Consider the following 56,039-nt stretch of genomic DNA (forward strand, 5'->3'; position numbering starts at 1 on the left):
TCATCAGCGCCGGTAGCTCAGAACACGCAGGATCACGAAGGCCGGCACGACGATCGCGGCACCCAGCAGCAGATAGTCACCCACCCGGCCAAGCGCGGCAAAGCCGGTGTACCAGAGGTCGAGCAGGAAGTTGCGGACCGCGAAATAGATATCGGTCGGATACCAGCCGAAGACGGTCATGACGAAGCCGACGAGGATCGACACCACGACGAGCTTGACCAGCACGCGCAGCGGCGAGTCACCCAAGAATCTGTTCATTCCGTCCGACATCCGCGAACTTCTCCTGTTTGTCTTCACATAAGCCGCGATCGGCAGCGTCGCAAGTCATTGGATCCGGCAGGCACGGCCCTAGCTTCCGTTTGCGCCAGATTCCGCTTGTGTTTTGCGGCTTCCGGCGTCAGAAGCGCTGATCGCAACCAATATCTCACATTGATGACGCTCAACCAGCTCTCCTCCGGCGACCTGATCGCCGACCGCCGCGCCGACTACGCAAAAATGCTTGCCGAAGGCGGCGAGCCCGGAAGCGCGGCCGAACTCATGGCACAGGCGCTGGAACGGGCGCCGGACTGGGCAGCCGGCTGGTTTCGGCTCGCGGACTATGAGGAAAAATCGGGCCGGAAAGAGGCGGCAATCGACGCACTCAGAAAAACCCTGGAGCTCAGCCCCGAGGACATCTTTGGCGCCGGCCTGAAGCTGGCGCTTCTCGGCGCCGCCGCGATGCCGGAACAGCCGCCAAGCCTTTATGTCGAACGGCTCTTCGACGACTATGCCGACCGCTTCGACAAGGCCCTGGTAGAGAAGCTCGGCTATACCGTGCCGCAGAAGCTTGCAGCACTGATCCAAAGCCACGTGGGAGGCCTCATCTTCGAGCATGTGACGGATCTCGGCTGCGGCACCGGCCTCTTCGGCGAACGCATCCGCGATCAGGCACAATTTCTCGAAGGTTTCGACATCTCCATCAACATGCTCGCCAAGGCCGAGGCGAAATCCACCTATGATCGGCTGGCACGCGCCGATCTTTCACTCCCGCCGGAGACCTCCGGCATCTTCGGCAACTTCGCTCCCGCCCGGGCCGATCTCGTCAGCGCCGCCGACGTTCTCATGTATCTCGGCAATCTCGACAGCGTCTTCGACATTACCCTCCGACTGCTTGCCGCCGATGGCTACTTTGCCTTTTCCGTAGAGGATGCGGGCGATGGCGGGGATTTCTTGCTGCGGCCCTCGCTGCGCTATGCCCATAGCGAAGCCTATATCCGCGGCCTCTGCGCGGCGCATGGGCTGGAGCTCAAGGCCATCGAGCGCACCATCATTCGCATGGATGCCGGCGAACCGGTTTTCGGTATCCTGTTTCTGGCGCGCAAGCCTGCGTAAAACGCAAGGCAGGATCGCAAAAATAAGTCAGCATTACTGACATATTTTTCTTGATTGTTGTTGTGCATTGCAGCATTGCTGCGGTCATCGCAATCGAGGTTTTGCCATGGCTCAGATCAGCAGCGTTTTCGGTCTCTGGAACACCAGCCCGACCCGGCACACGCCGGTCGAGGACCTGCAGGGAATTTTCAGCGGCAGCCTGATCGCCGCTCTCGGCCTTTACTTTCTCGCAAGCGCCGGCCTGCTCACCGGCAGCACGGCGGGCGTCGCCTTCCTGCTGCACTATGCGTTCGGCATCAATTTCGGTCTTGCCTTCTTCCTGCTCAACCTGCCGTTCTTCTATCTCTCCTGGAAGCGGCTCGGTCCTGCCTTTACGGTCAAGACCTTCATTGCAATCGCCCTGACCTCGTTCCTCACCGACGTCCAGTCGCGCCTCTTCCAGATCGGCACGATCCAGCCCGCCTGGGCGGCGTTGCTCGGCGGCCTGCTGCTCGGCTACGGGTTGCTGGCGCTCTATCGCCACCGCGCCAGCCTCGGCGGCGTCGGCATTCTCGGCATCTACCTGCAGGAGCGTTTCGGCATCCGGGCCGGCCTCGTGCAGCTTGCGATCGACATGGTCGTGCTTGTCGCCGCCTTCGGCGTGACATCGCCCACCGTCGTCGCCTGGTCGGTACTCGGCGCGGTCGTCCTGAACCTGTTCGTGGCCATCAACCACCGCGCCGATCGCTACATCGCGCTTTAAGAGCGACGCGAGAACTAAGCGGCCTTTGCCGGCGCGTCGACCGGATGCTGGGAGCGGAAGCCGACGGCGATCCGGTTCCAGGTGTTGATCACGCCGATCGCGACCGTGATCTTGGTGATTTCGGCCTCGGTGAAATGTTCCTTCAACGGCTCGAAGTCTTCGTCCGGCGCACGCGTCTGGGCGATGTTGGTAAGCGCTTCCGTCCAGGCGAGCACGGCGCGTTCGCGCGCATCGTAGATCGGCGATTCTCGCCAGGTGCAGATCAGGTGAATCCATTGCTCGCTGAGGCCGCTATGGCGCGCCTCCTTCACATGCATGTCGACGCAGTAGGCGCAGCCGTTGATCTGCGAGGCCCGAAGCTTGATCAGGTGGATGAGGCGGGGCTCCAGGCCCGAGTCCTTGACGACGTATTTATCCAGCGCCACGACGGCCTTGTACGCATCCGGGGCAGCTTCGACGAAATTGAAACGCGGTTGCATGCACTTCTCCTTGGGTTGAAGGGAACTTCTGGGGTAGCGCCGATCTCAAGCGCCGGTGGCTGACCGGCGTTCGTGGATCTCAAGGAACGCATTGGTTCTTGCGGCAATGCTGCCGTCATCCTTGGCGTTCAAATCGTCCAGGATGCCGGCGATCGTCATCCGCCGGAGTTCGGCGCGATAGGCCTGCTCGGCCTTCAGCATCGCGACATTGATCATGCAGGGCGCGGTCGGCTTGCAGGCATAGGGGTTGGGACCGCGCAGGCGGATCTCGTTGCAACGGAACGCCGGCTCCGGTCCCTCGACCGCGAGCACGATGTCGAGCAGGGTGATTTTCTCCGGCTTGCGGGCAAGGCGATATCCGCCCTTCGGTCCCGGCACGGCTTCCAACACCCCTGCCCCCGACATCGCCTGCAAATGCTTCAGGAGATAGCTGGTCGAGACGCCATGAAACTCGGCAAGTGCTGCGGCCGACAGCGTGCTGCCCGGCTGCAGGCAACTCAACATGGTCACGCTGTGAATGGCCTGCTCGACCCCATCACCGAGTTTCATGCCTGCCTCCTTAATCGTGGATAATTTTTATCTACGATATGCGCGGTCGTCAACTCGGTTGCTGGTGGTCTCGCCTGCAGGCTTCTCTTTTGGTGGATTTGATCTACCTTTGTTCTCCGTGAACAGGATCGATTCCCCAGAGCTGCAGGGCGACGCCCTAACCCTGCCCGCCCCCTTTCTACGCTGGTTCGGCGAAAAGGGCTGGCGGCCACGCGCCCACCAGCTCGAGCTGCTCGCACGCGCCGAGGCAGGCGAAAGCACGCTGCTGATCGCGCCGACGGGCGCCGGCAAGACACTGGCCGGCTTCCTGCCGTCGCTCGTCGATCTCACCCGTCGCGGCAGGATCCCGCCCGGCTCCGCCTTCGTCGGCATCCACACGCTCTATATCTCACCCTTGAAGGCACTTGCCGTCGATATCGAGCGCAACCTGATGAAGCCGGTCGGCGAAATGGGCCTGCCGGTCCGCGTCGAGAACCGCACCGGCGACACGCCGACCGCCAAGCGCCAGCGGCAGAAACTCAATCCGCCGGACATCCTGCTGACGACGCCGGAACAGCTGGCGCTGTTGCTCGCCAATGGCGAGGCGACGCGCTTCTTTCGAGACCTGCGCTATGTCGTCTTCGACGAATTGCATTCGCTCGTCACGTCGAAGCGTGGCCATCTGCTGTCCCTCGGCCTCGCGCGGCTTCGCCGGCTGGCGCCGCGGCTGCAGACGATCGGGCTCTCGGCGACGGTTTCGGACCCGATGGATCTGCAGCGCTGGCTGGCGCCACAGGAACCGGACACGAACAATCATGCCGGTCTCGTGCTCGTGGAAGGTGGCGCCAAGCCGCAGATCTCCATCCTCAAGACGGAGGAACACGTGCCCTGGGCGGGACACTCGGCGCGCTACGCGATCGCCGATGTCTACGCCGCGATCAAGGAGCACGGCACCACCCTGCTCTTCGTCAACACCCGCAGCCAGGCAGAGCTTCTGTTTCAGGAACTCTGGACGATCAACGACGACAATCTGCCGATCGCGCTGCACCACGGTTCGCTCGATGTCGCCCAGCGCCGTAAGGTCGAGGCGGCGATGGCGGAGAACCGGCTGCGCGCCGTGGTCGCCACGTCGACGCTCGACCTCGGCATCGACTGGGGCGACGTCGATCTCGTCGTGCATGTCGGCGCGCCGAAGGGCGCAAGCCGCCTTGCCCAGCGCATCGGCCGCGCCAACCACCGCATGGACGAACCGTCGAAGGCGATCCTAGTGCCGGCCAACCGCTTCGAGGTGATGGAATGCCAGGCAGCGCTCGACGCCAATTATATCGGCGCGCAGGACACGCCGCCGGTCGGCAAGGGCGCGCTCGACGTGCTCGCCCAGCATGTGCTCGGCATGGCCTGCGCCGCACCTTTCGACCCGCTGTCGCTCTACGACGAGATCACCACCGCCTCGCCCTACATGACGCTTGCCTGGGAGACCTTCGAACGGGTGATCGACTTCGTCGCGACCGGCGGCTACGCACTGAAAACCTATGAGCGCTATGCCCGCATCCGCAAGACCAAGGACGGGCTCTACCGCGTCTCCAATCCGCTGGTGGCGCAGCAGTATAGGCTGAACGTCGGTACCATCGTCGAGTCGCCGATGCTGAACGTGCGCATGGTCAAGCGCAACCAGCGCGGCTCGCTCGGCCGCGGCGGCATGTCGCTCGGCAAGGTCGAAGAATATTTCCTCGAAATGCTCTCCCAGGGCGACACCTTCATGTTCTCCGGCAAGGTGCTGCGCTTCGAAGGCATCCGCGAGAACGAATGCCTCGTCAGCCAGGCCTTTACCTTTGACCCGAAGGTGCCGAGCTATGCCGGCGGAAAATTTCCGCTCTCGACATATTTGGCGCAGCAAGTGCGCAAGATGCTCGCGGACCCGGCACGCAGGGCAGCGCTGCCGGAACAGGTGCGCGACTGGCTGTCGCTGCAGAAGGACATCTCGATGCTGCCGCGCGAGGACGAACTCCTGATCGAAACTTTCCCGCGCGGCAGCCGCCACTACATGGTCGCCTACGCCTTCGAAGGACGACTGGCGCACCAGACGCTCGGCATGCTGCTCACCCGTCGCCTCGACCGCGCCGGTTTGAAGCCGCTCGGCTTCGTCGCGACGGATTATTCTCTGGCGGTCTGGGCGCTCGACGACCTCGGCGCCACCTTCGAGCTTCGGCGCGGCGCACTTGCCGAACTCTTCGACGAGGACATGCTGGGCGACGACCTCGAAGCCTGGCTGAACGAATCGTTCCTCCTCAAACGCACCTTCCGCAATTGCGCCGTCATCGCCGGTCTGATCGACCAGCGCCATCCTGGCAAGGAAAAGACCGGCCGGCAGGTGACGGTTTCGGCCGACCTCATTTACGACGTATTGCACGCGCACGAGCCGGACCACCTGCTGCTCGAGGCGACCCGCAACGATGCGGCAACGGGGCTTTTGGACATCGCCCGGCTGGGGGATATGCTGAAGCGAATCAAGGGCCACATCACCCATCGACGGCTTGACCGGATCTCGCCGCTGGCGGTGCCCGTGATGCTGGAGATCGGCAAGGAAATGGTTCAGGGCGAGGCCCAGGACTTCCTGCTTTCGGAGGCCGCCGACGACCTGATCAGCGAGGCGATGGGCGTCGGACATGATGTGGATCGATAGGAAAGTCGTTTTGAGAAAGAGCAGTCTGTCGCTTTGGGCGGGTTACCCCCCTCTGGCCGTGCAACGTGCGAGACCGTGACCATGCACCGCCTCGTTCACACCCTATCGGCTCCGATGACAGCTCCCCTCCTTCAGGCGCAGACGATCGTCAACGGCGTCGCGGCGATCTGCGATCCGCTCGGCGGCCTGTATCTGCCGGAGACGGGCACGCTCGTCGTTTCCGACCTTCACCTGGAAAAAGGCTCCGCCTTCGCCCGCCGCGGCATGCTTTTGCCGCCCTACGATACGCTTGCGACCCTGCGCGTACTGGAGGCGGCGATCGCCCGTCATGACCCGAAGCTCGTCATCAGCCTCGGCGACAATTTTCACGATCGCGTCGGCTCGGCGGTGATGCCGGATACCTTCCGGCACATGATTGCATCGATGGCGCATGGACGCGAATGGGTCTGGATCAACGGCAATCACGACCCGGACGGTGCCTTTGGGCTCCCGGGCGCCTCGATGGACGAGCTCAGCCATGCGGGCCTCGTCTTCCGGCACGAGCCGAGGCGCGGCGAAGCCGTCGGCGAAATCGCCGGCCATCTGCACCCGGCAGCAACGGTGGTGAGACGCGACAGGGCCGTGCGCCGAGCCTGCTTTGCGACGGATGGCACGCGCATGCTGATGCCCGCCTTCGGCGTCACGACCGGCGGGCTCGACCTCCGGCATCGGGCGATGACCGGCCTTTTCGACCGCAGCAAACTTGTCGCCCATATGCTCGGACGCGACCGGATCTATTCGGTCCGCTTTGCCAATCTGATTGCCTGACGTTTGGGAAAGCATGCGGTTCCGTCCGCACGCCGCCGCGGCCCCGGTCAGAACGCGTTGAAGGTCAGCGTCGTCAGCGAGCGCGAGATGCCCGGCACTGTGGCAATGTTGTCGTTGATGAACTTGCCGATGTCCTGGCCTTCTTCGATGTAGATCTTGATGATCAGGTCGTAGTCGCCGCTCGTCGAATACATTTCCGAAACGATTTCCTTGCGGTAGATCTCGTCAGCGACCTCGTAGGTCTTGCCGGGAGCGCACTGCAACTGGACAAAAATCGGTTTCATCGGGCTTCCTCTGCCTGTGTCGCGTCGCTTGCCGCCACAAGCGCAAGCATCGCTTTCTCGAACCCTGCGCCCTTCGGCGCGGCGCGTTCAGATCAACATCTTAGGGATGTCCCGGTACTTTATCCCTGAAACATCCTACTGCCCTTTCTTTAAACGCGCGCCGGGAAAAAGGAAACGCAAGGCCAGCGCCTGCCCCAAACTATTCCTTACGGAAGATGAAGCTCGCACCCCAGCCGGTAACGACTGCGAGCAGCACGGCAACGAGGCCGTAGAAAAGCGGTTGCTGATGCGCTGCCTGGGTAATGAACTGTTCCAGGCCAGTCTTGACGACACGCAGCGGCAGCGCCTTGGCGGCAACGAAGACGCCATCGCGAAAGAGGTAGGCGCGCACCACGTGGACACCGTTCGGGACGTTGGCCGGCAGACGCACCGAAGCCTTGAACAGGCTGGCACTGATGAACTGCACGCCGCCCGGATCGCGTTCATAGACGCCGCTCGTCTCACGGATGCGGCGGAAGGCGTTGCGGAACTCGCCGAGATTGCTGCCGTCGCCGACGAAGCCGAGCGGCACCAGCCGCATGTGATCGACGCCGATGCCCATATTGCCCATCTCGCCGGGCGGCGCGATCGTCTCGATATCGCGCGTCGACGACAGCGAATAGGATTCCGGCACCAGCTCGAAGGTCATGGAGCTGGTGTTCACCCAGATGCCGAAGACGCGCTCCTTCTTGCGCACCGTCGCATTGTCCTTCGGGCCTTCGAGCGACACGATGATGTTGTACCTGCCCTGGGCCAGCAGCCCCTGGTCGAAGCCGTCAACAGCGCCGAAGATCGTCAGATCCGCGCCGCGAAAATCCGACGTGATGGCGATCTCGTCGGTGGAGATGCCGATCTCCAGCTTTTCAGTGAGGTCGGCGTTTTCATCCTGAAGCGCGGCATCGGCCGGCGCCGCCAGGGCCAAGGCGAAGGCGAAAAGAACGAGGGCTGTGCGAGCGAAGCGGATCATCAGAAACCGAACCCCGCTGATACGACCGAATAGATGTCCTTCGGCGGGATGACGAGTTCGATCGCCAGACGAATGCCGACGGCAAGAACGAGGAGCGCCAGCAGCGCACGCAATTGTTCGCCGCGCAGCTTCTGGCCGACGCGCACGCCATATTGCGCGCCGATGACCCCGGCGATCATCAGGACGAAGGCGAGCACGATGTCGACGGTGTAGTTGGTCGATGCCTGGACAATCACCGTATAGGCGGAGACGAAGACGATCTGGAACAGTGATGTGCCGACGACGACGTTGGTCGGGATGCGCAGCAGATAGATCATCGCCGGCACCATGATGAAGCCGCCGCCGACGCCCATGACCGAAGTCAGGATGCCGATGCAAAAGCCGAGGAAGGCGACCGGAATGACGCTGAGATAGATCTTCGACTTCTTGAAGCGCATCTTCAGCGGCAGGCCGTGCACCCAGTTGTGCTGGCCGGGGCGACGCAAGGTCGTCGCCTGGTTCTTGGCGGCCTTGCGCATGGCGGTGATGCTTTCCCAGAGCATCAGGCCGCCGACGGTACCGAGCAGCAGGACGTAAAGCAGCGAAATCACCAGATCGAGCTGGCCGAGGCGGCGCAGCAGCGAAAACAGCCAGACGCCGACCGTGGCGCCTGCAAGACCGCCGCATAGGAGTACCGTGCCGAGCTTGATGTCGATGGTGCCGCGCCGGAAATGGGTGATCGCGCCCGAGATCGACGAGGCCACCACCTGGTTGGCGCCGGTCGCCACCGCCACGACGGGCGGAATATTATAGAAGATCAGGAGCGGCGTGATCAGGAAGCCGCCGCCGACGCCGAACATGCCGGATAGAAAGCCGACGGCTGCGCCCATACCGAGAATGATGAGTATGTTCACCGACAACTCTGCGATGGGCAGATAGATCGTCACGCCGGGTCCTCGATATGCCAATGGCCCGCAATGCGGGCAAACCGGTTAGTGTGGCAAGCAATTCACCACGAATGAGGGATTATTCGAAAGGCCGGCACCTCTCCCGAGGGCGAGGCGGCCTCCGTCATGCACTCCTGCAGCGTTGCGCTTCCACCAGGACGTGCCAAGGTCACGGTCGGACCTTGATTGCTGCATCAATTCTTCCCTAGCCTGATTCCGATTAAGGAATTATGCAGCAGGCCTGACATTTCAACCTTTTCAGCCACATGGCAGACAGCTTCGCCACCCGCAATCCGTGTCGCCCGGTTCTGCGGCTTTATTACGGCGCAAGCCCAAAGCTCAGGAATTGCGCTTCAGCAATTCCTTGACCAGTTGTTCGGTGATTTCGCCCGTCGGCTCCTGGCCGATCGACTTCTGGAAGGCCTTGATGGCAGCCACGGTCTTCTTGCCCATCTGGCCGTCCGGCTTGCCGGCATCGAAACCGTTGTTGTTCAGGATCGCCTGGATGTTGCGGACCGCCTTGGTCATGTCGACGCTGGCAGTCTTGTTGGCCGGGCCGACCCAGGCATCCGGAACATCGACCGTGTTCGCCTTGGCGTCGACCGGCTGCGCCTTCCAGGCATCGGCCTTTGCCTTGGCGCTTTCGAGCTGCTCAGGCTTCATCGCCTTGGCAACTTCGTCACGCTTGGCGGCGGCATCCATATCGCCTTCGCGGGCGGCGGCCGAGAACCACTTGTAGGATTCCGTCAGGTCCTGCGGCACGCCGTTGCCCCGCGCGTAGAGGACGGCGAGATTGAATTGGCTGTCGCGAATACCGAGTTCGGCGGCCTTCGCGAACCACTTCGTTGCCTCGGCGAAGTCAGGCGAACCATTGCGGCCGCTCGCCAGCATGACTGCTAGATTGTGCATGGCGCTGGCGTTGCCCTGGCCGGCGGCGGAAAGATAAAGCGCCTTGGCCTTGGCGGCGTCACGCGTTACGCCCATGCCTTTTTCATACATGCTCGCGAGACGGTACTGCGCGGGAACGACGCCAGCGTCTGCGGCGCGCTGATACCATTTGGCGGCTTCCGCCATGTTTTCAGGTACACCGCGGCCCTCGCTGAAGCGGGCGCCGATTTCGAAGAAGGCAAGCGGGTCTCCGCCCTTGGCGGCCGTCACCAGAGCGGCCGGGCCGAAACCCTCCGGCAGCACGATCTCGCTCGGTGCAGCCACCGGCGCAAGTGCCGTCACCGCCGCGCCATTGGCCGGCGAACTGACAACAGCAGCGCCATCGGCGGGTGCGTTGCCGACCGGTGTCGGCTGGAATTCGGAGGCTGGTGACGCAGTTTTCGTTTCTGCGGCCGGCGCAAGCATCGGTGCTTTTTCTTCAGCCGGGGTCGCGATGGTGGTCGTCGGCACGGCCGTTGCCGGTACCGAGATCGAAGTTTCGGATACCTTCGCTGATGCTTCGACGGAATCGAGAGGTGCTGCGACAGCGGGCTCGGATGCCGTGACGGGGGTCGCAGCCGGGGCCACGGCCGCCGTCTGCGGCAGGAGGTCGTCCACGATCTTGTTTTCGCGCGATTCCGGCACCGCCCGCTGCTCGATGATCGCCGCCGGCTCCGCCGGTGCGGTCTCGTGCTTCTTCAGCATGTTGCTGACCAGCGGGTAGGACATGATCGCCAGCAGCACCGCACCGACGGCCATCAGGATCGGCCGGCGGTGGCGAGCGAAAGCGCCACCGATGCCGGAGGCCTTGCCGCCTTGCCCCACCTTGTTCAGGGTGTCGGCTTCTTCGACCGCGAGCTGGGCGGCACGGCGGGCGGCGGCGATGAAATCCGACTTGTCGCCGTCGGCAGGCTGAACACCCGCCTTGCTCATCTGGCCGGCGCGCACGCGTTCCAGGATCTTCTTGACGTCGGGAACACCGGAACCCGGCTCCAGGAGCTGATTGGCTTCCTCGGGCGCAAGCATTTCGGAGGGATCGATCGACGGCGTCGGCTCGACGATCTGCCGGGCCTGTTCCGGCACCGGCTCGGAGCGCTTGCCAGAGAAACGCCGGGTGAGACCGGCAAGCAGGCCGGTGCGGCTTGCCGCGGCCGGTTCGCGCACGTCTTCGACTTCAACGGTCGAGACCTGCTGGTCATCGGCAAAAGCCGTTGCCGGCTCGCCGGTCTGCGCAACCACAGCCTGATCTTCGGCCTGCAAGGCGCGGACGTTGCGCTGCAGATCCTCGTAACGGTCGTCGAGATCGTTGCCGCGGAAGGGGTCGTCGAATTCCGGTTGTGCGGCCTTGGGCATCTGCGCGGGTTCGCGCAGCATCGCTGTTTCTGCCCGCACGGGCATTGCCGGCTCGCGATTTTCGATGCGCTCCAGCTTGTCGGCGATATGCACGAGGGTCTCGTGCAGCGCCTCGAAGGTGCGCGCCGTGCGCTCTTCGCTGGAGCGGCTCAGGTCTTCCAGCGTGCGAAGATCCTCGGCAAGCGCCGAGATGGCGGCGAGATCTCCGCCGGCGCCCCGGGGGGAGCCGTTCTTGGCATAGGCTTCCATCACCGCTTCGGCCGCCTGGCGGGCGGCCTCGACGATGTATTCGTCGCTGGTCGAGAGGTAATCCTCGAGCGCACTCATGCGGTTTTCGAAATCGACGGGCATGGCGCTCGCGGTAATGTCTGCGCGCGGCTGGCTGACCAGCGTCGACAGATTGGCGATCTGCGCTTCGAGATTCTGCAGGGCGGCGCGATCGTCGAACGGAGCAGCGTGCGTCTCTTCCAGACGCTGAGCGATGCCGGCCAGCCGATCTTCCAGGCGGTCGAAGCGCGGGTCGGATGCCGGTTGACCGCCATGGGCGTCAAGTTCGTCGATGCGGCGCGCCAGATAGTCGAGCCGTTCGGCCAGCGCGTCGTTGACGCTGCCCTGATCCAGGGCCTCGATCTTGCGAGAAATGTCCGACAGGTAATCGCCGAGATCCGCCTGCGCGGTCCTGTTGCTGCGCTCCATCAGCAGCGAAAGCTGGTCGAGACGTTCCTCCAGCCGCGCGGCAGCCTTTTCGCTCGCGAGGTCCTCGACCCGGGCCGTCAAGGCCTCCAGGCGTGCGCCGAGGCCGGAATCGTTCGGGCGCGACAGGCTGTCGATCTGGCGGGAAAGGTCGCCGAGCCGGCTTTCCAGCCGATTGACGAAACCACCGTCGAGACCGGTCGTCGTGCGGCTGTTGGCGGCGATGGCGCGGCTGATCTCGTCGAGCCGGCTGTCGAGATCGGCAAATTGCGAAACGAGACGACGGTCGTCGGGCTGGATCTGGCGGCCCAGCATTTCGATCGCCTGGGCAACGGCGATCAGCTTGTCTTCCAGCGCGTCGACGGCGGAGCTGTTCTTCAGCGAACCGATCTGCGACTTGATCTCGTCAAGCCGATAGGCCAGCGCCACCAGTTCGTCGTCGCGGTTCTGGTCAAAGGCGATCAACCGGTCCTCGACGCCGTTCCAGCGGCTCTCCATGCGGCGCATGCTGTCTTCACGCGCCAGGCCGTCGATCATGGCGCGCAGCTCGTCGAAGTCGCCGCGCAGCGCGTCGGCCTGGGCCGGGGAGGCCTGGCGACCGAGCTGCTGGATGCTGTCGGCGAGGCGCTGCATGTCGCCGCGCACGTCTTCGGCGAAGCTGTGATCCTGCGCCTGGGCCTTGATGCCGCGAATTTCGGACCGCAGCGAATTCATCTCACGCGTCAGCCCGTCGGTGATGTCGCGCTTGAGATCCTGGCGCAGACCGACCAGCGCTTCGGCAATATCGTTGACGGCCGACGACGGACGCTGCGGCTGGCTGTGAAGCGGCTGCCGGCTCGGCTCGTCGACGAAGCGGTCGGAGACCGGGCGCTCAGCAGTGTAACGTTCCGGCTCGCGCTGCGGCGGCCGGTCGCGAAGGGAGGGGCGCTCGCGCGAAGCACTGAGGCTGCGCTGGCGCTGCATGATCTCGGCGACGGCGTCGCGGGGCGTTACCGGTTCTCTGGCTGGTTCGCGGGCGGGCAGGCGCTCGCGCTCGGGCGGCCTTGGCGCCGTCTCGCGCGCGGCGCCGCTCATCAGGCCTTCGATCCGCGCCTCAAGTCCTTCGATGGTGCGGTTCAAGGCGTCAAGCGACGGCCGCTCGCTATAGGACTGGCTGCCTGCGCGCTGAGGATTTGATCGCGATCCATTCATGGTGTTCTTCGCCCCTGTCGTCGGCCATCTCGAAAGTCGTCACGGAAGAAAACAGCTTTCTTCACCCCTGTGGCGCTTCCGACGTGGGCAAAGCTACAACGACACGACGCCAGGACTCGTTGCAGCTTCGACCATCTCAACACGCACCTTTCATGAAACGTGGTAAACAAGCCGTTAACCTGCCCGTGATTTTTTAACGATTTGGCAGGATCGGCCGTGAGCGCAGGTCTCCGGCGCCCCTCTCCGCTCCCCCGGGTATCCGCGACGAAACTTCGCAGTCCGCACTTTTTGACGTTTACGCAAACGTCAAAATTTTGTAGCATCCTGCCAACGATGCGAGACCGCCTAGAGCATCCGGCTTTCACGTGGAATCACTGGAAGCGGAAAGATGCTCTAGAATCAAAGTGCTAGGGCGTCCCTTATACGTTCGTCCGAACGCAGGGCGCCCTAGAGGAGGGTGGCGCATCCGGCATCCTGCAACCGGGCGTCGACGACGAGACGCCCGAAGCACCAAAGGCGAGGAAAGAATGCCCATCTACAAGGCTCCAGTCGACGACACCCTTTTCATCCTGAACGACGTGCTCGGCATCGAACGCTACAACAATCTTCCGGGCTTCGCCGACGCGACGCCCGACATGATCGAAGCGATCGTCGGCGAAGCCGCCAAGCTCGCTGAAGAGGTTCTGTTCCCGATCAACCTCTCCGGCGACCAGGAAGGCTGCAAGCGCCACGACGACGCGTCGGTCAGCGTGCCGAAGGGGTTCAAGGAAGCCTTCGATCTCTACCGTGAAGGCGGCTGGCTCGGCCTTGCCGTGCACGAGGAATTCGGCGGCCAGGGCCTGCCCTATACGCTGCACACCGCCGTCGGCGAATACATGTCCTCGGCCAACATGGCGCTGACCATGTATCCGGGCCTCACCCAGGGCGCGATCGCCGCGATCCTCGTTCACGGTTCGGACGAACAGAAGCAGGCCTATCTGCCGAAGATGGTGGCCGGCACCTGGACCGGCACGATGAACCTGACCGAACCGCATTGCGGCACCGACCTCGGCCTGCTGCGCACCAAGGCAGTGCCCGCCGGCAACGGCACCTACAAGATTTCCGGCCAGAAGATCTTCATCTCGGCCGGCGAACACGACATGTCGGACAACATTATCCACCTGGTGCTTGCCCGCATCGAGGGCGCGCCGGAAGGCGTGAAGGGCATCTCGCTGTTCATCGTGCCGAAGTTCAAGCTGAATGCCGACGGCGAGCCGGGCGAACGCAACGGCGTTTCCTGCGGCGCGATCGAACACAAGATGGGCATCCACGGCAACGCCACCTGCGTCATGAACTACGACGAGGCCGAGGGCTATCTGATCGGCGCCGAGAACAAGGGCCTCAACGCCATGTTCGTGATGATGAACGAGGCCCGCCTCGGCGTCGGTATGCAGGGCCTCTCGATCGCGGAAGTCGCCTATCAGAACGCCGCCAACTATGCCCGCGACCGCATCCAGGGCCGCTCGCTTTCCGGCCCGAAGGCGCCGGATAAGAAAGCCGACCCGATCATCGTGCATCCGGACGTCCGCCGCACGCTGATGACGATCAAGGCCTTCAACGAAGCCGGTCGCGCCTTCACGCTGTGGACCGCGCTGAAGTCCGACATCGCCCACCGTTCCGACAATGAAGCCGATCGCCAGACCGCCGATGACATCCTCGGTCTGATGACGCCGATCCTGAAGGGGGTGCTGACCGACAAGGGCTTCGACCACGCCGTCATGGCGCAGCAGATGTTCGGCGGCCACGGCTACATCGAAGAACACGGCATGAGCCAATATGTCCGCGATGCCCGTATCGCCATGATCTACGAAGGCGCCAATGGCATCCAGGCGCTCGACCTCGTCGGCCGCAAGCTGGCCTTGAACGGCGGCCGTGCCGTCATGGCGCTGTTCAAGGAGATCGGCGACTTCTGCGAGGAAAACCGCAGCAACGAGAAGCTCGCCGCCTATACCAAGGCGCTGAAGAAGGGCCTCAACGACCTGCAGGCCGCCACCATGTGGTTCATGCAGAACGCCATGGCCAAGCCGGATAATGCCGGCGCCGGCTCGACCGACTACATGCACCTCTTCGGCCTCGTCGTGCTTGGCTACATGTGGGCGAAGATCGCCAAGACCGCCGAGGAAAAACTTGCCTCTGGCGAAACGGCGCGCGCAGACTATCTGAGGAACAAGCTGATCACCGCGACCTTCTTCATGGAAAGGATCCTGCCGGAAACGGCCCTGCGCAAAGCCCGCATCGAAACCGGTGCCGACACGCTGATGGCGCTCGACGCGGCCGCTTTCTAATCTCGCCGCGGACTCGATCTAAAATGTTTTGACTGGCGGCACCTTCCGGTGCTGCCGAAAGGGAGATGAGACATGACGAAAGTCTTCGTTTACGACCACGTGCGCACGCCGCGCGGCCGTGGCAAGAAGGACGGATCGCTGCACGAAGTGCCCTCCGTTCGCCTCGCCGCCAAGATGCTGGAAGCGGTGCGTGACCGCAACGACCTCGATACGTCGACCGTGGACGACATCATCATGGGCTGCGTCGATCCGGTGATGGATGCCGGTTCGGTTATCCCGAAGGCCGCCGCCTTCGAAGCCGGTTATTCCACCCGTGCACCGGGCATGCAGATCTCGCGCTTCTGCGCCTCCGGTCTCGATGCCATCAACTTCGGTGCGGCCAAGATCGCCCAGGGCGCAGACGACATCGTGATTGCCGGCGGCGTCGAGAGCATGTCGCGCGTCGGCCTCGGCATGTCCGGCGGTTCCTGGTTCATGGACCCGTCGGTCAACCTGCCGGCGTTCTTCATGCCGCAGGGCGTCTCGGCCGATCTGATCGCCACGAAGTACGGCTTCAGCCGAGACGACGTCGATGCCTATGCGGTGGAAAGCCAGAAGCGCGCGGCGCATTCCTGGGAGAAGGGCTACTTCAAGAAGTCCGTCGTTCCGGTCAAGGACCAGAACGGCCTGACGATCCTCGACCGTGACGAACATATGCGTCCCGGCACCGACATGCAGGCGCTCGCCGCGCTCAACCCGTCGTTCCAGATGCCGGGTGAGATGGGCGGCTTCGAGGCCGTCGGCATCCAGGCGCATCCCGAAATCGAGAAGATCAACTACGTGCACCATGCCGGCAACTCCTCCGGCATCGTCGACGGCGCCGCAGCCGTGCTGCTCGGCTCCAAGGCCGGCGGCGAGAGCATGGGCCTGAAGCCCCGCGCCCGCATCCGCGCCTTCGCCAATATCGGCTCCGATCCGGCGCTGATGCTGACCGGCCCGGTCGATGTCACCGAAAAGCTTCTGAAGCGCGCCGACATGAAACTGTCGGACATCGATCTCTTCGAGCTCAACGAAGCCTTCGCCGCAGTCGTGCTGCGCTACATGCAGGCCTTCGACATCCCGCACGACAAGATCAACGTCAACGGCGGCGCGATCGCCATGGGCCATCCGCTCGGCGCCACCGGCGCGATGATCCTCGGCACCGTGCTCGACGAACTGGAACGCCGCGATCTCAACACCGCGCTCGTGACATTGTGCATCGGTGCCGGCATGGGCACGGCCACGGTCATCGAAAGGGTCTGACGATGGATGTGATGCGCCGCACGCTTCTCGGACTGATGGGCCTGGGGCTGCTTGCAGCCGCCGGCTGCGTCTCCGACGAGGAAGAGGGCGGCGATAGCTTCACGCTCACCGGTGCGATCACCAATGTCGCCAGCGGTCCGGTTCCGGCCGGCACCGTCACCATAAGGCTCGAGGAACAGGGCGTCGCCGACGCCGCCGCCAAGCTGATTGCCGAGACATCGGTCGTCAGCGATGGCAAGGCTACCCGCGTGCCCTTCGTGCTGCAGGTGCCGAAGCCCGAGGTCGACAAGGCCGCCGATGCGGGCTTCACCATCCGCGTCGAGCGCGACGGGCGGCTGATCGCCACCAATACCAGCAAACAACGTTACAGCGGCGGATCGAACGTCTCGCTGCAGATCGAACCCATTCTCTACTGAGGGGGAGAACCATGACGCAATACACCAATTTCAAGATCGAGACCGACGCCGACGGCATCGCGCTCGTCACCTGGGACATGCCTGAGAAGTCGATGAACGTCTTCACCCAGGAGGTAATGGAAGAGCTCAACGCCATCGTCGATGCGACCACCGCCGACGCAGCGGTCAAGGGCGTCGTCTTCACATCCGGCAAGTCGAGCTTCTCCGGCGGCGCGGACCTGTCGATGATCAAGTCGATGTTCACCTTCCAGCAGGAGGAGAAGAAGAAGGATCCGGACAACGCCGCCCAGAAGCTCTTCGACCTGGTCGGCCGCATGACCGGGCTCTTCCGCAAGCTCGAAACCTCGGGCAAGCCCTGGGTCTCGGCGATCAACGGCACCTGCATGGGCGGCGCCTTCGAGCTGTCGCTCGCCTGCCACGGCCGCGTCGCCTCCAATTCAAAATCGGTGAAGATCGCTCTTCCGGAAGTCAAGGTCGGCATCTTCCCGGGCGCCGGCGGCACCCAGCGCGTGCCGCGTCTCACCAACGCGCAGGACGCCCTGCAGATGATGACGACAGGCTCGTCGCTGACGGCAGCGCGTGCCAAGGCGCTTGGCCTCGTGCACGAAGTCGTCGACGCCGACAAGCTCATCGACGCCGCCAAGGCGATGATCAAGAATGGCCTGAAGCCGGTGCAGCCCTGGGACGAGAAGGGCTACAAGGTTCCGGGCGGCGGCATCTGGACGCCCGCCTCGGCCCAGCTCTGGCCGGCTGCCTCCGGCATCCTGCGCCGCGAGACCTATGGCAACTATCCGGGCGCCATCGCCATCCTGAAATGCGTCTATGAGGGCCTGCAGGTGCCGTTCGATACGGCCTTGAAGATCGAGCAGCGCTACTTCACCGAGATCCTTCAGACGACCGAAGCCTTCTCGATGATCCGCTCGCTGTTCGTCTCGATGCAGGAGCTCGGCAAGGGCGCCCGCCGGCCGGCCGGCGTGCCGAAGTCGGAGTTCAAGCATGTGGGCGTGGTCGGCGCCGGCTTCATGGGCGCCTCGATCGCCTATGTGACGGCCGCCGCCGGCATCCCCGTGACACTGATCGACCGCGACATGGAAGCCGCCGAAAAGGGCAAGGCCCACTCGGAAGGCCTGGTCAAGGATTCGATCGGCAAGGGCCGCCTGACCAAGGAAGAAGGCGAAGCGCTGCTTGCCCTCATCACGCCGTCGGCCGACTACAACGACCTCAAGAGCGCCGGCCTCGTCGTCGAGGCGGTGTTCGAGGATCGCCAGGTCAAGAAGGACGTGATCGAGAAGGTGGAAGCGGTGATCGCCGAAGACGCGATCTTCGCCTCCAACACCTCGACGCTGCCGATCACCGGCCTTGCCAAGAACTCCAAGCGCCCCGGCCAGTTCATCGGCATCCATTTCTTCTCGCCGGTCGAGAAGATGATGCTGACGGAAGTGATCCTCGGCAAGGAGAGCGGCGACAAGGCGCTCGCCACGGCACTCGACTATGTCGCCGCGATCAAGAAGACGCCGATCGTCGTCAATGACACCCGCGGCTTCTATGTCAACCGCTGCGTCTTCCGCTACATCCACGAAGCCTATGACATGCTGATCGAAGGCGTGCCGCCGGCGATGATCGAGAATGCCGCCAAGATGGCCGGCATGCCGGTTGGTCCGCTGTCGCTCAACGACGAGGTGGCGATCGATCTCAGCCAGAAGATCCTGAAGGCCACCGTCGCCGACCTCGGCGAAAAGGCCGTCGATCCCAAGCACATGGCGCTGATCAACAAGATGGTCGACGAGCTCGACCGTCGCGGCCGCAAGAACGGCAAAGGCTTCTACGAGTACCCGGCAAAGCCCGCCAAGAAGTACCTGTGGCCGGAGCTGAAGACGCTCTATCCGCAGAAGAACGCCGAAAAGATCGACGTCGAGGTGCTGAAGCAGCGCTTCCTGGCGACGATCGCGCTCGAGGCCGCCCGCACCATGGAAGAAGGCATCGTTACCGACCCGCGCGAAGCGGATGTCGGCTCGATCCTCGGCTTCGGCTTCGCGCCTTACACCGGCGGTACGCTCTCCTACATCGACGGCATGGGCGTGAAGGCCTTCGTCAAGATGTGCGAGAAGCTTGCCAAGGACTATGGCGACCATTTCAAGCCGACGGCGCTCCTGAAGGAGATGGCCGAACGCGGCGAGACCTTCTACGGCCGCTTCGACCCCTACGGCGAGAAGAAGCAGGCGGCGTAAGCCAAGTTCATCGAAGGAAGCAGGCCCCCTCGCGGGGCCTGTTTTCGTTTCGGGCCTCGGCTTTCCGGCGACGCGCGTCGTTGCTGACATCCGCCCGCGCGAAGGTCTCCGCATCTACGAGGAAACGGTGGAGCGCCGCTACATGACCTCTGAGGCCGTCCGATCCACGGGAAGCCGTCCAGGTTTAGGCAACAGCGCCGGCGCGACGGTGCGCCAGGCGTTCGCCGACGATGATCAGCAGACCGGCCGCGAAGATCAGGCCGGCGCCGGCAAAGACGTTGACGGCCGGGACGTCACCCCAGATCAGGAAGCCGAGGCCGAAGGCCCAGACGAGCGAGGTGTATTCGAAGGGCGCGATCACCGAGATCGGCGCCCGGCGCATGCCCTCGAACAGCGCGTACTGGGCGATGCCGGCGATCACGCCGGTTCCCGCCATCAGCGCGATGTCGAAGAGCGCCGGCGGCGTCCAGAAGAAGCCGACCGCAAGCCCGGTCATCGCGATGAAGAAAACATTGGAGATCGTCATCTGCACCAAGGTCGTTTCCTGGAGCGCCGTCTTGCGCAGCATGACGGTTCCGATCGCCCAGAAGACGGCGGCGGCGAGCGCCAGGAACACGGGCAGCGACAGCTTCACGCCGGTGCCGAGCGGATCACAGGCGATGAGCACGCCGACGAAGCCGACGAAAACGGCGAACCAGCGGATCGGCGGCACGTCCTCCTTCAGGATCGGCACGGCGAGCAGCGTCACGATGATCGGCGCGGCATAGTAGAGCGTCGTCATCTCCGCGAGGCCGAGATCGCGCGCCGCGTTGAAATAGGAAAGCCAGGCGGCGAGCAGCAGCAGATTGCGCACGAACAGCGGCTTGATCACTGGGGACGTCACGGCGTTGCGCACCAGCTTGCCGCGGCCAATGATCAGGCAAAGCGCGAGGATGGTGATGCTGCGGGTAAACAGGATCTGCCAGACCGAATAGCCGACGACGAGCCATTTGACCGACGCATCCTGCAACGAGAACAGGAAATAGGAAAACGTCGTCATGACGATGCCTGACAATACGGTCTTGTTCATGGAAGCCTCGATCGCGCCGGCGGGAAGAAGAGCGGCAGCCGAGGTCTGATAGCGCGACCGTGATACACGCGGAAGGGGTGTTTCGCGGCCGGTTGTGGCGATTTCTTGGGATGGTTTGCCGGAAGGATCGGAGAACGCGCTTGATGGAGATCAAGATCGGGCGCTTGCGCCGTTGCTAGAAGACGGCGATAACGGCCACGAAACCAGGTCCAACGAGATGCAGCCGCTCGCCTTCGCCCTTGCCGCCCTGATCCTGCTCGCAACACCCGGGCCGACAAACACACTGCTCTGGCTCTCCGGCGCCTCGATCGGGTTCCGCCGTTCGCTGCCGTTGCTGATCGGCGAGCTCGGTGGTTATCTCGCCGTCATCATTCCGGCCGTGGCGCTTCTGGCGCCATTCCTCGCCGCCCATCCGCAGCTCGGCCTTGCGCTGAGGCTCGTCGCCGCCTGCTGGGTTCTCTACCTCGCCTATGCACTCTGGACCACCGATGCCGAGCGCAGCGAAGGTGTCGTCATTTCCATCCGTCAGGTCTTCATCACGACGCTGCTCAATCCGAAGGCGTTGATCGTCGCTCTGGTGCTGCTGCCGCAAACCGGACTGGCAGCCGTCTGGCCCTGGATCGCGGGCTTCTCACTGCTGGTCGTCACCGTCGGGGCGAGCTGGATCGGCGCCGGCGCCATGCTGGTACAGATGTCGAAAGGTTTGTCGACATCACATCTGCCGCGCCGGATTGCCGCCGTCTGCCTCACGCTCTTTTCCGTGGGAATTGCGGGCAGCGCGATCGCGGCCATGCATTGAAGCATCAACGGAAGACCGGATCGCTCTTCAGGAATAGATCAGTTTCTCTGCGAAACCTGACAGCCGTCAGGCCGCCGCAACCGTCTCGCCGACTTCCTTGGCCAGCGAGCCGATCAACGTTTCCCAGCCCTCACGTCGGTAGTCGAGTTTGTCGAGCCCGTCGAGGAAGGCGGCCTGCTCGGTAAAGACAAGACGCGATCCACCACCCTCAGGCCGGATATCGACCGTGGCGACGGAGGCCGAAATCCTCCTGTCGTTCTGGGTCATCGTATAGGCGAAGATGATCCGGCGGTTCTCGACGATGTCGAGATAGACAGTGTCGTCATAGTAGATCGTCTCGCCGTCCTGGCTGAAGCGACCGCTTTCGCGGCCGCCGACACGGAAGTCGTGGCTGAATTCGGCCACCGGCCAGCCGTCAGCAGTGACGAACCAACGTTCCTTTGCAGCCGGCTCGGAGAACGCCCTGAACACCTGTTCCGGCGTCGCCTTGAAGCTGCGCTCGATGGTAAAACTCGAATGTTCAACGGATCGCTCGGTCATGTTCCTCGTCTCCTCTTAGCCGGTAACGGGTGGCCTTTGCCTAACTGATTTCATATTAAAACTGATATAATTTTGAAAGCAGTTGCACGATAACTCCACTGATGCGATAATGCAAGCGGTTTTGAAGAGGTGCCAATGAAGGACGACATTCGCTCGGGTTGCCCGATCAATCTTTCGCTCGAAGTGTTCGGCGACAAATGGAGCCTGCTGATCATTCGTGACATGATCTTCGGCGGTAAACGGCACTTCCGGGAATTGCTGCGATCCCAGGAGGGCATCTCGTCGAACATCCTTGCGGACCGGCTGAAGATGCTGGTCGAGCAGGGCATGCTGACCAAGGCCGACGACCCCAGCCACAAGCAGAAGGCCATTTACAGCCTGACGGAGATGACGATCGCGCTGGTACCGATCATGGCCCAGCTCGGCGCTTGGGGACGGCGCTATCTACCGGTCAGCGAAGAGCTCAGCATCCGCGCCGAACTGATGGAAACTGGCGGCCCCGAACTCTGGGATCGCTTCATGGACGAGCTTCGGCACGATCATCTCGGTGCGCCGCTCGATGGCCCGCCGCGGGTGCGCGCCACGCTGCAGGCCGCCTATGAAGAGGTGGTGGCAAGGAAGGCGCGAGAAAGGGCCACGGTGTGACCGACGCGAAAGTAACCTTCACCGCTCAAAGCCCGATCGCCGAGAGCATGACGAAGGTGGCGAACAACACGAAATGGGTCATACCTTCGATGGCGTTGGTCTGGCCGTCGTTGAGGTTGATCGCCGCGACAATCAAGGTAATCGTCACCATCACCGTCTGCACCGGCGACATGGCCATCAGGAAAGGCTGACCGGTGTAGAGCGCGATCGCCTCCATGACCGGCACGGTCAGGATGACCGTCGAGAGCGACGCGCCAAGCGCGATGTTGACGACGGCCTGCATGCGATTGGCAAGAGCTGCACGCATGGCCGTCATGATTTCCGGCGAGGCGGAGATCGCCGCAACCACGATGGCCGTAACCGCCGGCGGGGCGCCGCTCCCCTTCAGGCCCGACGTCAACAGCGCCGACATCACTTCCGCCAGCATGCCGATCAGCACGATGCCGAAAATCAGGATCGCGATCGACGGCAGCACCGGCTGGTCCGCGCTGCCCTGTGTCGCGCTCCCCTCGCCCTTCGCCTTCGGATAGCTGTAGCTGAAGAAATAACTGTGCACGCCCACCTGCATGCGCAGGAAGAGGGCGTAAAGCGTGATCATCGCGCCGATGGTGAAGACCGAATAGAGATGCCATCTCGCCGCCGGCACGAATTCCGGCACGACCATCGATATTCCCATCGCCGTCAGGATCATCACGCTGTAGGTGCGGGCGGAATCGTCGTTATAGGGCTGCTCGCCGTGCTTCAACCCGCCAAGCAGGGCGGCCAGACCCAGGATGCCGTTGATGTCGAGCATGACGGCCGCATAGATCGTGTCGCGCACCAGCGTCGGAGAGGTCTCGCTGCTCATCATGATCGCCAGCACGACAACCTCGACCAGGACCGCCGACAGCGTCAGGATCATCGTGCCATAGGGATCGCCGACCTTGGACGCCAGCACTTCGGCATGATGCGAAACGCGCAGCGACGCCAGCACGATCGCAATCACGAGACCGGCGGCACCGATCAGCGTTGCCAGGCGCCCCATCTCAAGAAGCTGATGCTCCAGCGCCATCCCCACGATCGCGGCGGCCAGGGCAACGAACAGCAGACGCTCAGATCTCATGCGCGCCAACAAAGCGTTCCCTCCGATGAAAGCCTGTCCTGTCCGTCGAGCAGACTATAGGGTCCGTCGCCCCCAAAGCAAATGATGGAAAAAGGACTATTTTCCTTCGGATTCTTTACCGGAACCCGGGGTTTCGGTAGTGTGGTGCAGATCAAACCAGCAAGCGGCCGCCCCGTTCGGCCCCGGATCCTTCGCATGTTGTCTCACGGCACGATCTGGCACGCCATCGATGCATTGGCCGAGCGCAATCAGCTCTCGCCTTCGGGTCTCGCCCGCCGCGCCGGGCTCGATCCCACCTCCTTCAACAAGTCCAAGCGCCACTCCGCCGACGGGCGGGAACGCTGGCCTTCGACGGAATCGATCGCCAAGGTGCTCGAGGCGACGGGCGCGACGATGGACCAGTTCACCAGCCTGTTGCGTCCGGATGGCACGCAGGCCCCTGCCCCGGCGACTGCGGCGATCCCGCTGATCGGCTTTGCCCAGGCGGGCGCGGGCGGCTTCTTCGACGACGGCGGTTTCCCGGCCGGCCAGGGCTGGGACGTGATCGATTTCCCGACGGTCGCGGAACGCCGGACCGGTATCTACGCGCTCGAGGTCCAGGGCGACAGCATGCTGCCGCTCTACCGCGACGGAGACACCCTGATCGTCGATCCGGGCGCGCAGGTTCGGCGCGGCGACCGCGTGGTGGTCAAGACGCGCGAAGGCGAGGTCATGGCAAAGGTCCTGACACGCCAGACGCCACGCACGATCGAGCTCCTTTCCCTCAACCCGGAGCACCCGAACCGGAGCTTCGAGATCAGCCAGATCGAATGGATCGCCCGGATCATCTGGGCCAGCCAATAGGACGTTCTTCCTGATGCGGCAGCATTTATACACCCTTGCCGGCGGCATCGCCGCGATCGCGCTTTTCACCGGCATCCTCTATGCGGGTGCAGCCGCCATCCGCGACCGCGACAGTGCTGCCACGCCGGACCTCGTTCTCGAAACGCCCGACATGACGGAAATCGAGCCGGCCCCGGATCAGGCCGAAACGGGCGAAGACGTGCCACTCGATCCCGGCACGTCCTCTGGCGACGCTTCCGTGCCAGACGCCTCTGCGGCCGGCGAGCAACCCCAGTCCCCGACGACGGAAAAAACCGCGCGCGCCATCGAGCCGCAGCAGTTCGGCCTGCCCGACACGGTCACCAGCGCACCGCTTGAACGGGCGGAGCCGCGCGCACCCTTATCGGAACCGGAGAAGCAAGCGAAGGCCGCCGCCGGCTCGACCATCCTCTATCGCCCCGTGGCGATCGCCGCCGGCGTGATCCAGTTCGACAAGCTGACGGTGCAGATCGATGGCATCGAGCCCGAGCAGGCGGAAAGAACCTGCGAAACCGGGGGGAAGAGCTGGCCCTGCGGCATCGTCGCACGGACAGCCTTCCGGAACTTTCTGCGCGCCCGTGCCGTGAGCTGCGACATGCCCGAAGGGAGCGCCGGCCCATCGGCCACCGCTTCCTGCTCGCTCGGTGGGCAGGACCTCGCGACCTGGCTGGTCGACAATGGCTGGGCGACACCGGTACCCGGCTCGTCGCTGGAGAAACGAGCCGACGCCGCGCGCCAGGCAAAGCTCGGCTTCTATGGCGAGGATCCGCGCGACCTCAGCCACACGCCGATGACATCAGATGATCCAACCCTCGGCACCGGTATGGAGGAGCCGCAGCCGGACTTATAAACGGCCGAGGCAATTCCCAGCTCTCAGCCATCCGGATCGTCTCGCTGTTTCATTGAGATGATCTGGCTCTTTGAAACTCCGCATTTCCGCACGGAAACCGCTTCACGCTTTTCCCGGAATTGCCCTACCGTCGGAAAGCCCCATGCTGCCAGACCTCAGTCACCACGAAGCGCTCGTCTATGTCATGGTGATGATGTCGGCGGTCGACCGCGAGATGAGCGACGACGAATTCGCCCGCATCGGCCGGCTTGTTCAGTTCCTGCCCGTTTTCGACGGTTTCGACGAGAACCAGCTCGTCCATATCGGCCACGAATGCTCCGCCCAGCTCGCGGCTCCCGAGGGCCTGGACATCGTCCTGGAAATCGTACGCGAGGCGCTTCCCGAAAAATTCCACGAGACCGCCTATGCACTTGCCGTCGAAATCGCCGCGGCGGACCAGCGCATTCGCAACGAAGAGATCCGGCTGCTGCAATTGCTGCGCGATCGCCTGGGTCTCGACAAGCTCACCTGCGCGGCTATCGAGCGCGGTGCGCTTGCCCGCTTCCGCCGGTAGTGCCTTCAATCGCTTGCGGTCACGCCAGCTTGCGCTCAGTAAATGCCATTCGGGAAGTAGCGCAGGTATATTTCCTCGAGCCGGCCGCTGCGTGACAGCGCCAGCAGCGCGTGGTCGATAGCCTGGGTCAGGGCCGGTTCGGATTTTCGGTTCATGATCGTCAGGCCTTCGCCGAGAAAGCGCTGCGAGAAATAGGCGCCATCGACGAGCGCGCAGCAGCCGCCGGCAGTCGCGCCTGAAACCCAGAAGGAAAGCTGCAAGCCGTCGGAAAAGACCGCCGGCACCTCACCTTTCTGCAGCGCGGTCAGCATGGCGTCGCGATCCGGGAAGACCTTGGCCTCGATCTTCGGGAAGAACGCCTTGAACATGGCCTCATGCGTCGTCCCCGCCACGACACCGACGGATTTTCTCCTGAGGTCCTGCGGACCCGCCACGGCGCCGGCCGCCTTGGAATTGATGGCGAAGCGCGCCGGAAGCCGCATGAAGGCACGCGAGAAACCGAAGCGCTGGCGCAGTTCCGGGCCGACGGCGATGCCGGCGGCAACAGCTTCGCCCTGCCCCTGCTCCAGCGCCGGCAGAAGTTCCGCATAAGTAACGGCCTGGATCTGGCATTTGGCTTCGATGTCGAGTTCGCGGCAGATCTCGCGCACGAGATCGACGTGAAAGCCGGAGAGCTTGCCTGACTGGTCGATGAAGTTGAACGGCGGAAAGTCCACGGTCGTCAGAAAGCGCAAGCGGGCAAGGCCCGTAAGATCGGGCTTGGCGATCCGTTCGCGCGCATCGAATAGAATGGGCAGGTCCTTGGGCTGTGCCGCCAGCGGCGTTGCGATCAAGGACGCGCAAAGGGCAATCAGGGAAAGAAATCTCATGGGCAGCGGGCCGGCACGTCTCATGTGGCAAGGGGCGGCCCTTAGAACCGCTTGATGATTCATCGCGTACCAAGTTATCCGTCGCGATCGCAACTGGCCATAGCCTCTAGAAGTACGAGGCAACACAAAGATCAGCGGGAATTGGAGCGGGTGATCGGGATCGAACCGACGACATCAAGCTTGGGAAGCTGGCGTTCTACCACTGAACTACACCCGCGAGACTTGCGAAATTTCCCGAACCTGGACGATCTGTCAAGGACCCTTGCGCGGTATCGCATGAGGGTCCCATGCAAAATCCCCTACTCGGCGCGGAAATGCTTCGAAAGCTTCAGGCCCTGCGCCTGGTAGTTGGAGCCGACGCCGAGGCCGTAGAGGCCGTCGGGACGTTCCAGCATGTGTTCATAGATCAGCCGGCCGACGATCTGCCCATGCTCGAGGATGAACGGCACCTCGTGGCTGCGGACCTCCAGAACGGCGCGGCTGCCGCTGCCGCCGGCAGACGCATGGCCGAAGCCCGGATCGAAAAAGCCGGCATAGTGCACGCGGAATTCGCCCACCAGCGGATCGAACGGCGTCATCTCGGCGGCATAAAGCGGCGGCACATGCACCGCTTCGCGCGAGACGAGGATGTAGAATTCGTCCGGATCGAGGATCAGCTCGTCGCGTCCGCGGCTGTAGAGCGGCTCCCAAAAGTCGAAGATCGCGTGCTGCGCCTTCTTGTCGACGTCGATGACCGCCGTGTGGTGCTTGCCACGGTAGCCAATCAGGCCGTCCGGGCCGGTGCCCTTGAGATCGATCGAGAGCGCAATGCCGCCGCCGCTGACATTCGGGCGCTCGCTCGCCACGAGAACGTCGCTCTCGTGCAGCGCCAGCAACTCCTGCTCCGAGAGCAGCGACTGCCCCATGCGGAAGCGGATCTGCGACAGGCGCGAACCGCGGCGCACGACGATCGGGAAGGTGCGCGGGCTGATTTCGAGATAGAGCGGACCGCTGTAGCCGGCCGGGATCTTATCGAATTCCTGGGCACGGTCGGTGATGACGCGGGTGAAGATGTCGAGGCGGCCGGTCGAGCTTTTCGGATTGGCCGAGGCCGACATGCCCGCAGGCAGCGCCAGGCTTTCCATCAGCGGCACGATGTAGACGCAGCCGGTTTCCAGCACCGCGCCGTCGGTCAGATCGACCACGTGCAGCTTCAGCCGGTCAAGCTTGTCGGCGACGAGATGGGATGGGCCGGGCATGAAGCTCGCGCGGACGCGGAAGGCCTTGGCGCCAAGGCGCAGGTCGAGGCTTGCCGGCTGGATCTGATCAGCATCCAGCGGCCTCTCGCTCTTCAGACGTCCTGTTTCGAACAGCGCGGCGATCGCGCGGTCGGCCAAAATCCCAGTGTCGCGGCCCATTGCAGTCCTCTTTCCAGTTGCGAGACAAAACCAAACTCCGGGAATTGACGCAAGCGCACCCAAGCAGTATTGGAGCTTTATCCCGTGGTGATTTGGCCGGTCGGCTTGCAGCCACGTTAAACAAGTAGCTAAAAAGGCCGGGTGTCAAACCGGCCCTTCACGCGGCCGGTTTTTTTGTTTTTGAAAGTGATCGTCACATGAGCAAAAACTGGCGCCCGGCAACGCAACTGGTTCATGGCGGAACCACCCGCTCGCAGCACGGCGAAACCTCCGAAGCGATCTTCCTGACTCAGGGCTTCGTCTACGAAACGTCGGAAGCGGCCGAAGCCCGCTTCAAGGGCGAGACCGAGGGCTTCATCTATGCCCGCTACGGCAGCCCGACCAACGACATGTTCGAAAAGCGCATGTGCATGCTGGAAGGCGCCGAAGACGCGCGCGCCACGGCCTCGGGCATGGCTGCCGTTTCCGCGGCGATCCTGTGCCAGTTGAAGGCGGGCGACCACATCGTTGCCGCGCGCGCGCTCTTCGGCTCCTGCCGTTGGGTCGTCGAAACGCTGGCGCCGAAATACGGCATCGAATGCACGCTGGTCGACGGCCGCGATCTCGCAAACTGGGAAAAGGCGATCCAGAAGAACACCAAGGTCTTCTTCCTCGAAAGCCCGACCAACCCGACGCTCGAAGTGATCGATATCGCCGGCGTGGCGAGGCTCGCCAACCAGATCGGCGCGAAGGTCGTCGTCGACAACGTGTTCGCGACCCCGCTCTTCCAGAAGCCGCTGGAACTCGGCGCCCATATCGTCGTCTACTCCGCCACGAAGCACATCGACGGCCAGGGTCGTTGCCTCGGCGGCGTCGTGCTTTCCGACAAGGAATGGATCAACGAGAACCTGCACGACTACTTCCGCCACACCGGCCCGGCCATGTCGCCGTTCAATGCCTGGACGCTGCTGAAGGGCATCGAGACCCTGCCGCTGCGCGTGCGCCAGCAGACGGAAACCGCGCGCCGCGTCGCCGACTTCCTGGCAGAGCAGCCGCAGGTGGCCAAGGTCATCTACCCCGGCCGCAAGGATCACCCGCAGGCCGACATCATTGCCAAGCAGATGACCGGCGGCTCCACCCTCGTCGCCTTTGAACTGAAGGGCGGCAAGGACGCAGCCTTCGCGCTGCAGAATGCGCTCGAGATCGTTCGCATCTCCAACAACCTCGGCGACAGCAAGAGCCTGATCACCCATCCGGCAACGACGACGCACAAGAACCTCACCGACGAGGCCCGCGAAGAACTCGGCATTTCCGCCGGCACGGTGCGCTTCTCCGCCGGGATCGAAGACAGCGAGGACGTTGTCGAGGATTTCGCCCGCGCGCTGAAGGCCGTCAAGGCCTAACCCCGCCGAAACATACGGCCGCCGCAGCAGGCGGCGGCCGTCGATCCCTTGCAGCAGATCTCCGCGTTACGCAGCAGCGGCAGCGGGAACGAGAGGGCTCAAACACCCACTCATGATGCCGCAAGCCATTGCCCCAGAATGGGTACGCACAATCTTGCCGTTATTCTTGACGAAACCATCTTGCTGTAGAATACCCTGAAAGACCTGAAGCAAGGTGTTGCCCATGTATCGCGCTTTGACCCGCGACATAGAAGTTACGGTGGAGCCGTACTATCTCGAAGAGCAGTCGGACCCTGATGACGGCCGCTATGTCTGGGGCTATCGCATCATCATTTCCAACCATTCCGACGCAGCCGTGCGGCTGATGACCCGCTACTGGCATATCACGGACGAGAACGGGCAGGTCGACGAGGTCAGCGGCCCCGGCGTGATCGGCGAGCAGCCGCTGCTCAATCCCGGCGATACCTACGAATATTCGTCGGGCTGCCCGCTGGACACGCCATCGGGCGTGATGTTCGGCCACTACAGCATGGAATCAGAAGGCGGAGAGACCTTCAACGTGGCCATCCCCGCCTTCTCGCTCGATTCACCCGGGCTCGTGCGCACCCTGAACTAAAACATGTCGCGCAAAAGTGTGCAGCGGCTTTGCGATAACGACATGCAAAATATCAAGGGCTTAAAGCGCAAGGAGCGAATCTGAAAGATCGCGACGCGCGCTTTAGTTTGTCCGGAGCGAGGCCCGCTCCTGCGGACGCACTTCGCTGGCTTCGAAACGATAGGTCGTCGAGCAGAATTCGCAGGTGACCTTCACGACGCCATCCTCGATGGTGCTTTCGAGATCATCCGCTTCCAGATTGGCGAGCACCGAACGGAGCTTCTCGCGCGAGCAACTGCAACGGTCATAGACCGCCTGCGGCTCATAGACGCGCACACCGCGCTCGTGGAACAGCCTGTAGAGCAAGCGTTCGGTTCCGACCGTCGGGTCCGTCAGCTCGTCGGTGTCGATCGTCTCGACCATCACCTTGGCTTCCGCCCAGTGATCGTCATCCTCGACGACGCTTTCGCCGTTGTCGCCATCGCCGCCGGAGAGATCAGGCTGGCGCATGCGCTCAGGCGCTTCCGGCAGAAACTGCGCGACCATGCCGCCGGCGCGCCAGCGATGGCGCGGCTTGCCGTTCTCATCACGGTCGAGCAGCTCGGCGACGCCGAGCCTGACCTTGGTCGGGATCTGCTCCGATTGGCGGAAGTAGACGCCGGCGATTTCTTCCAAGGTGGCGCCGTCAAGTGCGACGATGCCCTGGTAGCGCTGGGTATGGGCGCCCTGGTCGATGGTAAAGGCGAGCACGCCCTTGCCGAGCAGTTCATGCGACAGGGTGCGACCGTCCTTTTCGGCGGCGGCCAGCGCATCCGCATCGTAGCGGGCATAGGCGCGCACGCGGTCCGGCGTCGAGAAATCGGCGACGACGAGATCGACCGGGCCGTCCCCTTGCGTCTGGACGATCAGCTTGCCTTCGAACTTCAGCGAGGTGCCGAGAAGCACCGTCAACACGATGGTTTCGGCAACGAGCCGCGCCACCGGAAGCGGATAGTTGTGGCGCTCCAGAATTGCGTCCAGCATCGGGCCGAGCTGCACGGCGCGGCCGCGCACATCGAGGCCTTCCACCTGGAAAGGCACGACGTGATCGTCACCGGCAAAGTCGAATTCACCAAGCCCTGGTGTCATGTCAGTCATGTCTTGCTCCTTGCATCAGCCAACTGCGTTGCGCCCGGGACATTCCTATCCTCCCGGCGCAACGTGCCCGCTGTCTCAATTGATCCCGCAATGAACGGATAGTCCATCGGGTATGTGCCGTTCGCCAACGCGCCGCGCACAACCCGTTGCAGTCGGCGCTTCACCGTTGTCAGGAGCGCCCCACATGCCGCCTAGATCGTGTCGCGCGGCGGTGATGTCAATAGCCCGCCCTCGCGCAGCAGCTACCGAAGGGCTGCGCCAGCGCGCACCACGCCGCATTCGTGCCGGCAAGGCGCTTAGACGAGCCCCATGCACCAGGCGATGATCGACTTCTGCGCATGCAGGCGGTTTTCGGCCTCGTCGAAGACGACCGACTGCGGACCGTCGATCACCTCGTCGGTCACTTCCTCGCCGCGATGCGCCGGCAGGCAATGCATGAAAAGCGCATCGGAGGCCGCGTGCTTCATCAGCGCTTCATTGACCTGAAACGGCTGGAACACGTTGTGTCCGCGGGCACGATGCTCCTGGTTCATCGACACCCAGGTGTCGGTGACGACGCAATTGGCGTTGGCTACGGCCTGCTCGGCTTCGTGACACAGCAGGATCTCGCCGCCGTTGTTGCGGGCCCAGTTCAGGATCTTGTCCTGCGGCTCGGAGCCCAGCGGCACAGCCATGTTCATGCGATAGCCGAAACGGGCGGAGCCTTCGATCAGCGAGTGCAGGACATTGTTGCCGTCGCCGGTCCAGGCGATCGTCTTGCCCTTCACCGGTCCGCGATGCTCTTCGAAGGTCATGATGTCGGCCATGATCTGGCAGGGATGGGTATCGTCGGTGAGACCGTTGATGACGGGTACCGTCGCATGCTCCGCCAATTCCAGCAGGCGGCGGTGGTCGGTGGTGCGGATCATGATCGCGTCGACGTAGCGCGACAGGACCTTGGCCGTATCGCCGATGGTCTCGGCGCGACCGAGCTGCATCTCCGTGCCTGACAGGAACAGGGTTTCGCCGCCGAGCTGACGCATGCCGACGTCGAAGGACACGCGTGTGCGGGTGGACGGCTTTTCGAAGATCATCGCCAGCATCTTGCCGGCGAGCGGCTTCTCGGCGGTTCCGGCCTTGGTTGCCGCCTTTCGGACGCGGGCGTCGTCGATGATCGTCCGGAGATCGGCGGCCGTCACGGCCGAAAGATCGAGAAAATGTCTGGTGCCTGCCATCGTACTCGGTTCCTGTCTGAAAAATCGACCCCTGGTGCGCCCGCATTCCGCGTGAACGCACGAAGGGCATTCTAACACCCTGTGTCGGCGTCGGTCCTATCCGTTAAGCAGCGGCGTTGCCGCCGGCCTTCCGCACCGCTTCGGCAGCGCGCTCGATGCGCGCGAGGCCCTCGCGTGCTTCCTCCGCCGTCACCGTCAGCGGCGGCAGCAAACGCAGCACATTGTCGCCGGCCGGCACGGCCAGGAGCTTCTCGGCGCGGATTTCCTTCAAGAGATCGGCCGAAGGGCCTTTTACCTTGATGCCCAGCATCAGGCCGTCGCCGCGGATGTCCTCGATGACATCCGGGTAGCGGTCTTTCAGCGAGGCAAGTCCCTGGCGGAAGACGAGCGCGACATCGCGCACATGGGCGAGGAAGCCGTCAGCGAGGATGACGTCGAGCACGGCGTTGCCGACGGCCATCGCCAGCGGGTTGCCGCCATAGGTGGAGCCATGCGTGCCCGCCACCATGCCGGCCGCCGCCTCTTCCGTCGCCAGGCAAGCGCCGAGCGGAAAGCCGCCGCCGATGCCCTTGGCAACGGCCATGATATCCGGGCGGATGCCCGCCCATTCATGGGCGAAGAGCTTGCCGGTACGGCCGACGCCGGTCTGGACCTCGTCGAGGATCAGGAGCAGGCCGAACTCGTCGCAGAGCGCGCGCAGTTCCTGCAGGAATTCCTTCGTCGCCGGGCGAATGCCGCCCTCGCCCTGGATCGGCTCGATCAGGATCGCGGCGGTCTCTTCGGTGATCGCATTCTTGACGGCAGCGAGGTCGCCGAACGGAACCTGGTAGAAGCCCGGGGCCTTTGGTCCGAAACCTTCGATGTACTTCTGCTGGCCCCCGGCGGCGATCGTCGCGATCGTGCGGCCGTGGAAGGCGCCCTCGAAGGTGATGACGTGAAACTTCTCCGGCTGGCCCTTGGCGAAGTGATAGCGCCGCGCCGTCTTGATCGCGCATTCCAGCGCTTCCGCACCGGAATTGGTAAAGAAGACCCGATCGGCGAAAGTGACGGCAGCCAGGCGGCGGCCAAGGCTTTCCTGCCCCGGAACTTCGTAAAGGTTGGAAAGGTGCCAGACCTTCTCGGCCTGCGCCTTCAGCGCCTCGACGAGATGCGGATGCGCGTGGCCGAGCGAGTTCACGGCAACGCCGGCGGCGAAATCGAGGTAACGCGAGCCGTCTTCGGCGATCAACCAGACGCCCTCTCCTCGCTCGAAACGCAACGGCGCGCGCATGTAGGTATCGTAAAGCGGCGTGGTTGCAGTCATGCGAGGCTCTCCTTCACTCCAATCGGCATCGGTACCGCAGCTTCATGCGGCCCGATAAAAATCAAAAATGCCGCCTTTCGGCGGCGCAGGCACTATTCCCATTTCGCACCGCAATGTCAACAAAACCAAGCCTTGCAGCGCGATGGCGAGACCCGTTTCCCTGCGACGAAAAAATCGGCCGGAAGGGCTTGCAAAAATGCAACGCTGATCGAGCAAGTTGGGGAAAACTACGAATTCGATTCGGCGTGATTCCCCGGACTCTTGCCACGGAGTCCAGCGGTCAGTACGTTAACATTCAATTACTAGACGCGTGCGGCGGACCTAGTCACCAAAAGAGTTATCGCGTTTGCAACCTCGGGGTTCAGCCGGGGTGCGGTGAGGGATTCTGCCATCCCCAACGCTGAGAACGGAGAGTGCAGAGATGAACTGGACTGACGAGCGGGTGGAGAAACTGAAGAAGCTTTGGTCCGAGGGCCTGAGCGCAAGCCAGATCGCGGCGCAGCTCGGCGGCGTCAGCCGTAACGCTGTCATCGGCAAGGTTCACCGCCTGAGCCTTCCCGGACGCGCCAAGGCTGGCGGCAGCGCCACGGCGGCGGCCCGCCCGAAGCGGCCGACCTCGGCCCCGCGTGCTCCGAACTACGCCTCGCGCGTTTCGACCCGCACCGTTGCCCGTCCGTCCGGCGCCACCGTTCTCAAGGAAGAGATCGAAGTCGATCTCGTGGCCGAGCAGAATTTCAGCATCAGCACGGACGTGGTCGTGCCGATGTCGCGCCGCCTTGAGCTGACCCAGCTCACCGAACGCACCTGCAAGTGGCCGATCGGCGATCCGCTGAAGGAAGAATTCCACTTCTGCGGCAATGACTCGCCGGAGTCCTCGCCCTATTGCAATTTCCATGCACGGCTTGCCTACCAGCCGTCGGCCGAACGTCGGCGGATGCGCTGAGGCTCCGCACCGGAACAAAAGAAAAGGGGCTGAGCGGCCCCTTTTTTATTGCCTGCTGTTGGTCCCTCTCAGCTTTCGAGCGAGTAGCCGGCGCCGCGGACCGTGCGAATGACGTCCGGCATGGTCGAGAAGTTCAACGCCTTGCGCAGGCGGCCGACATGCACGTCGACGGTCCTTTCGTCGACATAGATGTCGTGACCCCAGACGCCATCCAGCAACTGCGAGCGCGAGAAGACCCGGCCCGGAGAGGACATCAGGAACTCGAGCAGTCGGAATTCCGTCGGTCCCAGGCGAACCTCGCGGCTGCGGCGATGGACGCGATGGGTTTCCCTGTCGAGCTCGATGTCGCCGCAGCGCAGCAGCGTCGAGAGCACTTCAGGCTTCGCCCGGCGAAGCATCGCCTTGACGCGAGCCATCAGTTCCGGCGTCGAGAAGGGTTTGACCACATAGTCGTCTGCGCCGGTCGCGAGACCGCGAACGCGCTCGCTTTCCTCGCCGCGCGCCGTCAGCATGATGATCGGCAGCCGCTCCGTCTCCGGGCGCTGGCGCAGCCGACGGCAAAGCTCGATGCCGGAGACGCCGGGCAGCATCCAGTCGAGGATCAGCAGGTCGGGCAGGCGTTCCTGGAGCCGGATCTCCGCCTCGTCACCCCTGAGGATCGTATCGACGTCGAAGCCTTCCGCTTCCAGATTGTAACGCAGCAGGACGCTCAGCGCCTCTTCGTCTTCGACCACGGCGATTTTTGGCAACATCAGGTAACGTCTCCTTACCGCGAGCGCCGTGCGGCTCCAGTGGCCGGGCCGGCGCTCAGACACTCTAAATCTGGAGCATTTCCGCGTTTTTCAAAGGCGGTGCGAAAGCCGCATGCTTCAGATACAGGAATTCGGGGCCGCGACCGGAGCCGCGACCAGGTGATATTCAGGGGGCATGCATTGCGAACGGCGCGTCTAACGCTCAGTCGTTGACCGAGCCCAACGTCGACGTATTGTCATCCTTCGGACGCTCGCCTTCCGGCTGGGCACCCGTTGCCATGTAATAGATCGTCTCGGCGATATTGGTCGCGTGGTCGCCGATGCGCTCGATGTTCTTGGCACAGAACAGAAGATGCGTGCAGGGCGTGATGTTGCGCGGGTCTTCCATCATGTAGGTCAGCAGCTCGCGGAACAGCGAGGTGTAGATCGCATCGATCTCCTCGTCCCGCTCGCGAATGCTGTTGGCCTTTTCCGGCGAACGCGAGGCATAGACGTCGAGTACTTCCTTGAGCTGCACCAGGGCGAGCTCGGCGAGGTGCTCGAGACCGCGGGCAAGCTTGCGCGGGATGCCGGAACCGGCGACCGCGATCACGCGCTTGGCGGTGTTCTTGCCGAGGTCGCCGACACGCTCCAGGTCGGAGGCGATGCGGATCGACCCCATGATCTCGCGAAGGTCGGCGGCGACCGGCTGGCGCTTGGCGATCGTGACGATCGCCTTCTCGCCGATCTGGCGCTCGGCATCGTCGAGAATGGTGTCGTCCGAGATCACCTTCTGCGCCAGAGCCAGGTCGGAATTGACCAGGGCGCGAACGGATTCAGCGACCATCTGCTCGGCGAGACCGCCCATTTCCGAGATGCGGCGCGTCAGGTACTTCAGTTCTTCGTCATAGGCGGACATGATATGCATGGACATGATCGTCGATCCTTGCGGGCGCTTTCCAGTTACTGTTGCAGCCGTCATTGGCCTCAGCCGAAGCGGCCCATGATGTAATCCTGGGTGCGCTGGTCATCCGGATTGGTGAACATCTTGTCGGTGTCGTTCTCCTCGACGAGATTGCCGAGGTGGAACATGGCGGTGCGTTGCGACACGCGGGCTGCCTGCTGCATCGAGTGGGTCACGATGACGATCGTGAAGTTCGTGCGCAGTTCGTGGATGAGCTCCTCGACCTTGGCCGTCGCGATCGGGTCGAGTGCCGAACAGGGCTCGTCCATCAGGATGACTTCCGGGCTGACGGCAACGGCGCGCGCGATGCAAAGGCGCTGCTGCTGGCCACCGGAAAGGCCGGTGCCCGGTTCATGCAGGCGATCCTTCACTTCATTGAACAGGCCGGCCTTCTGCAGGCTGGTTTCGACGATCTCGTCAAAATCCGCCTTGGTGCGGGCAAGCCCGTGGATGCGTGGACCGTAGGCGACGTTGTCGTAGATCGACTTCGGGAACGGGTTCGGTTTCTGGAAGACCATGCCGACGCGGGCGCGCAGCTCGACCACATCGATGGTCGGATCGTAGATGTCGTCCTCATCGAGCGTGATCTTGCCGGTGACGCGGCAGTTCTCGATGGTGTCGTTCATACGGTTCAGCGTGCGCAGGAAGGTCGACTTGCCGCAACCGGACGGGCCGATCAGAGCCGTTACCGTATTCTCGCGGATGTTGAGGTTGACGTCGAAAAGCGCCCGCTTCTCGCCGTAGTAGACCGACACATCCTTGCCGATCATCTTGTAGGGCACAGTGTTCATTTTCTGATCCAAGGCCTTCTCGACTGCTGCTTCTGACATGATGTTCATAGAAATTACCTCACTACCAACGGCGCTCAAAGCGACGTCGCAACAGAATGGCGCCAAGGTTCATGACGACGAGGAAGATGAGAAGAATGATGATCGCGCCGGAGGTGCGCTCGACGAAGGCGCGTTCCGCCTCGTTGGCCCACATGTAGATCTGCACCGGCAGCGCCGTCGACGGCTCCATCGGCGAACCGGGATAGTCGACGACGAAGGCGACCATGCCGATCAACAGCAGCGGCGCGGTTTCGCCAAGCGCGTGGGCAAGGCCGATGATCGTACCGGTCAAAATGCCCGGCATCGCCAGCGGCAGAACGTGATGGAAGATGGTCTGCATCTTCGAGGCGCCGAGACCGAGTGCCGCCGAGCGGATGGACGGCGGCACCGCCTTGAGGGCCGCGCGGGTGGCGATGATGATCGTCGGCAACGTCATCAGCGTCAGCACGAAGCCGCCGACGACGGCCGCCGAGCGCGGCATGCCGGCAAAGTTGATGAAGACGGCGAGGCCCAACAGACCGTAGACGATCGACGGAACGGCTGCGAGGTTGTTGATGTTGACCTCGATCAGGTCGGTGAGCCGGTTCTTCGGCGCGAACTCTTCGAGATAGATCGAGGCGGCAACGCCGATCGGCAGCGACAGCGCGAGCACGATCATCATCATGTAGAACGAGCCGAGGGCGGCGACGCCGACGCCCGCCGCTTCAGGACGGCTGGAGGCGCCGAAGATGAAGATGCCGGTGTTGAAGCTCTTTTTCAGGATACCGGCCTCGGCAAGCTGGTTCATCCAGGTGACCTGCTGGTCCTTAACCTTACGCTTGCTCTCTTCGACCTTGAGGTCGATCTGCCCCTTGTAGGCGGAGTCGATGTTGGCTTCTGCCAGCAGGGTGACCGGAACGGTCTTGCCGATGATGGACGGATCCGCCACGACCATGTCGCGCAGCAGCGTACGGGAGCTCGCAGAGACCATGTCGGTCGCCTGCTTGACCAGCGGCCGCTTGCTCGCATCGATGCCGAGCTGCTTGACGAGCGCCTCGCGCACCAGCAGCGGATAGTTGGCAGTCATCAGCACCTTGCTGTCGCTCGTGCGTTCGCCCTTGGGGTCGATGACCTTTTCGGTGAATTCGATCGGCAGCGTGATCGTCGTCTGCTGGAACGCGGTGTAGCCGTTGGAAATGACGGTCCACAACAGCAGCGCCAGGAAGAAGAGACCGATGCTGATGGCGGCAATGCCGTAGGCGCGGAACCGGCGCTCGGCGGCATAACGGCGCTTGATGCCGATATCACGCTTGGCGGATGCGGGACGGGCGGAAATCCGGACGGTCGGGGAAGCGATGTCGGTCATTCGTACTGTTCCCGGTATTTGCGCACGATGTAGAGCGCGTAAATGTTGAGGCCGAGCGTGATGACGAAGAGCGTGATGCCCAGTGCGAAGGCGACCAGCGTCTGCGGCGAGGTGAACTCGAGGTCGCCCGTCAACTGGTTGACGATCTTCACCGTCACCGTCGTCATCGGCTCGAAGGGATTGAGCTGCATGCGGGCTGCGACACCGGCCGCCAGCACCACGATCATCGTTTCGCCGACGGCGCGGGACGCGGTCAGAAGCAGCGCGCCGACAATGCCCGGAAGGGCTGCCGGAAGGATGACCTTCTTCACCGTTTCCGAGCGGGTGGCGCCGAGACCCAGCGACCCGTCACGCAGCGCGCGCGGCACCTGGGTGATGATGTCGTCGGAAAGCGACGATACGAACGGGATCAGCATGATGCCCATGACGATGCCGGCGGTGACCACGCTCTGCGCCTGGATGAAGTTCTGGTAGTTGCCGGTGACAAGACCGTTGAGCTGCGCCGAGATGTCACGCAGGAACGGGCCGACGGTCACCAGTGCGAAGAAACCGTAGACGATGGTCGGGATGCCGGCGAGCACTTCGAGCAGCGGCTTTGCGGTCGAACGCAGGCGCGGGCTTGCATATTCCGCCATGTAGATGGCCGCGAAGAGACCGATCGGCACCGCGAACAGCATGGCGACGAAGGCGATGTAGAGCGTGCCTGCGAGAAGCGGCAGAAGGCCGAACTGGCCGGAGGCGCCACCGCTGCCGGCTGCAGCGAAACGCGGATCCCAAACCGTGCCGAAGAAGAACTCGAACGGCGAGACCATGGTGAAAAAGCGACCGGCTTCCGACAGCATCGAGGCGACGATACCGACGGTCGTCAGGATGGCGATCGAAGACGCGACGATCAGCGAGCCGAGAATGACCCGCTCGACCTGGTTGCGCGCACGGAAGCGGGTGGCAATGTTGCGGATGGCGTAGATGCCGCCGGCGATCGCGACCAGCAGAACGGCCGCCGTCATGAACCAGCGATTGGCAACGGTCATCGCGTTGAAGTGCTGGGCGACGGTGACCATGTAGGGCTCGCCTTCGCCCGCAAGGGCAACGCCCTTGGATGCGAGCGTCGAGCGAAGATTGGCGCTTCCGCTTTCGAGCGCCGAAAGCTCCTCGCCGCTCAAGCGCAGCAGGCCGCCGGCAACGGATTTGACCTGGCCGAGCGCGAGCTGAACGGCGGCTGCACCCTGGCTCTGGACAGTATCCGGCAGGGCGGCGCGCGTGCTTCCGTCGATATAGATGGGTGCCGCAATCAGCCAGGTGCCGAGAACGAGCGCCGCCGGCAGCATCGCCCAGATGGCGACGTAGCTACCATGGTAGCCCGGCAAGGAATGGAGGTTGGAGAGCTTGCCGCCAGACTGCGCCAGCGAACGTGCGCGACCGGCAAAATAGGCAATGAAACCAATAACAACAATTAGCAAAAGAAGGAGCGAAGTACTCATCGGCACGTCTCCCCGGCGTCGCCCGTCATAAGCCGCCGGCAAATCGAATGAAGGCATGCCCCGGCGCGAGGAAGGTCGCGCCGGGGCTTGTCGTTATCAGAGCATGTTGCCGGCTTCGAAGCCCTTGCGAATTTCTTCGCGCTCGGCGTCCGGAGCAGCAACCAGGCCGTACTCGGCGAGCGGGCTGTCCGGGCCGATCATCTGGTCGTTGATGAAGAACTCAACATATTCCTTGAGGCCCGGGATAACGCCGAGGTGTGCCTTCTTGACGTAGAAGAACAGCGGACGGGAAACCGGGTACTCGCCGGAAGCGATCGTTTCGGTCGACGGTGCGACGCCGTTGACGGTCGCGACCTTCAGCTTGTCGGCGTTGTTTTCGTAGAAGGACAGGCCGAAGACGCCGATGCCGTTCTTGTTGGCAGCGATACGGGCGAGCGTTTCGGTGTAGTCGCCGTCGATGTCGACAGCCATGCCGTCCTTACGGACGGCGACGCACTTGCTGTGCTGCTGCTTTTCATCGGCAACGGCAGCCTTGATGACGTCAACGGCGCCAGCTTCCTTGCAACCTGCCGCGAGGATCTTCTCTTCGAAGACTTCGCGGGTGCCGTGCTTTTCGCCCGGGATGAAGGCGGCGATATCAACGTCCGGAAGCGCGGAGTTGACTTCCGACCACTTCTTGTAGGGGTTGGCAGCGATCTTGCCGTCGACGACGACTTCAGCGGCGAGCGCCTTGTAGAGATCGACCGGCTTCAGGGCGAGGTCGGCATTGCCGGCGTCGGTTGCGAAGACGATGCCGTCATAGCCGATCTTGACTTCCTGGATTTCGGTCACGCCAGCGGCCTTGCAGGCCTCGACTTCGCTGTCCTTGATCTTGCGCGAGGAGTTGGCAATGTCGATGGTATCCGGGCCGACGCCCTTGCAGAATTCCTTCAGGCCGGCGGAGGAGCCGCCGGATTCGACGACCGGGGTCTTGAAGTCGGGGAAGGTCTCGCCGAACGTCTCGGCGACGATCTTGGCGTAGGGAAGGACGGTCGAGGAGCCAGCGACCTGAACCTGGTCACGGGCGGCGGCTGCGCCGGCAAATGCGGCAGACGCTACCAGCGCCGCGACAGTGAGTTTAAGAGCTTTCATAAAAGTTCTCCCGGAATGGGCTTGTGTTGGTGTGCGCCAAGCGTTGCAGCGCTCTTCGCCGTCTTATCGGCTGCCCCCTAGTTAGCCGCCGATAGCCACACCTTTTATGTCAGTTTGACGAAACATTTATGACAGCTCATGTCATTGAAAATACTAATGGAAAATGAACGGTTCCGAGCTTTCCCGCGTCAATATGTCAGAAGCGGACCGTAAAAGTCGTACCTTTGCCGATCTCTGAATGGATCAGCAGCCGAGCACGGTGGCGGGTGAGGATGTGCTTGACGATGGCGAGGCCCAATCCGGTGCCCTTTTTCGACCGGCTGGCCTCGACATTGACCCGGTAAAACCGCTCGGTAATGCGCGGTACGTGCTCGGCGGGTATGCCCGGCCCGTAGTCCTTCACGATCACTTCCGCCTGGGCGCCTTCTTCGCCGCCGTAAAGGGTTATGTCGACCTTCTTGCCCTCCTGGCCGTACTTGCAGGCATTCTCGATCAGGTTCTCGAAGACCTCGATGAGTTCGTCGCGATCGCCCTGCACGACGACGGGCTTGTCCGGCACCACGAGAGAGACCGTGACATCGAGGTCCTTTGCCAACGGCAGCAGGCTGTCGCGGACATGGCCGAGCAAGGGCGCAAGGTCCACCGGATCGTCGGGGGCGATATGCGAGCGCAGTTCCAGTCGCGAAAGCGACAGGAGGTCATCGACGAGGCGGCTCATGCGCGTGACCTGCTCGTGCATGATGCCGAAAAATCTCTCCTGCGCCTTCAGGTCGTTGCGGGCCGGACCCTGGAGGGTCTCGATGAAGCCGCGCAGAGATGCGAGCGGCGTGCGCAATTCATGGCTGGCATTGGCCACAAAGTCCGAACGCATGCGGTCTATGCGGCGTGCCTGCGAGATATCGCGATAGGTCAACAGGAATATCCGCCTGCCCGCGCCATCGCCGGGAACCTCGGCCGGCGCAACGCGCACGATGTAGACCGCATCCGACGGCAAGCGTTCGGTATGTTCGATCTGGTTGGCCTTGCCGGTCGCCATCGTCTCGCGGACCATGTCGAGGATGCCCGGCGCGCGCACCCGTGCGGCCAGATAGGTTTTTGGCGGGATGGTGCCAAAGGCCTTCTCGGCGGCGATGTTCTGGAAGACCACCGTCTCGTCGGCGGCCACGACCAGCACCGGCATGTCGAGCGCATTCAGCGCGGGCGCCAGCGGATCGCTCGTCGGGCCGGTCGCAACCACAGCCTTGGCGGGGCTCAAAATCACTGAAGCCGGCGCGCTACGGTTCAGCAAAGCTGCAACCAGAACGATCCAAAACGGCAAAACGATGAGAAAGTGGATGCCGGCGATGGTCGCAAGGATTGCCAGCAGCAGAGTAAGGCTCAGCAGCCAGCGCTCTGCTTTCAGCCGCGGAACCAGGTCCCGCCAGAACGCTTTCGAACCGTCCACCGCGACATCCTCATGAATCACTTTCTCTTCCTCCCGGACCAAAACGACCGAGGAATAGCGATCCTTCATGACATGATTTTCACGACCGGCTTGAATCCGCAATGCAATTGTGGCCTCCTCCAAGGAAATCGAGCCTTGGGCACCGCGTCTTTTCGGCGCTGCCCGGAGCTCCGAGAGTTTGAAAACGCGCATGATCCCGCCGATGATCGAAGCCGGTTTTCGGAGCCGTGCGCCAGGCCGAAGGGGCGAGCAGATGGCGTTAGCGGAGACGACGGAAAAGGCGGAAAGCCGCGCTGTGGAGCTGCAGATCGGCGGCAAGAGCCGCATCTTCGACATCGACAATCCCGAGTTGCCGAAGTGGATCGACGACGCTGCCTTCTCCTCCGACGACTATCCCTACAAGAAGAAGCTCGACGAGGAAGAATATCTGGCGACGCTGGAGAAACTCCAGATCGAACTCGTCAAGGTTCAGCTCTGGCAGCAGAAGACCGGAAAACGCATCATGGCGCTGTTCGAGGGCCGCGACGCCGCCGGCAAGGGCGGCGCGATCCATGCGACGATGGGCAACCTGAACCCACGCTGGGCCCGTATCGTCGCGCTGACGAAGCCGACGGAGACCGAACACGGGCAATGGTATTTCCAGCGCTACGTCGCGACCATGCCGACGGCCGGCGAATTCGTGCTGTTCGACCGCTCCTGGTACAACCGCGCCGGCGTCGAGCCGGTCATGGGCTTCTGCACGCCCGAGCAGCACAAGCAGTTCCTGAAGCAGGTGCCGCGCTTCGAGAAGATGATCGTGCATGAGAATATCCAGTTCTTCAAATTCTGGATCAACATCGGCCGCGAGATGCAGCTCAAGCGCTTCCACGATCGCCGCCACGATCCGCTGAAGATCTGGAAGCTCTCACCGATGGACATTGCCGCCCTCAACAAATGGGACGACTACACGGCAAAGCGTGACGAGATGCTGAAGGCGACGCACACGGACCACGCACCCTGGACCGTGGTGCGCGGCAACGACAAGCGGCGCGCACGCCTCAATCTCATCCGCCATATCCTTTGCGCGCTCGACTATGGCGGCAAGGACAAGGACGCAATCGGCGATGTCGACGACAAGATCGTCGGGTCCGGCCCTGGCTTTCTGAAGTAGCGCTCATACGTCGGTGACCGGACGCTACGCCCGAGCGGGCGGCCAGCACGGTCGCCCGACCGGCGCCCCAGCGGTTCGAAGGCCTTGGGCTTTCGAACCGGGAAGCTTACTGGCCCGGAAGAACGCGAATGGCGTAAAGGTTGAGGCTCTTGCCTTCGCCGCTGATATCGCTGTTGATGACGATCCGGCCGGCGGAATTCGGCGCAAGGCTGCGATCGAAGGTGATCTTGAACAGCATGTCGAGCCGCTCGTCATGCACCGTGAAGCGATGACGGCCGCATTCGCCGAGCGAGGAGAAATTGCACTCGACGGCAAACTCGGTCGTCTTGCCCGGCTGCGCCTGCACTGTCAGCGCCATGGTCGAGGTTTTACCGGAAAGCTGCGCCAGGACGGCCGCCGGGATCTCGATGGTGATGTCGCCTTCCGTTTCGGCGGAAGACGAAGTGAGTTGGATGCGCTTGCCGCCATCGTCATCCACAGGCTCGGCCTTGGCGCGTGAGCCGGGTGTGACGGCGCCGGCGTTTGTCGGCGCGAAGACCTCCACCCAATCGCCGGTGAAGCCCTGCTGAGCGCCGAGCGTTTGCAGACCCGCCGCCCCGTCGAAATTTTCCGATGCCACCGACGCCGGTGGGTTGGCGACATTGGTGTCGCGTTCGGCCGCGGATTTCAGGAGGCCATTGGTCTGCACCCACCAGATTGCGGCGCCTGCGGCGGCGGCGAGGGTGACGACAACCATGGTGAAGGACAGGAAGCGGCTGCGCTTGCGGCGCCGCTTTCGATCGGTATCCCCGCGAACTTCGGGCGCGGCTGCGGTGGCCTCGGCGCCCTTTGCCATTGTATCTGCAGCCGCACGCGTCGAGACGACCGGACCGTCACGCTCGGCGCGAAGGCCACCGAGACCACCGTCTGCCGCCGTGGAACGCGGCGCATCGGCCGCAAAGCCCGGTTCGCGGCGGTCCGCCTGAGGAGACTGTGGTTGGATTTGAGACCGGGATTGCGGCTCGGCACGCGCCTGCTCCGGTCCGCGTGCGCGGACATTTTCGTCGACGCTGACGGCGGGAGGCGTGGCGACGGGAGGAATGGCGGCGGGAGGCACCGGCGGCCGCGCCCGCAGGGCCGCCCGCTCCTCCGTTTCGATCGCATGGATCACCGCCTCCAGCCGATGGCGCTGCTGGGTGATGACATTGACGTCGTCAATTCCCTGCTTCTGCAATCCGGCTTCCAGCGCCTGACGGGCCGACTGATAGATGCGGGCACGTGTTTCCGCGCTGGCGCGGTCGGAGCGCTCCAGCGCGTTTCTGATTGCAGTCTCAAGTCCGCTCACATCAAGTCCTCTGTGTAGGCAGGGCTTTGGGCCTGCCGGCGCACTCTCGCCGATCGGCCCCTCGAACCGTCCCCAAGGGCCTCAACGGTTAAATCTGGAGGCACGCCGTTGGTTTTGTTAACAATTGCGTAACCGCTGCTTTCGGAATCCGCAAGTCCGGCGGCCAAGTCGACCGGCCAAGCCCGGGGAAAACGCGACAACTTCGCGGACCGTCTCAAGGATAGGCCCGCGTCGCCTGCGCGAAAACCACCTCTTTGCAAGCGACGAACTTGCTGCTATCTATTTTGACGTTTACGCAAACGTCAAAATTTCGATGCGCCAATCGAGGGATGGAGAAACCGATGCCGCTTCCGCCAATTCTTTCCGGAACGACGAGACTGCCTGTCGTTGGCGCCCCTCTGTTCATCATCTCGAATCCGCAGTTGACGATTGCGCAATGCAAGGCCGGCGTGATCGGCGCCTTCCCGGCACTCAACGCACGCCCACAGTCGCAGCTCGACGAATGGCTCGCCGAGATCACCGAGACGCTCGCCGCTCACGACGCCAGGAACCCGACGCGGCGCGCGGCACCCTTTGCCGTCAACCAGATCGTGCACAAGTCCAACGCGCGGCTCGAGCAGGACCTGATGCTCTGCATCAAGTACAAGGTTCCCGTCGTCATTTCCTCGCTCGGCGCCGTGCCCGAGGTCAACGCCGCCATCCATTCTTATGGTGGCATCGTGCTGCATGACGTCATCAACAACCGCCACGCCAATTCGGCGATCCGCAAGGGCGCCGACGGCCTGATTGCGGTTGCCGCTGGCGCCGGCGGTCATGCCGGTACGCTTTCCCCATTTGCGCTCGTCCAGGAAATCCGCTCCTGGTTCGACGGGCCGCTGCTCCTCTCGGGCGCGATCGCCACCGGCGGTGCCATCCTGGCGGCGCAGGCGATGGGCGCCGACATGGCCTATATCGGCTCGCCGTTCATCGCGACGGAAGAGGCGCGCGCCACCGACGCCTACAAGCAGATGATCGTCGACAGCAACGCCGCCGACATCGTCTATTCCAATTACTTCACAGGCATTCACGGCAACTACCTGAAGCCTTCGATCGCTGCTGCCGGCATGGATCCGGACCATCTGCCGGAGGCGGACCCGTCGAAGATGGACTTCGGCGCCGCGACCGAAGGGGCCAAGGCCTGGAAGGACATCTGGGGCTGCGGCCAGGGCGTCGGCGCAATCAAGGAAGTGACCTCCGTCGCCCGTCTCGTCGATCGGCTGGAGCGCGAATACGATGCGGCACGCACCCGCCTTGGCCTGAACGCCATGCCCGTCGCGGCCACCAACAAGGAATTTTCAAGTTCTCGAAACTGATGGCTTGAAATCTTGGCGCTTTGCGTTTATCAGCGCCTCACATTCGTTCCGCGGTCTTCCGCGGAACCGCCTCCGGGCCGCTTTAGCTCAGTCGGTAGAGCACATCATTCGTAATGATGGGGTCACGTGTTCGAGTCACGTAAGCGGCACCATTTCCTTTCAAGAGCATCTAGGAACTCGCGCAAGAAAGCGGGCGTGGCAGTAAACACGGTGAACCGCTTCAGGTCCGGGCACGATGCTCGCGTGAGCAGCGTCGACAAGATGGGGCGACCACTGGTGATGATCGGCGCCCGACGAATGACGAGCCCCTGACGCCCCAGATATCGCCGCGATCGAGGCTGTCACCCGGCCGGCATGTTCTCATGAAGGCTACTTGTAAGCCCTTCGCCACCCGGCTTCGCGAGCAGCCTCCTCAGAGCAGAACCACCGCTCTCCGTCCAAGTAATTGACGCGCGTTTGGCTGTAATATTCCTGCCCCGGGAGATGGTAGATCCGCTCCTCAGTGTTGTCACTGATGTTGCCCTTTATGTCGCAGCCAGGAATCAGCGGCACGTACTCAGAAATGCCGAAGAGACCAATTGCTGTGATCATGGCGATGCCGGGGATCCAACTGTTGTCCTTGCAGTGCGGCGATCGCCGCGGCGCGTGGGGCCTGCGCTGACTTGGCACATTGTGCCCCGTCTTCCATTTCCGACGCTTCCGTGGGTCGAAGTCGACAACTTTCCCCATGTCACCCCCCTGCAGCGGACGATAGCACACGTTAAAATTTAGGAAAGCCTAAATAAGACTTGACTATAACGTGCGTTATGGGACCATGCACCTTCATGGTTGTAGTGTATTGGGGGCAAATCATGAATCTTTCCACTGCTGAGCAGCTATTGGTCGAGCAGCGTGTGACGAACGAGGCGAAATCGACAGCGGTCGCCTACCTATTATGGATTCTCTTTGGCGGCTTCGGAGCGCACAGGTTTTATATCGGCCGCACCGGAAGCGGCATCGCAATGATCGCCTTGCTCGTGATTGGCTTCGGCACCGCGAGCGTCGGAATCGGGGCACTGTTCATTGTCGCCTTGGGTGTGTGGCTGCTGGCCGACCTGTTCCTCATCCCCGGGATGATCCACCATCGTGCCGGGCGGGCGGCACGATGATCAGGAAATACGGGAAGTTTGTCTGCTTCTATGCTTGCTTGACGTTGTTTTCAGCCAATCAAGCGTTCGCGTTCACTCTTACCCGCCGGATAAGAGTCCCGGACTGGATGGACATTTATCTGATCGAGCTTCTGGTAGCTTTTTTATTCAGCTACCTGGGATTGTTGCTGACGAAACCGCGCGGTGTGCCTGTTAAACAGCTTTCTCGGATGCATCTTCCTCCGTTCGCAAACTTCTTTCGCGTCCTCTCAATCACCACTTATCTGATGATGATGACCATGTTCTTTGTTGGCATGCTCCTTCGTCGCTACCCAGAAGCTGTATCCTGACGCGTCATGCCGCCGATCCTCCTGGTGATCTGCCGCCGTAGATCCTGGCGAGGCGCATGTCGTCGTCGCCATGGTTATCACGCTGCGCCGTTCTCCTTCAGCCGCGGCCTGAACTTGCCTCGCGGAAGCTTCGCAGCGTCCTCGGCCTCACCGACGCGGCATGCCGCAATTCCGTGCTCTGCCTTCGATGGCGGACAGTGCCGTTCGGATCGCAACTGGCCCTATGCCGCGCGAACCTTCCAACCGTGACTGCGATCCGACAGGATTCCGGATGTCTCCACGCCGTCCAATGCGACTTCCAAACCTCGAGCGCCCGGCAATTGGCGCTTCTGCGGGAACCATGGGCGGCTTGGGTCGACGGCGATAAGCAGCCCCTCGTCATTACCGATAGCGGCAAAACCCGAAGTGGCCGGTCCGAGCGTTCCGACCCCGAACGTGCTGACGGCTTCGGCCACAGTGCTCGCGACATTGTCGCTTGGAAGGCCGACCTCGCTGAGGCAGCTTAGCTCAGACCCGCCGAATGGCCGCTTCCGAGCAGGATCGACCAGCCTGCGGCGGCCGATCAATTCAAGCACGGACCTGTCGGGACCATCGAAATAGACGGATCGTGACTGCCAATACCCCTCCAGCACGTGGCACTCACGACCATCCGGCTCTTTTTGCAGAGCCGTGCGCCCCTTCAACCATGCGATTGCCGCATCAAACCGGTCATAGGGCACATTGAACGCCAAATGCACGCCTTGGGGCGCCTCTTCAACGGCGGGGATCAGCCGGATTTCGCTCCACCCCACCTGGATGACGTTCCCGTTTGCCGGCAGTTCCAGCATGTCGCGAAAGAAGGCTGCGCTCGCCGAGACATCCGATGCCGGCAGTGTGAGTTTCCTTATGCGCATGAAATCCGATCCTGCCGATTAGCTCTATCGGATGCCTTGTTACAACCTCGACATAGGTTGAGGTCAAGAGCTCGCGAAGCCAGCCCAACGCTGTTCCCGTTTCCGCACCGATTGAATCTGAGCGAAAGTTGAATTAGTCGGGGTTCATCCATCCTCAACGGAGAGGCGACGAACCGACATGAACTTTGTTGAGCAGCTCGCTCGGAACTTCCTGCGCAAGCGGGGCTACTCCGTCTCGCATGGTGGTGGCGAGGACTATCGAGGCGATTACCGCCTGATGCAGTATTCAAGCTACGAGCAGTATGTCTCGGTTCAAACCGAGGGAAACAAGCGCAAGATCGACCAGGTCTGGGCCGACGAGGCGACGATCGACGTGATCTGTGACTATGTTCGCAAGACCATCCCAAATGCGAAGCGGGGCCTCTGCCACGGCTCCAGGAATGGCACCGAGGTCAAATGGTTCTCGGATCGCCTCGGCATCGACGTCATGGGCACGGATATCTCGGACACGGCATCCCGGTTCGGGCTCACCCAGTGGGATTTCCACGACGAAAATCCGGATTGGAAGAAAGCCTTCGACTTCGTCTACACGAATTCCCACGATCACGCCCACGATCCGCAAAAGGCTTTCACGACCTGGGTGGGCCAATTGGCGGACGGAGGGAAGCTCTTCATCGAGCATACGCTCGGACACGCCCCGGCGAGCGTCAGCACGCTGGATCCCTTCGGCATCGATCCCAAGGTTCTCCCTTACGCCGTCCTGGAATTCGGTGAGGGCAAATATGCCGTGACGAAGGTGATCAAACCGGCCCATCAAAAGGGCGGCGGTCCAATCTGGGTGTTCGTGATCGAGGCGATCCCGCTCGGCTGATCGCCTCGATCCGATGTCGCCGGTTCAGGGCGAACTCCGTCGCCAGGCAACCGGCAGCCGGCCGGTCGCCCGAACGCGCAGGCGCCCTTCGCGCGCCGCGGCGCCAGTCGAAAGCGTTACTTCAGATTGCCGTCGCCGCTTCGATCCGCCGTCTTGAAGTCCGCCATCACCCGGTCCAGAAATTCGTTCCGGGTGATCTTGCCGTCGCCGCTTGCGTCGGTGGCGGCAAACTGCTGGGCATTCAGCGCCTGCTTCGTCTCGTCGGAGGTGAGGCTGCCGTCCTTGTTCCTGTCCAGATTGACGAAGGCCGTCGTCATGAAGGCCTCGTATTCGGACCGGTCGACCGCACCGTCCTTGTTGCGATCGAGCGCATCCATCTGCCCCTGGCTCATTGTTGCGGCTTGCTGCGCGACAGCGAGACCAGCCGGACAGACCACAAGCACACTCATAAGAACGAGTTTTCTCATCCCTCACCCTTCCGCGATCAATAGTAGCGGCACGTCAGAGCGTTGCCGGCCGCGGCGCCCAACGTAGCACCACCGCCAACAGCCCATAGCTGGCCGGTACCTGAACCGATCGTCGAGCCGATCAGGCCGCCGACGATTGCGCCGCCGACCGTTCCGGCAATGCAGCCGAATTCGTTGCCCGTCGGACCGCTCTTCGACACGTAGGCAGATTGGCACCCCGACAAGGCTAGAGCGCCGGCAAGAATGATAGTTACGGTCTGCTTGCTCATTTTATCCTCCAATATGGCCGTCTGTCTGGAATAGAGATCGGGCGGAGGCGCCATTGAGTGGCGTCGGATGTAAATAGCTTCCGAGTATGCTCCCCGGATGGGAGAGACTCTTCTGTTCAATCAGAAGCAGCTCACGAATAAAACACGCGGTCCGGAGACGAAGACCTCCAAACCGCGGGCGAATACTACCCTGAGCGGCCAGCAATGACAACGTTGTGCGTGGTATTAGCTTTGTGTCGCAAATAACCCCTGACGCGATCAGGCAATGCACTCACTAGAGGAATGACCCCAAGCCCTAGATTTATTTATATCTCCTGCGAGATATCGTCGTTTGTGGCGTGGCGATGAGCGGTCTAGGTCTGGCTTGCCCCTGGCTGAGGTTCCTTCATTTCGCCTGCATATCTCCGGGCGAGCTTCGGTCAAAGGCCCCATAAACAGGCTGACCCGATGGACTTTCGCCGCAGGGACCTGGGCCGGGCCAAGCATGGGCATCCCCGCCTCGCAAGAAAGAGTACACGCAATGGATAGAATGACGACAATCAAATTAGGGCTTACTACTACAATCCTCTTTTCGTTCGCCGCGACTGCCTTCGCCGGGAACGACGAGCAGGCCCGGATTGCCGCCGCCGTGGACAAGGCGATCCGACCGATTATGCGCGAACACAATGTACCGGGCATGGCGATTGCAGTGACCGTTGACGGCCAGCACACCTTTGTCAACTACGGCGTCGCTTCCAAGGAAACGAAGGCGCCGGTTACGGAGAACACGCTGTTCGAGCTCGGCTCGATCAGCAAGACCTTTGCCGGCACACTCGCCGCCTACGCGCAGGCGCTCGGCAAGCTGTCCTTCGAAGACCATCCCGGCAAATACATGCCCGAGCTCCGTGGCAGCGCCATCGACAAGGCGACCCTCCTCAATCTCGCCACCTATACCGCCGGCGGCCTGCCGTTGCAGTTCCCCGATCAGGTCAAGAGCGACGGCGACATGCTGACTTACTTCAGCAACTGGAAACCGGATGCTGAGCCGGGGACGAAGCGTCGCTACTCCAACCCGAGCATCGGCCTCTTCGGCCATGTCGCCGGCCTGGCGATGGGCGGCAGCTTCGCCAAGGCGCTGGAGACTGAGCTGTTTCCGAAACTCGACCTCAAGCACAGCTATGTCACCGTGCCCGCAAGCGCGATAGCCAGCTACGCCTGGGGTTACGGCAAGGCCAACAAGCCGATCCGGGTCGGCCCGGGCATGTTCGACGCCGAAGCCTACGGTGTGAAATCGTCCGCGGCAGACATGATCCGCTTCGTCGAAGCCAATATCCGGCCGGAGCAATTCGACGGACCCGTTCGCGAGGCCATAGAGGGAACGCATGTCGGCTACTTCGATACCGGCAAGATGATTCAGGGCCTCGGCTGGGAACAGTATCCCTACCCGGTTTCGCTTGAACGGCTGCTCGACGGCAACTCCCGGACCATGGCCATGGATACCAAGCCGGCCACGGCATTGGTTCCTCCGAAGCGCCCCGATGGCACGACGCTTTACAACAAGACCGGGTCCACCAACGGCTTCGGCGGCTATGTCGCCTTCGTGCCGGAAAAGAAGATCGGCGTGGTCATGCTGGCAAACCGGAACTTCCCGAATGCGGAGCGCATCAAGGCGGTGCATGCAATTCTGAAGACGTTGGCCGCCCTGACGGAATAGGCGGCGAAGCATCCATTCAAGGCACCCCCCTGTGTTGCGGCAGTCCGCAACAAAGGGGTATCTGCATTCATCAACAACCTAGCGGCGAAACTTCAATCACCGCCCGCTTGCATATTAGCGCCGAGTGTTGTCATCTTCCTTTCGCGAAAGCGCGATCAGATGCAGCGAAGTTCAGGCGTATGTGGGGATGCCGATGTTCGAGCGGGCGGGGTTTCAAGGTTTGCTGCAGCAGGTGCGCGCACGAGGAGGACGGGCGATCTTCGTCGTGGCGGCCTTGGCATTGGTTGCCGGTTGCGGCGGTCATGCCAAAGGCGTGATGACACCGGTGGCGCTTACCGCGCCGGTACCCGGAACCTCGACCGTCGACATGCTCGTCGCGACCACGCGCCGGCCTTCCGGCGATCCGGCGACGCTGTTTTCCGGCGAGCGTGACGCCAACACCTTCCTGACCGACGTTGCGGTGTCGATCCCGCCGGATACGGCGCGCAAGGCCGGCACGGTGCAATGGCCACGCAAGCTGCCGCCGGACCCCAAGAAGGATTTCACCGTCACCCGCGTGCGTGAACTCACGTCGCTTGATGAAGCCAAGTCCTGGTTCTTGCAGCACGACGTCGGCGGACAGGCCTTCGTCTTCGTGCACGGTTTCAACAATCGCTACGAGGATTCCGTCTACCGGCTTGCCCAGATCATCCATGACTCCGATGTCCAGGCGACGCCGGTACTGTTTACCTGGCCGTCACGGGCCAATGTGTTCGACTATAATTACGACAAGGAGAGCACGAATTATTCGCGCACAGCCCTTGAAAACATCCTGAAGAAGCTCGCCGACGCGCCCAAGGTCAAGGGTATTACCATCCTCGCGCATTCGATGGGCACCTGGCTGACCATGGAAACGCTCAGGCAAATGGGCATCCGCGACGGCAACGTGCCCTCCAAGATCGAAAACGTTATCCTCGCCTCGCCTGACATCGACCTCGACGTCTTCGCCAAGCAGTTCGTCGAGATGGGCCACAAACGACCGAAGTTCACGATCTTCGTTTCGCAGGACGATCGCGCGCTCGCGCTCTCTAGCTTCATTTCCGGCGACGTTTCCCGCCTCGGCGCGATCGACCCGTCTGCCGAGCCCTATCGCACCCAACTGGAACGGGCCGGCATCACTGCGATCGATTTGACCAAGGTCAAGACCGAGGACGGCCTGCACCACGGGAAGTTCGCGGAAAGCCCGCAGATCGTTCAACTCATCGGCACCCGGCTGGCAACCGGGCAGACACTCACCGATTCCGATATTTCCGTCGGAACCGGCATTGCAGCGGTTGTTGCCGGCACGGCCAGAAACGTCGGCAATGTCGCTGCAGCCACCGTATCGGCTCCGGTATCGATCCTCGAGAATCCGCAGCCGGCACCCAAGAAGAAGCAGGTCATCAGCGAAACGCTGGCGACCGATATGCCGCAGCCGGTAAAGATCAAGTGATGTTCGGCTGCCGCCAGGGCGGCAGCTCGCGGTCAACCGTCGTCGCCGACGAAGCGATAGCCGACACCAGGCTCGGTGCGGATGATCTTCGGGTCGGCCGGGTCGCGCTCGATCTTGCCGCGCAACTGGCCGATGAAGACGCGCAGATAATGCAGATCCTCGCTATGCGCGACGCCCCAGACCGAGGTTAGAAGCGTCCTGTGGGTGACGACACGGCCGGCATGGTGCGCCAACATGACCAGCAGGTCATATTCCTTCGGCGTCAGCCGCACCGGCTCGCCATCCTTCATCACCACGCGCTTGATCGTGTCGATCGACACGCCGTCGGCGGAGAGTTGTGTCTGGCCGCCATCCATTTGCACCCGATGGCGAAGCGCTGCGCGGATGCGGGCGGTCAACTCGCCGATGCCGAAGGGCTTTTCGATATAGTCATCGGCGCCGAGATCGAGGGCCGCGATCTTTTCGCTCTCCCGGTCGCGTGCCGAGAGGATGATGATCGGCACCTGCGACCAACCGCGCAAGTTCGCGATGACCTCCTTGCCGTCCATATCCGGCAGGCCGAGATCGAGGATGACGACATCGGGCGCACTCGTCGCCGCCGCCTTCAGCGCCTCGGCGCCAGTCATCGCCTCCAGTATGTCGTAGCCGGCGGCGCTCAACGCGGGTTTCAGGAAACGCTGAATCTGGGGTTCGTCGTCGACAACGAGGATACGCTCCACGCTCATGCACGGTCCTTTTCGGAGATTTCAGGCTTGGCGGCGGGGAAACGCATGGAAATGCGCGTGCCACGGCGGCGCAGCGCCGGGCTCTCCGCCTTGATCTGGCCGCCCATGGCCTCGACGAAGCCCTTGGCGATCGAAAGCCCCAGCCCCGTCCCCGGCGTGCGGCCATCCACCTTGCCGCGGCGGAAGAATTTTTCAAAAACCTGCTCGAGATCCTTCGGCGCAATGCCCTTGCCGAGATCCGTCACCGACAGCACGATTTCGTCGCCGTCCGGGCGGGCATAGATGCTGACCGGCTCTTCGCCGCCATATTTGTTGGCGTTGTCGAGGAGGTTGAACAGCACCTGCCCGAGAAGCACGCTGTCGCCGCGCATCAAGGGAAGATCCGGTGCGATGCTGGTCTCGATCTGGCGCTCGGGGAAATACTTGCGGGCACGATCGACGGAAGCGCGTACCGCGTCGGCGACATCGACCCAGTCGCGCTTGGCGTTGACCGTGCCGGCTTCGATACGGGTCATGTCGAGCAGGTTGGCGACGAAACGGGTCAGACGCCCGCCCTCCTCCTCGATCGATTTCAGCAAATCGTCACGGCTTTCCGGCGACATGCGGTCGCCGAGTTGCCGCAGGCTGGTGACAGCCCCGGTGATGGTGGCAAGCGGCGTCCTGAGGTCATGCGAAATAGACGACAGGAGGGCCGCACGAAAGCGTTCGCCTTCGAGCTTCGCCGCCTGGTCGAGGCTTTCGCGCGACAGCCGTGCCCGGTCGACGGCGATCGCCGTCTGGTCGAGGATTGCCGCCAGGGCTCGCTCTTCGTTGATCTCCAGCGGCCTGTCCGCCTGGACGAAACCGCAGACGCCGACGACGCCGTGCGGGCTCATCAGCGGGCGGAAGTGAAACGGGCTGTTCGGCAGCGTTCCCGTGCCATTGCCGGCCGGTTCCTGCTTGTCCATCGCCCAGCGCGCGGCCATGGTATCGGTGACGTCGAGCTCGGTGTCCGGTGGCCAGGCGGCCTTCAGCAGCAGGTCCCCCTCCTCCGGCAACAGAAGCGCTGCGCTGCGCCGCAACGTCGTCTGCATCTGCGTCACCGCCGCCCAGAGCACATCGTCCACCTTGGCCGTGCCCGAAAGCTTGCGAGAGAAATCGTAGAGCGCCTGGGTCGCGGCGGCGCGCCGGCGCGCGGCCTTTGCCTGTTCGCGCACTCGAGAGGCGAGGCTCCCGGCAAGGGCGGCCGCCACAAGGAAGATGAACAGCGCGAAGACTTCGTGCGGCTCGGCAATGGTGAAAGTACCGACCGGTTCGATGAAGAAGAAGTTATAGGCCAGAACCGAAAACAGCGCCGCGGCGATCGCCGATATGTGGCCGGCATAGGTCGCCGACGCCAGCACGGCAAGCAGATAGAGCAGCGAGATGTTCGGCAGGATGATGAAGCGCTCGATCAAGAGGCCGAGGGCCGTCGCAGCGCCCACCGCGCCGGCGGCAATGGCGATGGCGCGCCCGGTCCCGGGCGGCAGAGACTTCTTCGCGGCTGGCCGCGGCTTCGGTGCCGCCGGCGCGCGGTCGGTCACCAGATGGATGCCGATGCCCGATACCCGCTCTGCCAAGGCGTCGGGGAGCGACTGGCGGAAGTAGCGCGTCGGAAAGGATTGGCGACGCGCGCCGATGACGATCTGCGTCGCATGTTCGCGGCGCGCGAGTTTCAGGATTTCCTCGACGAAGTCGTTGCCGACGATGCGGCGCGTCTCGGCGCCGAGTTGTTCGGCGAGACGGAAGGTCTCGTCAAGCCGGCGCACGTCCTCGCCGTCGCCAGTTTCGCGGTCGGCGCGTTCGATGAAGACGACGATCCAGGGGGCGTTCAACCCCTCGGCGAGCCGGCTGGCGGTGCGGACCACTTTTTCCGACAGGGGATCGGAACCGATGCAGACAAGG

At 62.8% G+C, this 56,039-nt stretch carries 52 protein-coding genes, 2 tRNA genes and 1 riboswitch (2 of these 55 only partly in view); of the genes, 24 read left to right on the forward strand and 30 right to left on the reverse strand.

Features of this window, described 5'->3' with window-relative positions; translation table 11 throughout:
* Together ACQ5BM_RS15535 and ACQ5BM_RS15540 are read right to left on the reverse strand one after the other, a co-directional pair.
* On the reverse strand, nt 1 holds a 1-nt sliver of the coding sequence (locus tag ACQ5BM_RS15535) for a CAP domain-containing protein (RefSeq protein WP_429812735.1). 503 nt of this gene lie to the left of the window's left edge; just 1 of its 504 coding nucleotides falls inside the window; its start codon straddles the left edge of the window (only 1 of its three bases is visible, at nt 1); its stop codon lies off the left edge, out of view.
* Between the two features lie 2 nt (nt 2-3).
* Entirely contained in the window at nt 4-270 is a 267-nt protein-coding gene (locus ACQ5BM_RS15540) for a DUF6460 domain-containing protein (RefSeq protein WP_113132103.1), read from the reverse strand.
* Between the two features lie 162 nt (nt 271-432).
* Between ACQ5BM_RS15540 and ACQ5BM_RS15545 the strand changes: the two genes are divergently transcribed.
* On the forward strand, nt 433-1,371 hold the full coding sequence (locus ACQ5BM_RS15545; RefSeq protein ID WP_429812738.1) for a methyltransferase: 939 nt from the start codon (nt 433-435) through the stop codon (nt 1,369-1,371).
* A gap of 106 nt (nt 1,372-1,477) precedes the next feature.
* Nucleotides 1,478-2,113 (forward strand): YitT family protein, encoded by a 636-nt coding sequence (locus tag ACQ5BM_RS15550; RefSeq protein ID WP_429812741.1) that lies wholly within the window; start codon nt 1,478-1,480, stop codon nt 2,111-2,113.
* A gap of 14 nt (nt 2,114-2,127) precedes the next feature.
* Here the strand turns inward: ACQ5BM_RS15550 and ACQ5BM_RS15555 are convergent, their stop codons facing one another.
* Entirely contained in the window at nt 2,128-2,592 is a 465-nt protein-coding gene (locus tag ACQ5BM_RS15555) for a carboxymuconolactone decarboxylase family protein (protein WP_429812744.1), read from the reverse strand.
* 45 nt (nt 2,593-2,637) lie between these two features.
* Nucleotides 2,638-3,141 (reverse strand): Rrf2 family transcriptional regulator, encoded by a 504-nt coding sequence (locus ACQ5BM_RS15560; RefSeq protein ID WP_429812746.1) that lies wholly within the window; start codon nt 3,139-3,141, stop codon nt 2,638-2,640.
* 109 nt (nt 3,142-3,250) lie between these two features.
* Here ACQ5BM_RS15560 and ACQ5BM_RS15565 point away from each other — a divergent pair, with 109 nt between their 5' ends.
* Both ACQ5BM_RS15565 and pdeM read left to right on the forward strand, forming a co-directional pair.
* Nucleotides 3,251-5,803: a ligase-associated DNA damage response DEXH box helicase gene (locus tag ACQ5BM_RS15565; protein ID WP_429812749.1), complete on the forward strand. Its 2,553-nt coding sequence runs from the start codon at nt 3,251-3,253 to the stop codon at nt 5,801-5,803.
* An 81-nt stretch (nt 5,804-5,884) separates the two neighbouring features.
* Nucleotides 5,885-6,610 (forward strand): ligase-associated DNA damage response endonuclease PdeM, encoded by a 726-nt coding sequence (gene pdeM, locus ACQ5BM_RS15570; protein ID WP_429812752.1) that lies wholly within the window; start codon nt 5,885-5,887, stop codon nt 6,608-6,610.
* 47 nt (nt 6,611-6,657) lie between these two features.
* Here the strand turns inward: pdeM and ACQ5BM_RS15575 are convergent, their stop codons facing one another.
* From ACQ5BM_RS15575 to ACQ5BM_RS15590, 4 genes are all read right to left on the reverse strand, one after another.
* Nucleotides 6,658-6,894 (reverse strand): Lrp/AsnC ligand binding domain-containing protein, encoded by a 237-nt coding sequence (locus tag ACQ5BM_RS15575; RefSeq protein WP_065774359.1) that lies wholly within the window; start codon nt 6,892-6,894, stop codon nt 6,658-6,660.
* A gap of 199 nt (nt 6,895-7,093) precedes the next feature.
* A complete protein-coding gene (locus ACQ5BM_RS15580; RefSeq protein ID WP_429812755.1) occupies nt 7,094-7,900 on the reverse strand; it encodes a TIGR02186 family protein in 807 nt (268 codons plus the stop codon).
* Nucleotides 7,900-8,826, reverse strand: a complete 927-nt coding sequence (locus tag ACQ5BM_RS15585) for a sulfite exporter TauE/SafE family protein (RefSeq protein WP_429812757.1) — start codon at nt 8,824-8,826, stop codon at nt 7,900-7,902. The genes ACQ5BM_RS15580 and ACQ5BM_RS15585 overlap by 1 nt, the downstream gene beginning before the upstream one ends.
* Nucleotides 8,827-9,165: 339 nt before the next feature.
* Nucleotides 9,166-12,990, reverse strand: a complete 3,825-nt coding sequence (locus tag ACQ5BM_RS15590; protein ID WP_429812759.1) for a peptidoglycan-binding protein — start codon at nt 12,988-12,990, stop codon at nt 9,166-9,168.
* 527 nt (nt 12,991-13,517) lie between these two features.
* Between ACQ5BM_RS15590 and ACQ5BM_RS15595 the strand changes: the two genes are divergently transcribed.
* From ACQ5BM_RS15595 to ACQ5BM_RS15610, 4 genes are all read left to right on the forward strand, one after another.
* Nucleotides 13,518-15,314 carry an acyl-CoA dehydrogenase C-terminal domain-containing protein gene (locus ACQ5BM_RS15595; RefSeq protein WP_429812761.1) on the forward strand — a complete coding sequence of 599 codons (1,797 nt, stop codon included), beginning with the start codon at nt 13,518-13,520 and terminating at the stop codon, nt 15,312-15,314.
* Nucleotides 15,315-15,386: 72 nt separating this feature from the next.
* Nucleotides 15,387-16,595, forward strand: coding sequence for an acetyl-CoA C-acetyltransferase (locus tag ACQ5BM_RS15600; protein ID WP_429812764.1), 1,209 nt, complete (start codon nt 15,387-15,389; stop codon nt 16,593-16,595).
* Nucleotides 16,596-16,597: 2 nt separating this feature from the next.
* Nucleotides 16,598-17,011: a YbaY family lipoprotein gene (locus ACQ5BM_RS15605; protein ID WP_429812767.1), complete on the forward strand. Its 414-nt coding sequence runs from the start codon at nt 16,598-16,600 to the stop codon at nt 17,009-17,011.
* Between the two features lie 11 nt (nt 17,012-17,022).
* Complete coding sequence (locus ACQ5BM_RS15610) at nt 17,023-19,239, forward strand: FAD-dependent oxidoreductase (RefSeq protein WP_429812770.1); 2,217 nt, start codon at nt 17,023-17,025, stop codon at nt 19,237-19,239.
* A 184-nt stretch (nt 19,240-19,423) separates the two neighbouring features.
* On the opposite strand, the gene ACQ5BM_RS15615 is transcribed toward ACQ5BM_RS15610, so the two are convergent.
* Nucleotides 19,424-20,308 carry a DMT family transporter gene (locus ACQ5BM_RS15615; RefSeq protein ID WP_429812773.1) on the reverse strand — a complete coding sequence of 295 codons (885 nt, stop codon included), beginning with the start codon at nt 20,306-20,308 and terminating at the stop codon, nt 19,424-19,426.
* A gap of 217 nt (nt 20,309-20,525) precedes the next feature.
* Here ACQ5BM_RS15615 and ACQ5BM_RS15620 point away from each other — a divergent pair, with 217 nt between their 5' ends.
* Entirely contained in the window at nt 20,526-21,107 is a 582-nt protein-coding gene (locus ACQ5BM_RS15620; RefSeq protein WP_429812776.1) for a LysE family translocator, read from the forward strand.
* Nucleotides 21,108-21,173: 66 nt separating this feature from the next.
* Here ACQ5BM_RS15620 and ACQ5BM_RS15625 read toward each other — a convergent pair whose 3' ends face one another.
* Nucleotides 21,174-21,647, reverse strand: coding sequence for an SRPBCC family protein (locus ACQ5BM_RS15625; protein ID WP_429812779.1), 474 nt, complete (start codon nt 21,645-21,647; stop codon nt 21,174-21,176).
* Between the two features lie 135 nt (nt 21,648-21,782).
* On the opposite strand from ACQ5BM_RS15625, the gene ACQ5BM_RS15630 reads away from it, so the two are divergent.
* Nucleotides 21,783-22,292 (forward strand): winged helix-turn-helix transcriptional regulator, encoded by a 510-nt coding sequence (locus ACQ5BM_RS15630; protein WP_429812782.1) that lies wholly within the window; start codon nt 21,783-21,785, stop codon nt 22,290-22,292.
* 25 nt (nt 22,293-22,317) lie between these two features.
* Here the strand turns inward: ACQ5BM_RS15630 and ACQ5BM_RS15635 are convergent, their stop codons facing one another.
* Nucleotides 22,318-23,406 carry a calcium:proton antiporter gene (locus ACQ5BM_RS15635; protein ID WP_429812784.1) on the reverse strand — a complete coding sequence of 363 codons (1,089 nt, stop codon included), beginning with the start codon at nt 23,404-23,406 and terminating at the stop codon, nt 22,318-22,320.
* A gap of 183 nt (nt 23,407-23,589) precedes the next feature.
* On the opposite strand from ACQ5BM_RS15635, the gene ACQ5BM_RS15640 reads away from it, so the two are divergent.
* From ACQ5BM_RS15640 to ACQ5BM_RS15650, 3 genes are all read left to right on the forward strand, one after another.
* A complete protein-coding gene (locus ACQ5BM_RS15640) occupies nt 23,590-24,237 on the forward strand; it encodes a S24 family peptidase (RefSeq protein WP_429812787.1) in 648 nt (215 codons plus the stop codon).
* Between the two features lie 13 nt (nt 24,238-24,250).
* Nucleotides 24,251-25,105, forward strand: a complete 855-nt coding sequence (locus ACQ5BM_RS15645) for a thermonuclease family protein (protein ID WP_429812790.1) — start codon at nt 24,251-24,253, stop codon at nt 25,103-25,105.
* Between the two features lie 142 nt (nt 25,106-25,247).
* The gene (locus ACQ5BM_RS15650) at nt 25,248-25,658 is read left to right on the forward strand and encodes a tellurite resistance TerB family protein (protein ID WP_429812792.1); all 411 of its coding nucleotides are present in this window, start codon (nt 25,248-25,250) and stop codon (nt 25,656-25,658) included.
* A gap of 35 nt (nt 25,659-25,693) precedes the next feature.
* Here the strand turns inward: ACQ5BM_RS15650 and ACQ5BM_RS15655 are convergent, their stop codons facing one another.
* The 3 genes from ACQ5BM_RS15655 to ACQ5BM_RS15665 all read right to left on the reverse strand — a co-directional run bounded on the left by ACQ5BM_RS15655 (nt 25,694) and on the right by ACQ5BM_RS15665 (nt 27,924).
* On the reverse strand, nt 25,694-26,527 hold the full coding sequence (locus ACQ5BM_RS15655; RefSeq protein WP_429812794.1) for a transporter substrate-binding domain-containing protein: 834 nt from the start codon (nt 26,525-26,527) through the stop codon (nt 25,694-25,696).
* 142 nt (nt 26,528-26,669) lie between these two features.
* A tRNA-Gly gene (locus tag ACQ5BM_RS15660) sits at nt 26,670-26,744 on the reverse strand.
* Between the two features lie 82 nt (nt 26,745-26,826).
* Complete coding sequence (locus ACQ5BM_RS15665) at nt 26,827-27,924, reverse strand: 2'-deoxycytidine 5'-triphosphate deaminase (protein WP_173515501.1); 1,098 nt, start codon at nt 27,922-27,924, stop codon at nt 26,827-26,829.
* 74 nt (nt 27,925-27,998) lie between these two features.
* Nucleotides 27,999-28,077: riboswitch (SAM riboswitch) on the forward strand.
* 44 nt (nt 28,078-28,121) lie between these two features.
* On the opposite strand from ACQ5BM_RS15665, the gene ACQ5BM_RS15670 reads away from it, so the two are divergent.
* Both ACQ5BM_RS15670 and apaG read left to right on the forward strand, forming a co-directional pair.
* A complete protein-coding gene (locus ACQ5BM_RS15670) occupies nt 28,122-29,306 on the forward strand; it encodes an O-succinylhomoserine sulfhydrylase (protein ID WP_429812797.1) in 1,185 nt (394 codons plus the stop codon).
* Nucleotides 29,307-29,529: 223 nt separating this feature from the next.
* Nucleotides 29,530-29,922: a Co2+/Mg2+ efflux protein ApaG gene (gene apaG / locus ACQ5BM_RS15675; protein WP_429812800.1), complete on the forward strand. Its 393-nt coding sequence runs from the start codon at nt 29,530-29,532 to the stop codon at nt 29,920-29,922.
* A 102-nt stretch (nt 29,923-30,024) separates the two neighbouring features.
* Here apaG and ACQ5BM_RS15680 read toward each other — a convergent pair whose 3' ends face one another.
* The 3 genes from ACQ5BM_RS15680 to ACQ5BM_RS15690 form a co-directional block, all read right to left on the reverse strand.
* Complete coding sequence (locus ACQ5BM_RS15680) at nt 30,025-31,038, reverse strand: Hsp33 family molecular chaperone (RefSeq protein ID WP_429812802.1); 1,014 nt, start codon at nt 31,036-31,038, stop codon at nt 30,025-30,027.
* A 296-nt stretch (nt 31,039-31,334) separates the two neighbouring features.
* A complete protein-coding gene (argF, locus tag ACQ5BM_RS15685) occupies nt 31,335-32,252 on the reverse strand; it encodes an ornithine carbamoyltransferase (protein ID WP_429812804.1) in 918 nt (305 codons plus the stop codon).
* Between the two features lie 103 nt (nt 32,253-32,355).
* Nucleotides 32,356-33,555, reverse strand: a complete 1,200-nt coding sequence (locus ACQ5BM_RS15690) for an aspartate aminotransferase family protein (RefSeq protein ID WP_429812807.1) — start codon at nt 33,553-33,555, stop codon at nt 32,356-32,358.
* Between the two features lie 421 nt (nt 33,556-33,976).
* Between ACQ5BM_RS15690 and ACQ5BM_RS15695 the strand changes: the two genes are divergently transcribed.
* On the forward strand, nt 33,977-34,498 hold the full coding sequence (locus tag ACQ5BM_RS15695; RefSeq protein ID WP_429812810.1) for a GcrA family cell cycle regulator: 522 nt from the start codon (nt 33,977-33,979) through the stop codon (nt 34,496-34,498).
* A 68-nt stretch (nt 34,499-34,566) separates the two neighbouring features.
* Here ACQ5BM_RS15695 and phoB read toward each other — a convergent pair whose 3' ends face one another.
* From phoB to phoR, 7 genes are all read right to left on the reverse strand, one after another.
* Nucleotides 34,567-35,250 carry a phosphate regulon transcriptional regulator PhoB gene (gene phoB, locus ACQ5BM_RS15700; protein ID WP_057248102.1) on the reverse strand — a complete coding sequence of 228 codons (684 nt, stop codon included), beginning with the start codon at nt 35,248-35,250 and terminating at the stop codon, nt 34,567-34,569.
* Between the two features lie 202 nt (nt 35,251-35,452).
* The gene (phoU, locus tag ACQ5BM_RS15705) at nt 35,453-36,166 is read right to left on the reverse strand and encodes a phosphate signaling complex protein PhoU (RefSeq protein WP_223727869.1); all 714 of its coding nucleotides are present in this window, start codon (nt 36,164-36,166) and stop codon (nt 35,453-35,455) included.
* Nucleotides 36,167-36,216: 50 nt separating this feature from the next.
* A complete protein-coding gene (gene pstB, locus ACQ5BM_RS15710; RefSeq protein ID WP_104662739.1) occupies nt 36,217-37,032 on the reverse strand; it encodes a phosphate ABC transporter ATP-binding protein PstB in 816 nt (271 codons plus the stop codon).
* A gap of 13 nt (nt 37,033-37,045) precedes the next feature.
* A complete protein-coding gene (gene pstA, locus ACQ5BM_RS15715) occupies nt 37,046-38,368 on the reverse strand; it encodes a phosphate ABC transporter permease PstA (RefSeq protein WP_429812814.1) in 1,323 nt (440 codons plus the stop codon).
* Nucleotides 38,365-39,849 (reverse strand): phosphate ABC transporter permease subunit PstC, encoded by a 1,485-nt coding sequence (gene pstC, locus ACQ5BM_RS15720; protein ID WP_429812816.1) that lies wholly within the window; start codon nt 39,847-39,849, stop codon nt 38,365-38,367. The genes pstA and pstC overlap by 4 nt, the downstream gene beginning before the upstream one ends.
* 96 nt (nt 39,850-39,945) lie before the next feature.
* Complete coding sequence (locus tag ACQ5BM_RS15725; RefSeq protein WP_429812819.1) at nt 39,946-40,980, reverse strand: substrate-binding domain-containing protein; 1,035 nt, start codon at nt 40,978-40,980, stop codon at nt 39,946-39,948.
* Between the two features lie 196 nt (nt 40,981-41,176).
* Complete coding sequence (gene phoR, locus ACQ5BM_RS15730; RefSeq protein ID WP_429812822.1) at nt 41,177-42,493, reverse strand: phosphate regulon sensor histidine kinase PhoR; 1,317 nt, start codon at nt 42,491-42,493, stop codon at nt 41,177-41,179.
* Between the two features lie 184 nt (nt 42,494-42,677).
* On the opposite strand from phoR, the gene ppk2 reads away from it, so the two are divergent.
* Complete coding sequence (gene ppk2, locus ACQ5BM_RS15735; RefSeq protein WP_429812825.1) at nt 42,678-43,574, forward strand: polyphosphate kinase 2; 897 nt, start codon at nt 42,678-42,680, stop codon at nt 43,572-43,574.
* Nucleotides 43,575-43,680: 106 nt separating this feature from the next.
* Here ppk2 and ACQ5BM_RS15740 read toward each other — a convergent pair whose 3' ends face one another.
* Nucleotides 43,681-44,898 (reverse strand): biotin transporter BioY, encoded by a 1,218-nt coding sequence (locus tag ACQ5BM_RS15740; protein WP_429812828.1) that lies wholly within the window; start codon nt 44,896-44,898, stop codon nt 43,681-43,683.
* Between the two features lie 341 nt (nt 44,899-45,239).
* Between ACQ5BM_RS15740 and ACQ5BM_RS15745 the strand changes: the two genes are divergently transcribed.
* The 4 genes from ACQ5BM_RS15745 to ACQ5BM_RS15760 all read left to right on the forward strand — a co-directional run bounded on the left by ACQ5BM_RS15745 (nt 45,240) and on the right by ACQ5BM_RS15760 (nt 47,727).
* Nucleotides 45,240-46,250: an NAD(P)H-dependent flavin oxidoreductase gene (locus ACQ5BM_RS15745; RefSeq protein WP_429812829.1), complete on the forward strand. Its 1,011-nt coding sequence runs from the start codon at nt 45,240-45,242 to the stop codon at nt 46,248-46,250.
* A 76-nt stretch (nt 46,251-46,326) separates the two neighbouring features.
* Nucleotides 46,327-46,402 (forward strand) — tRNA-Thr (locus ACQ5BM_RS15750).
* 699 nt (nt 46,403-47,101) lie between these two features.
* The gene (locus ACQ5BM_RS15755) at nt 47,102-47,398 is read left to right on the forward strand and encodes a TM2 domain-containing protein (protein ID WP_429812831.1); all 297 of its coding nucleotides are present in this window, start codon (nt 47,102-47,104) and stop codon (nt 47,396-47,398) included.
* Nucleotides 47,399-47,505: 107 nt separating this feature from the next.
* A complete protein-coding gene (locus ACQ5BM_RS15760; RefSeq protein ID WP_429812833.1) occupies nt 47,506-47,727 on the forward strand; it encodes a hypothetical protein in 222 nt (73 codons plus the stop codon).
* A 221-nt stretch (nt 47,728-47,948) separates the two neighbouring features.
* Here ACQ5BM_RS15760 and ACQ5BM_RS15765 read toward each other — a convergent pair whose 3' ends face one another.
* Nucleotides 47,949-48,554 (reverse strand): hypothetical protein, encoded by a 606-nt coding sequence (locus tag ACQ5BM_RS15765; RefSeq protein ID WP_429812835.1) that lies wholly within the window; start codon nt 48,552-48,554, stop codon nt 47,949-47,951.
* Between the two features lie 244 nt (nt 48,555-48,798).
* On the opposite strand from ACQ5BM_RS15765, the gene ACQ5BM_RS15770 reads away from it, so the two are divergent.
* Nucleotides 48,799-49,491, forward strand: coding sequence for a hypothetical protein (locus tag ACQ5BM_RS15770; protein ID WP_429812837.1), 693 nt, complete (start codon nt 48,799-48,801; stop codon nt 49,489-49,491).
* 116 nt (nt 49,492-49,607) lie between these two features.
* Here the strand turns inward: ACQ5BM_RS15770 and ACQ5BM_RS15775 are convergent, their stop codons facing one another.
* The gene (locus tag ACQ5BM_RS15775; protein WP_429812839.1) at nt 49,608-49,958 is read right to left on the reverse strand and encodes an EF-hand domain-containing protein; all 351 of its coding nucleotides are present in this window, start codon (nt 49,956-49,958) and stop codon (nt 49,608-49,610) included.
* 17 nt (nt 49,959-49,975) lie between these two features.
* Nucleotides 49,976-50,227 (reverse strand): glycine zipper 2TM domain-containing protein, encoded by a 252-nt coding sequence (locus ACQ5BM_RS15780; RefSeq protein ID WP_057248089.1) that lies wholly within the window; start codon nt 50,225-50,227, stop codon nt 49,976-49,978.
* A gap of 520 nt (nt 50,228-50,747) precedes the next feature.
* On the opposite strand from ACQ5BM_RS15780, the gene ampC reads away from it, so the two are divergent.
* Together ampC and ACQ5BM_RS15790 are read left to right on the forward strand one after the other, a co-directional pair.
* Nucleotides 50,748-51,920 (forward strand): class C beta-lactamase, encoded by a 1,173-nt coding sequence (ampC, locus tag ACQ5BM_RS15785; protein ID WP_429812842.1) that lies wholly within the window; start codon nt 50,748-50,750, stop codon nt 51,918-51,920.
* Nucleotides 51,921-52,113: 193 nt separating this feature from the next.
* Nucleotides 52,114-53,391, forward strand: coding sequence for an alpha/beta hydrolase (locus ACQ5BM_RS15790; protein WP_429812844.1), 1,278 nt, complete (start codon nt 52,114-52,116; stop codon nt 53,389-53,391).
* 32 nt (nt 53,392-53,423) lie between these two features.
* Here ACQ5BM_RS15790 and ACQ5BM_RS15795 read toward each other — a convergent pair whose 3' ends face one another.
* Both ACQ5BM_RS15795 and ACQ5BM_RS15800 read right to left on the reverse strand, forming a co-directional pair.
* Complete coding sequence (locus tag ACQ5BM_RS15795; protein WP_429812846.1) at nt 53,424-54,116, reverse strand: response regulator; 693 nt, start codon at nt 54,114-54,116, stop codon at nt 53,424-53,426.
* A protein-coding gene (locus ACQ5BM_RS15800; RefSeq protein WP_429812849.1) for a DUF4118 domain-containing protein crosses the window boundary here: on the reverse strand, nt 54,113-56,039 show its 3' portion. It continues 770 nt past the right edge of the window; the window shows 1,927 of its 2,697 coding nt (coding positions 771-2,697); its start codon lies beyond the right edge, outside the window — the gene reads right to left on this strand; it ends in the stop codon at nt 54,113-54,115. The genes ACQ5BM_RS15795 and ACQ5BM_RS15800 overlap by 4 nt, the downstream gene beginning before the upstream one ends.

This window comes from Ensifer sp. B1-9 (assembly GCF_050474445.1).
GTDB lineage: Bacteria > Pseudomonadota > Alphaproteobacteria > Rhizobiales > Rhizobiaceae > Ensifer.

Coding starts and splice junctions, on each gene's coding strand:
- ACQ5BM_RS15540 (WP_113132103.1), bottom strand. CDS start 270: ATGTCGGACGGAATGAACAGATTCTTGGGTGACTCGCCGCTGCGCGTG.
- ACQ5BM_RS15545 (WP_429812738.1), top strand. CDS start 433: ATGACGCTCAACCAGCTCTCCTCCGGCGACCTGATCGCCGACCGCCGC.
- ACQ5BM_RS15550 (WP_429812741.1), top strand. CDS start 1,478: ATGGCTCAGATCAGCAGCGTTTTCGGTCTCTGGAACACCAGCCCGACC.
- ACQ5BM_RS15555 (WP_429812744.1), bottom strand. CDS start 2,592: ATGCAACCGCGTTTCAATTTCGTCGAAGCTGCCCCGGATGCGTACAAG.
- ACQ5BM_RS15560 (WP_429812746.1), bottom strand. CDS start 3,141: ATGAAACTCGGTGATGGGGTCGAGCAGGCCATTCACAGCGTGACCATG.
- pdeM (WP_429812752.1), top strand. CDS start 5,885: ATGCACCGCCTCGTTCACACCCTATCGGCTCCGATGACAGCTCCCCTC.
- ACQ5BM_RS15575 (WP_065774359.1), bottom strand. CDS start 6,894: ATGAAACCGATTTTTGTCCAGTTGCAGTGCGCTCCCGGCAAGACCTAC.
- ACQ5BM_RS15580 (WP_429812755.1), bottom strand. CDS start 7,900: ATGATCCGCTTCGCTCGCACAGCCCTCGTTCTTTTCGCCTTCGCCTTG.
- ACQ5BM_RS15590 (WP_429812759.1), bottom strand. CDS start 12,990: ATGAATGGATCGCGATCAAATCCTCAGCGCGCAGGCAGCCAGTCCTAT.
- ACQ5BM_RS15595 (WP_429812761.1), top strand. CDS start 13,518: ATGCCCATCTACAAGGCTCCAGTCGACGACACCCTTTTCATCCTGAAC.
- ACQ5BM_RS15600 (WP_429812764.1), top strand. CDS start 15,387: ATGACGAAAGTCTTCGTTTACGACCACGTGCGCACGCCGCGCGGCCGT.
- ACQ5BM_RS15605 (WP_429812767.1), top strand. CDS start 16,598: ATGGATGTGATGCGCCGCACGCTTCTCGGACTGATGGGCCTGGGGCTG.
- ACQ5BM_RS15610 (WP_429812770.1), top strand. CDS start 17,023: ATGACGCAATACACCAATTTCAAGATCGAGACCGACGCCGACGGCATC.
- ACQ5BM_RS15615 (WP_429812773.1), bottom strand. CDS start 20,308: ATGAACAAGACCGTATTGTCAGGCATCGTCATGACGACGTTTTCCTAT.
- ACQ5BM_RS15620 (WP_429812776.1), top strand. CDS start 20,526: ATGCAGCCGCTCGCCTTCGCCCTTGCCGCCCTGATCCTGCTCGCAACA.
- ACQ5BM_RS15625 (WP_429812779.1), bottom strand. CDS start 21,647: ATGACCGAGCGATCCGTTGAACATTCGAGTTTTACCATCGAGCGCAGC.
- ACQ5BM_RS15630 (WP_429812782.1), top strand. CDS start 21,783: ATGAAGGACGACATTCGCTCGGGTTGCCCGATCAATCTTTCGCTCGAA.
- ACQ5BM_RS15640 (WP_429812787.1), top strand. CDS start 23,590: ATGTTGTCTCACGGCACGATCTGGCACGCCATCGATGCATTGGCCGAG.
- ACQ5BM_RS15645 (WP_429812790.1), top strand. CDS start 24,251: ATGCGGCAGCATTTATACACCCTTGCCGGCGGCATCGCCGCGATCGCG.
- ACQ5BM_RS15650 (WP_429812792.1), top strand. CDS start 25,248: ATGCTGCCAGACCTCAGTCACCACGAAGCGCTCGTCTATGTCATGGTG.
- ACQ5BM_RS15655 (WP_429812794.1), bottom strand. CDS start 26,527: ATGAGATTTCTTTCCCTGATTGCCCTTTGCGCGTCCTTGATCGCAACG.
- ACQ5BM_RS15665 (WP_173515501.1), bottom strand. CDS start 27,924: ATGGGCCGCGACACTGGGATTTTGGCCGACCGCGCGATCGCCGCGCTG.
- ACQ5BM_RS15670 (WP_429812797.1), top strand. CDS start 28,122: ATGAGCAAAAACTGGCGCCCGGCAACGCAACTGGTTCATGGCGGAACC.
- apaG (WP_429812800.1), top strand. CDS start 29,530: ATGTATCGCGCTTTGACCCGCGACATAGAAGTTACGGTGGAGCCGTAC.
- ACQ5BM_RS15680 (WP_429812802.1), bottom strand. CDS start 31,038: ATGACTGACATGACACCAGGGCTTGGTGAATTCGACTTTGCCGGTGAC.
- argF (WP_429812804.1), bottom strand. CDS start 32,252: ATGGCAGGCACCAGACATTTTCTCGATCTTTCGGCCGTGACGGCCGCC.
- ACQ5BM_RS15690 (WP_429812807.1), bottom strand. CDS start 33,555: ATGACTGCAACCACGCCGCTTTACGATACCTACATGCGCGCGCCGTTG.
- ACQ5BM_RS15695 (WP_429812810.1), top strand. CDS start 33,977: ATGAACTGGACTGACGAGCGGGTGGAGAAACTGAAGAAGCTTTGGTCC.
- phoB (WP_057248102.1), bottom strand. CDS start 35,250: ATGTTGCCAAAAATCGCCGTGGTCGAAGACGAAGAGGCGCTGAGCGTC.
- pstB (WP_104662739.1), bottom strand. CDS start 37,032: ATGAACATCATGTCAGAAGCAGCAGTCGAGAAGGCCTTGGATCAGAAA.
- pstA (WP_429812814.1), bottom strand. CDS start 38,368: ATGACCGACATCGCTTCCCCGACCGTCCGGATTTCCGCCCGTCCCGCA.
- pstC (WP_429812816.1), bottom strand. CDS start 39,849: ATGAGTACTTCGCTCCTTCTTTTGCTAATTGTTGTTATTGGTTTCATT.
- ACQ5BM_RS15725 (WP_429812819.1), bottom strand. CDS start 40,980: ATGAAAGCTCTTAAACTCACTGTCGCGGCGCTGGTAGCGTCTGCCGCA.
- phoR (WP_429812822.1), bottom strand. CDS start 42,493: ATGAAGGATCGCTATTCCTCGGTCGTTTTGGTCCGGGAGGAAGAGAAA.
- ppk2 (WP_429812825.1), top strand. CDS start 42,678: ATGGCGTTAGCGGAGACGACGGAAAAGGCGGAAAGCCGCGCTGTGGAG.
- ACQ5BM_RS15745 (WP_429812829.1), top strand. CDS start 45,240: ATGCCGCTTCCGCCAATTCTTTCCGGAACGACGAGACTGCCTGTCGTT.
- ACQ5BM_RS15755 (WP_429812831.1), top strand. CDS start 47,102: ATGAATCTTTCCACTGCTGAGCAGCTATTGGTCGAGCAGCGTGTGACG.
- ACQ5BM_RS15760 (WP_429812833.1), top strand. CDS start 47,506: ATGGACATTTATCTGATCGAGCTTCTGGTAGCTTTTTTATTCAGCTAC.
- ACQ5BM_RS15765 (WP_429812835.1), bottom strand. CDS start 48,554: ATGCTGGAACTGCCGGCAAACGGGAACGTCATCCAGGTGGGGTGGAGC.
- ACQ5BM_RS15770 (WP_429812837.1), top strand. CDS start 48,799: ATGAACTTTGTTGAGCAGCTCGCTCGGAACTTCCTGCGCAAGCGGGGC.
- ACQ5BM_RS15775 (WP_429812839.1), bottom strand. CDS start 49,958: ATGAGAAAACTCGTTCTTATGAGTGTGCTTGTGGTCTGTCCGGCTGGT.
- ACQ5BM_RS15780 (WP_057248089.1), bottom strand. CDS start 50,227: ATGAGCAAGCAGACCGTAACTATCATTCTTGCCGGCGCTCTAGCCTTG.
- ampC (WP_429812842.1), top strand. CDS start 50,748: ATGGATAGAATGACGACAATCAAATTAGGGCTTACTACTACAATCCTC.
- ACQ5BM_RS15790 (WP_429812844.1), top strand. CDS start 52,114: ATGTTCGAGCGGGCGGGGTTTCAAGGTTTGCTGCAGCAGGTGCGCGCA.
- ACQ5BM_RS15795 (WP_429812846.1), bottom strand. CDS start 54,116: ATGAGCGTGGAGCGTATCCTCGTTGTCGACGACGAACCCCAGATTCAG.